Annotated in this window: 56 protein-coding genes (2 of these 56 running past the window's edge); 31 read left to right on the top strand and 25 right to left on the bottom strand. The window is 73.5% G+C overall.

The features are described 5' to 3' along the window. Window positions 1–48, top strand: partial view of a morphogenic membrane protein MmpB gene (mmpB, locus tag ACFYUY_RS17090; protein ID WP_360216302.1) — the 3' end only. The gene continues 93 nt to the left of window position 1, outside the view; only the last 48 of its 141 coding nucleotides appear in the window; its start codon lies off the left edge, out of view; the stop codon is at window positions 46–48. Window positions 49–82: 34 nt separating this feature from the next. Next, window positions 83–685, top strand: coding sequence for a nucleoside triphosphate pyrophosphatase (locus tag ACFYUY_RS17085; protein ID WP_360216305.1), 603 nt, complete (start codon window positions 83–85; stop codon window positions 683–685). Between the two features lie 47 nt (window positions 686–732). Here the strand turns inward: ACFYUY_RS17085 and ACFYUY_RS17080 are convergent, their stop codons facing one another. Further along, entirely contained in the window at window positions 733–1,533 is an 801-nt protein-coding gene (locus tag ACFYUY_RS17080) for a hypothetical protein (protein ID WP_360216308.1), read from the bottom strand. 97 nt (window positions 1,534–1,630) lie between these two features. On the opposite strand from ACFYUY_RS17080, the gene ACFYUY_RS17075 reads away from it, so the two are divergent. Both ACFYUY_RS17075 and ACFYUY_RS17070 read left to right on the top strand, forming a co-directional pair. Further along, window positions 1,631–2,365, top strand: a complete 735-nt coding sequence (locus tag ACFYUY_RS17075; RefSeq protein ID WP_360216311.1) for a hypothetical protein — start codon at window positions 1,631–1,633, stop codon at window positions 2,363–2,365. A gap of 236 nt (window positions 2,366–2,601) precedes the next feature. Beyond that, window positions 2,602–4,377 (top strand): biotin carboxylase N-terminal domain-containing protein, encoded by a 1,776-nt coding sequence (locus ACFYUY_RS17070; protein WP_360216314.1) that lies wholly within the window; start codon window positions 2,602–2,604, stop codon window positions 4,375–4,377. A 126-nt stretch (window positions 4,378–4,503) separates the two neighbouring features. On the opposite strand, the gene ACFYUY_RS17065 is transcribed toward ACFYUY_RS17070, so the two are convergent. After that, entirely contained in the window at window positions 4,504–5,463 is a 960-nt protein-coding gene (locus tag ACFYUY_RS17065) for a DeoR/GlpR family DNA-binding transcription regulator (RefSeq protein WP_387901321.1), read from the bottom strand. A 236-nt stretch (window positions 5,464–5,699) separates the two neighbouring features. Continuing rightward, entirely contained in the window at window positions 5,700–7,154 is a 1,455-nt protein-coding gene (locus tag ACFYUY_RS17060) for an NAD(P)H-quinone dehydrogenase (RefSeq protein WP_360216321.1), read from the bottom strand. 99 nt (window positions 7,155–7,253) lie between these two features. Between ACFYUY_RS17060 and ACFYUY_RS17055 the strand changes: the two genes are divergently transcribed. Beyond that, window positions 7,254–7,691 (top strand): gamma-glutamylcyclotransferase, encoded by a 438-nt coding sequence (locus ACFYUY_RS17055; protein ID WP_360216324.1) that lies wholly within the window; start codon window positions 7,254–7,256, stop codon window positions 7,689–7,691. A gap of 25 nt (window positions 7,692–7,716) precedes the next feature. On the opposite strand, the gene ACFYUY_RS17050 is transcribed toward ACFYUY_RS17055, so the two are convergent. Further along, window positions 7,717–8,694 carry a hypothetical protein gene (locus ACFYUY_RS17050; protein ID WP_387901281.1) on the bottom strand — a complete coding sequence of 326 codons (978 nt, stop codon included), beginning with the start codon at window positions 8,692–8,694 and terminating at the stop codon, window positions 7,717–7,719. Between the two features lie 228 nt (window positions 8,695–8,922). Here ACFYUY_RS17050 and ACFYUY_RS17045 point away from each other — a divergent pair, with 228 nt between their 5' ends. The 6 genes from ACFYUY_RS17045 (at window position 8,923) to ACFYUY_RS17020 (ending at window position 17,244) form a co-directional block, all read left to right on the top strand. Continuing rightward, window positions 8,923–11,154, top strand: a complete 2,232-nt coding sequence (locus ACFYUY_RS17045; RefSeq protein ID WP_387901279.1) for a HAMP domain-containing protein — start codon at window positions 8,923–8,925, stop codon at window positions 11,152–11,154. A gap of 21 nt (window positions 11,155–11,175) precedes the next feature. Next, a complete protein-coding gene (gene pgsB, locus ACFYUY_RS17040) occupies window positions 11,176–12,732 on the top strand; it encodes a poly-gamma-glutamate synthase PgsB (RefSeq protein ID WP_387901276.1) in 1,557 nt (518 codons plus the stop codon). Next, the gene (locus ACFYUY_RS17035; protein WP_360216336.1) at window positions 12,729–13,211 is read left to right on the top strand and encodes a poly-gamma-glutamate biosynthesis protein PgsC/CapC; all 483 of its coding nucleotides are present in this window, start codon (window positions 12,729–12,731) and stop codon (window positions 13,209–13,211) included. The genes pgsB and ACFYUY_RS17035 overlap by 4 nt, the downstream gene beginning before the upstream one ends. A 95-nt stretch (window positions 13,212–13,306) precedes the next feature. Further along, the gene (locus ACFYUY_RS17030; RefSeq protein ID WP_387901273.1) at window positions 13,307–14,395 is read left to right on the top strand and encodes a C40 family peptidase; all 1,089 of its coding nucleotides are present in this window, start codon (window positions 13,307–13,309) and stop codon (window positions 14,393–14,395) included. Between the two features lie 148 nt (window positions 14,396–14,543). Beyond that, on the top strand, window positions 14,544–15,365 hold the full coding sequence (locus ACFYUY_RS17025; protein WP_360216342.1) for a purine-nucleoside phosphorylase: 822 nt from the start codon (window positions 14,544–14,546) through the stop codon (window positions 15,363–15,365). 154 nt (window positions 15,366–15,519) lie between these two features. Beyond that, on the top strand, window positions 15,520–17,244 hold the full coding sequence (locus ACFYUY_RS17020; protein ID WP_360216345.1) for a phospho-sugar mutase: 1,725 nt from the start codon (window positions 15,520–15,522) through the stop codon (window positions 17,242–17,244). Window positions 17,245–17,386: 142 nt separating this feature from the next. Here ACFYUY_RS17020 and ACFYUY_RS17015 read toward each other — a convergent pair whose 3' ends face one another. After that, window positions 17,387–18,067: a PH domain-containing protein gene (locus tag ACFYUY_RS17015; RefSeq protein ID WP_360216348.1), complete on the bottom strand. Its 681-nt coding sequence runs from the start codon at window positions 18,065–18,067 to the stop codon at window positions 17,387–17,389. A 106-nt stretch (window positions 18,068–18,173) separates the two neighbouring features. On the opposite strand from ACFYUY_RS17015, the gene deoC reads away from it, so the two are divergent. The 5 genes from deoC (at window position 18,174) to ACFYUY_RS16990 (ending at window position 22,865) form a co-directional block, all read left to right on the top strand. Continuing rightward, entirely contained in the window at window positions 18,174–19,160 is a 987-nt protein-coding gene (gene deoC, locus ACFYUY_RS17010; RefSeq protein ID WP_360216351.1) for a deoxyribose-phosphate aldolase, read from the top strand. Window positions 19,161–19,165: 5 nt separating this feature from the next. After that, window positions 19,166–20,647, top strand: a complete 1,482-nt coding sequence (locus tag ACFYUY_RS17005) for an aldehyde dehydrogenase family protein (protein ID WP_360216353.1) — start codon at window positions 19,166–19,168, stop codon at window positions 20,645–20,647. Then, the gene (locus ACFYUY_RS17000) at window positions 20,640–21,542 is read left to right on the top strand and encodes an aldehyde dehydrogenase family protein (RefSeq protein ID WP_387901268.1); all 903 of its coding nucleotides are present in this window, start codon (window positions 20,640–20,642) and stop codon (window positions 21,540–21,542) included. Before ACFYUY_RS17005 ends, ACFYUY_RS17000 begins: the two co-directional genes overlap by 8 nt. 220 nt (window positions 21,543–21,762) lie before the next feature. Next, window positions 21,763–22,179, top strand: coding sequence for a hypothetical protein (locus ACFYUY_RS16995; RefSeq protein WP_387901265.1), 417 nt, complete (start codon window positions 21,763–21,765; stop codon window positions 22,177–22,179). 77 nt (window positions 22,180–22,256) lie between these two features. Beyond that, on the top strand, window positions 22,257–22,865 hold the full coding sequence (locus ACFYUY_RS16990) for an ATP-binding protein (protein ID WP_387901263.1): 609 nt from the start codon (window positions 22,257–22,259) through the stop codon (window positions 22,863–22,865). A gap of 229 nt (window positions 22,866–23,094) precedes the next feature. On the opposite strand, the gene ACFYUY_RS16985 is transcribed toward ACFYUY_RS16990, so the two are convergent. Next, window positions 23,095–23,799: a SigE family RNA polymerase sigma factor gene (locus ACFYUY_RS16985; RefSeq protein WP_387901318.1), complete on the bottom strand. Its 705-nt coding sequence runs from the start codon at window positions 23,797–23,799 to the stop codon at window positions 23,095–23,097. Between the two features lie 558 nt (window positions 23,800–24,357). Here ACFYUY_RS16985 and ACFYUY_RS16980 point away from each other — a divergent pair. The 4 genes from ACFYUY_RS16980 (at window position 24,358) to ACFYUY_RS16965 (ending at window position 27,781) form a co-directional block, all read left to right on the top strand. Next, window positions 24,358–25,035: a response regulator transcription factor gene (locus ACFYUY_RS16980; protein ID WP_063349065.1), complete on the top strand. Its 678-nt coding sequence runs from the start codon at window positions 24,358–24,360 to the stop codon at window positions 25,033–25,035. A gap of 72 nt (window positions 25,036–25,107) precedes the next feature. Further along, entirely contained in the window at window positions 25,108–26,652 is a 1,545-nt protein-coding gene (locus tag ACFYUY_RS16975; protein ID WP_387901260.1) for an ATP-binding protein, read from the top strand. After that, window positions 26,649–27,011 carry a hypothetical protein gene (locus ACFYUY_RS16970; RefSeq protein ID WP_387901257.1) on the top strand — a complete coding sequence of 121 codons (363 nt, stop codon included), beginning with the start codon at window positions 26,649–26,651 and terminating at the stop codon, window positions 27,009–27,011. Before ACFYUY_RS16975 ends, ACFYUY_RS16970 begins: the two co-directional genes overlap by 4 nt. A gap of 155 nt (window positions 27,012–27,166) precedes the next feature. Then, window positions 27,167–27,781, top strand: a complete 615-nt coding sequence (locus tag ACFYUY_RS16965) for a VanZ family protein (protein WP_360216372.1) — start codon at window positions 27,167–27,169, stop codon at window positions 27,779–27,781. Here the strand turns inward: ACFYUY_RS16965 and ACFYUY_RS16960 are convergent. Next, entirely contained in the window at window positions 27,751–28,434 is a 684-nt protein-coding gene (locus tag ACFYUY_RS16960) for a PhzF family phenazine biosynthesis protein (RefSeq protein WP_360216375.1), read from the bottom strand. The genes ACFYUY_RS16965 and ACFYUY_RS16960 overlap by 31 nt on opposite strands. Window positions 28,435–28,576: 142 nt before the next feature. Between ACFYUY_RS16960 and ACFYUY_RS16955 the strand changes: the two genes are divergently transcribed. Continuing rightward, window positions 28,577–29,146 (top strand): hypothetical protein, encoded by a 570-nt coding sequence (locus ACFYUY_RS16955; protein ID WP_360216378.1) that lies wholly within the window; start codon window positions 28,577–28,579, stop codon window positions 29,144–29,146. A 75-nt stretch (window positions 29,147–29,221) separates the two neighbouring features. Here the strand turns inward: ACFYUY_RS16955 and ACFYUY_RS16950 are convergent, their stop codons facing one another. The 4 genes from ACFYUY_RS16950 to ACFYUY_RS16935 form a co-directional block, all read right to left on the bottom strand. After that, a complete protein-coding gene (locus tag ACFYUY_RS16950; RefSeq protein WP_387901254.1) occupies window positions 29,222–30,646 on the bottom strand; it encodes a hypothetical protein in 1,425 nt (474 codons plus the stop codon). Between the two features lie 287 nt (window positions 30,647–30,933). Then, window positions 30,934–32,214: an aspartate--tRNA(Asn) ligase gene (gene aspS / locus ACFYUY_RS16945; protein ID WP_387901252.1), complete on the bottom strand. Its 1,281-nt coding sequence runs from the start codon at window positions 32,212–32,214 to the stop codon at window positions 30,934–30,936. Window positions 32,215–32,509: 295 nt separating this feature from the next. Beyond that, the gene (locus ACFYUY_RS16940) at window positions 32,510–32,710 is read right to left on the bottom strand and encodes a DUF397 domain-containing protein (protein ID WP_387901249.1); all 201 of its coding nucleotides are present in this window, start codon (window positions 32,708–32,710) and stop codon (window positions 32,510–32,512) included. An 11-nt stretch (window positions 32,711–32,721) separates the two neighbouring features. Continuing rightward, window positions 32,722–33,603: a helix-turn-helix domain-containing protein gene (locus ACFYUY_RS16935; RefSeq protein WP_387901247.1), complete on the bottom strand. Its 882-nt coding sequence runs from the start codon at window positions 33,601–33,603 to the stop codon at window positions 32,722–32,724. A gap of 239 nt (window positions 33,604–33,842) precedes the next feature. Between ACFYUY_RS16935 and ACFYUY_RS16930 the strand changes: the two genes are divergently transcribed. From ACFYUY_RS16930 to ACFYUY_RS16910, 5 genes are all read left to right on the top strand, one after another. Beyond that, complete coding sequence (locus ACFYUY_RS16930) at window positions 33,843–34,214, top strand: ATP-binding protein (RefSeq protein ID WP_387901244.1); 372 nt, start codon at window positions 33,843–33,845, stop codon at window positions 34,212–34,214. Beyond that, window positions 34,214–34,474 (top strand): hypothetical protein, encoded by a 261-nt coding sequence (locus tag ACFYUY_RS16925; protein WP_387901242.1) that lies wholly within the window; start codon window positions 34,214–34,216, stop codon window positions 34,472–34,474. Before ACFYUY_RS16930 ends, ACFYUY_RS16925 begins: the two co-directional genes overlap by 1 nt. After that, window positions 34,462–34,584, top strand: a complete 123-nt coding sequence (locus ACFYUY_RS16920; protein ID WP_360219595.1) for a hypothetical protein — start codon at window positions 34,462–34,464, stop codon at window positions 34,582–34,584. The genes ACFYUY_RS16925 and ACFYUY_RS16920 overlap by 13 nt, the downstream gene beginning before the upstream one ends. 70 nt (window positions 34,585–34,654) lie before the next feature. After that, entirely contained in the window at window positions 34,655–34,972 is a 318-nt protein-coding gene (locus tag ACFYUY_RS16915) for a hypothetical protein (RefSeq protein WP_360219592.1), read from the top strand. A 349-nt stretch (window positions 34,973–35,321) separates the two neighbouring features. Then, window positions 35,322–35,507, top strand: a complete 186-nt coding sequence (locus ACFYUY_RS16910) for a PspC domain-containing protein (protein WP_360219589.1) — start codon at window positions 35,322–35,324, stop codon at window positions 35,505–35,507. A gap of 138 nt (window positions 35,508–35,645) precedes the next feature. Here ACFYUY_RS16910 and ACFYUY_RS16905 read toward each other — a convergent pair whose 3' ends face one another. From ACFYUY_RS16905 to ACFYUY_RS16895, 3 genes are all read right to left on the bottom strand, one after another. Continuing rightward, window positions 35,646–36,008 carry an ATP-binding protein gene (locus ACFYUY_RS16905; protein WP_360219586.1) on the bottom strand — a complete coding sequence of 121 codons (363 nt, stop codon included), beginning with the start codon at window positions 36,006–36,008 and terminating at the stop codon, window positions 35,646–35,648. 216 nt (window positions 36,009–36,224) lie between these two features. Then, a complete protein-coding gene (locus ACFYUY_RS16900) occupies window positions 36,225–37,379 on the bottom strand; it encodes an adenosine deaminase (protein WP_360219583.1) in 1,155 nt (384 codons plus the stop codon). Window positions 37,380–37,546: 167 nt separating this feature from the next. Beyond that, the gene (locus ACFYUY_RS16895) at window positions 37,547–38,515 is read right to left on the bottom strand and encodes a LysR family transcriptional regulator (RefSeq protein WP_360219580.1); all 969 of its coding nucleotides are present in this window, start codon (window positions 38,513–38,515) and stop codon (window positions 37,547–37,549) included. A 91-nt stretch (window positions 38,516–38,606) separates the two neighbouring features. On the opposite strand from ACFYUY_RS16895, the gene ACFYUY_RS16890 reads away from it, so the two are divergent. Together ACFYUY_RS16890 and ACFYUY_RS16885 are read left to right on the top strand one after the other, a co-directional pair. After that, window positions 38,607–39,941, top strand: coding sequence for an MFS transporter (locus ACFYUY_RS16890; RefSeq protein WP_387901236.1), 1,335 nt, complete (start codon window positions 38,607–38,609; stop codon window positions 39,939–39,941). 26 nt (window positions 39,942–39,967) lie between these two features. Next, window positions 39,968–40,147, top strand: a complete 180-nt coding sequence (locus tag ACFYUY_RS16885; RefSeq protein WP_387901233.1) for a hypothetical protein — start codon at window positions 39,968–39,970, stop codon at window positions 40,145–40,147. 37 nt (window positions 40,148–40,184) lie between these two features. On the opposite strand, the gene ACFYUY_RS16880 is transcribed toward ACFYUY_RS16885, so the two are convergent. The 10 genes from ACFYUY_RS16880 to ACFYUY_RS16835 all read right to left on the bottom strand — a co-directional run bounded on the left by ACFYUY_RS16880 (window position 40,185) and on the right by ACFYUY_RS16835 (window position 51,445). Continuing rightward, a complete protein-coding gene (locus tag ACFYUY_RS16880; RefSeq protein ID WP_360219573.1) occupies window positions 40,185–40,523 on the bottom strand; it encodes a helix-turn-helix transcriptional regulator in 339 nt (112 codons plus the stop codon). After that, window positions 40,523–40,903, bottom strand: coding sequence for a type II toxin-antitoxin system RelE/ParE family toxin (locus ACFYUY_RS16875; RefSeq protein ID WP_387901230.1), 381 nt, complete (start codon window positions 40,901–40,903; stop codon window positions 40,523–40,525). Before ACFYUY_RS16875 ends, ACFYUY_RS16880 begins: the two co-directional genes overlap by 1 nt. 46 nt (window positions 40,904–40,949) lie before the next feature. After that, window positions 40,950–42,227, bottom strand: coding sequence for a thymidine phosphorylase (locus ACFYUY_RS16870; RefSeq protein WP_360219567.1), 1,278 nt, complete (start codon window positions 42,225–42,227; stop codon window positions 40,950–40,952). Window positions 42,228–42,339: 112 nt separating this feature from the next. Then, the gene (locus tag ACFYUY_RS16865; RefSeq protein ID WP_360219564.1) at window positions 42,340–42,729 is read right to left on the bottom strand and encodes a cytidine deaminase; all 390 of its coding nucleotides are present in this window, start codon (window positions 42,727–42,729) and stop codon (window positions 42,340–42,342) included. Between the two features lie 11 nt (window positions 42,730–42,740). Then, window positions 42,741–44,006, bottom strand: a complete 1,266-nt coding sequence (locus tag ACFYUY_RS16860; protein WP_387901226.1) for an ABC transporter permease — start codon at window positions 44,004–44,006, stop codon at window positions 42,741–42,743. Further along, window positions 44,003–45,166 (bottom strand): ABC transporter permease, encoded by a 1,164-nt coding sequence (locus ACFYUY_RS16855; RefSeq protein ID WP_360219558.1) that lies wholly within the window; start codon window positions 45,164–45,166, stop codon window positions 44,003–44,005. The genes ACFYUY_RS16860 and ACFYUY_RS16855 overlap by 4 nt, the downstream gene beginning before the upstream one ends. Before the next feature lie 4 nt (window positions 45,167–45,170). Continuing rightward, on the bottom strand, window positions 45,171–46,745 hold the full coding sequence (locus ACFYUY_RS16850) for an ABC transporter ATP-binding protein (RefSeq protein WP_387901224.1): 1,575 nt from the start codon (window positions 46,743–46,745) through the stop codon (window positions 45,171–45,173). A 294-nt stretch (window positions 46,746–47,039) separates the two neighbouring features. Further along, window positions 47,040–48,098, bottom strand: coding sequence for a BMP family ABC transporter substrate-binding protein (locus ACFYUY_RS16845; RefSeq protein WP_360219555.1), 1,059 nt, complete (start codon window positions 48,096–48,098; stop codon window positions 47,040–47,042). A 308-nt stretch (window positions 48,099–48,406) separates the two neighbouring features. Continuing rightward, entirely contained in the window at window positions 48,407–49,672 is a 1,266-nt protein-coding gene (locus ACFYUY_RS16840) for an amidohydrolase (protein ID WP_360219552.1), read from the bottom strand. A 183-nt stretch (window positions 49,673–49,855) separates the two neighbouring features. After that, complete coding sequence (locus ACFYUY_RS16835) at window positions 49,856–51,445, bottom strand: methylmalonyl-CoA mutase family protein (RefSeq protein WP_360219549.1); 1,590 nt, start codon at window positions 51,443–51,445, stop codon at window positions 49,856–49,858. A gap of 196 nt (window positions 51,446–51,641) precedes the next feature. On the opposite strand from ACFYUY_RS16835, the gene ACFYUY_RS16830 reads away from it, so the two are divergent. From ACFYUY_RS16830 to ACFYUY_RS16820, 3 genes are all read left to right on the top strand, one after another. Next, window positions 51,642–52,382 (top strand): SDR family oxidoreductase, encoded by a 741-nt coding sequence (locus tag ACFYUY_RS16830; protein ID WP_387901219.1) that lies wholly within the window; start codon window positions 51,642–51,644, stop codon window positions 52,380–52,382. Window positions 52,383–52,450: 68 nt separating this feature from the next. Further along, the gene (locus tag ACFYUY_RS16825) at window positions 52,451–54,100 is read left to right on the top strand and encodes an alpha/beta hydrolase (protein ID WP_387901217.1); all 1,650 of its coding nucleotides are present in this window, start codon (window positions 52,451–52,453) and stop codon (window positions 54,098–54,100) included. A gap of 264 nt (window positions 54,101–54,364) precedes the next feature. Beyond that, the gene (locus ACFYUY_RS16820) at window positions 54,365–54,910 is read left to right on the top strand and encodes a 2-oxo-4-hydroxy-4-carboxy-5-ureidoimidazoline decarboxylase (protein ID WP_387901316.1); all 546 of its coding nucleotides are present in this window, start codon (window positions 54,365–54,367) and stop codon (window positions 54,908–54,910) included. A gap of 27 nt (window positions 54,911–54,937) precedes the next feature. Here ACFYUY_RS16820 and ACFYUY_RS16815 read toward each other — a convergent pair whose 3' ends face one another. Then, on the bottom strand, window positions 54,938–55,338 hold the 3' portion of the coding sequence (locus ACFYUY_RS16815) for a hypothetical protein (protein ID WP_387901214.1). The gene runs 382 nt beyond the window's last position; 401 of the gene's 783 nt are visible here — the last part of the coding sequence; the start codon falls outside the window, past its right edge; it ends in the stop codon at window positions 54,938–54,940.

Raw genomic sequence — 55,338 nt, 5'->3', positions numbered from 1 at the left:
TTGCTGGTGGGCGCCGTGCTGCTCATGATCTTCCCCTCGTTCACCTGACCGGCGGACACCCGCACCCCCTACCCTGGTGGGCATGACCGACCAGCGCCCCCTCGTCCTCGCCTCCGCCTCCCCCGCCCGCCTCGGGCTGCTGCGCCAGGCGGGCCTCGACCCGCGCGTGGTGGTCAGCGGCGTCGACGAGGACGCGATCAGCGCCCCCACCCCGGCCGAACTCGCGCTGGTCCTGGCCGAGGCCAAGGCCAAGGCGGTCGCCGCCGCACTGACCGGCGCCGAGCTGGTGATCGGCTGCGACTCCGTCCTGGAGCTGGACGGCCTGGCGCTCGGCAAGCCCGCCGACGCCACCGAGGCGCTGGCCCGCTGGCAGTCGATGCGCGGCCGGTCCGGGGTGCTGCGCACCGGCCACTGCGTGATCGACACCGCGACCGGCCGGCAGTCCTCGGCCACCGCCTCCACCACTGTCCGCTTCGGGACCCCGGACGACGCCGAGATCGCCGCCTACGTGGCCTCCGGCGAGCCGCTGCACGTCGCCGGGGCGTTCACCCTGGACGGGCGCTCCGCGCCCTTCGTCGAGGGCATCGACGGCGACCCGGGCAACGTCATCGGTCTCTCGCTGCCGCTGCTGCGCACCCTGCTCGCCGACCTCGGCGTCCGGATCACCGACCTCTGGAGCCGGTAGCCCGCCCGGCGGCCCGCCCGGGCCGGTGACCCGCCCGGGCCGGCGGCTCACCCGGCGGGGGCGTTCCTCGCCAGGAAGGCCAGCACGTCCGGCAGGGCGCCGTCCGCGAGCAGGTCGGCGCCGTGGTCGCCGCCCGGGTAGATCTTGAGCTCGTTCACGGGGGACCTCCCGAAGTCGTGCATCTGCCGGGCGTTCCCGGCGAACGGGGAGTCGTCCTCCTCGGCCGCGAAGAACTCCGGGGCCCGGAGGGCCTTCAGGGCCTCGTGCGCGTCCTCGCCGTCCCAGGACCACGGGCCGCTGAGCGAGACCACCGCCGCCACCGGCAGCGGGGTCGGCGCGCCCGCCGCGACCAGCGAGCCGGTGGCCCCCTTGGAGGCCCCCAGCAGCACCACCGCGGTGACGCCCTTGGTGCCCAGCCAGCTCAGCGCGGCCGGGATGTCCCTGGACGGGCTGCCCCCGACGGTGGCGGCCAGCACCGCGTAGCCCGCCCGGGTGAACGCGGGCAGGTAGGGCAGCCAGTCGCAGAGCGAGCCCTCCGCCTGGTGCGAGAACACCACGGCGACCTTCGCCGCCCCGCCGTCCGCCTGCTGGAAGTACGCCGGCCGGACGCCCGAGGCGCCCTGCAGGTCGATGCTGCCGGCCCTGGCCCGGTCCTCGCCGAGGCAGCCGTCCGTCCGGTCCGGCCGCGGGGTCGCCCCGCCCTGCACCGCCCCGGCCGCCGTCGTGCCGCCCCGGGCCGACGCGGTCGCCGCCGCGTCCCCTCCCGGCCCGGGACCGCCGCACCCCGCCAGGGCGAGCAGTGCCAGCAGTGCCACCGCCTTCGCCGACTTCCCCGTTGTGTAGGTCATGTGACGAACGCTAGGGAGACCGTCACGCACGGTCAATGGTCGTGCGGGGCGGGCGCCGCTAGGGTGATGGCCGTTCGAACGGGGAGGGGACGCGGCGATGACCGACGGCGTGCTCAACGTGCTGCTGGGGCTGGTGGCCAGTGCCATCAGTGCCGCGCTCGGCTGGCTGGGGCAGGCGCTGCGGCGCCGCCGCCGGGTCGAACGGGTCCGGGAGTTCCTCGGGCTGCCGGCGGGCGGCGAGTGCCTGATCGTGGTGCCGCGCAGTGTCGGGACGGGCTCGCACGCCAACACCGTGACCCGCCGGGACGCCTACGCGCTGATGTGGCTGGCCGGGCTGGTCGAGGAGTGCGGGGCGCGCCCGGAGCTGGTCGCGCACGACGCGGCGCACCGGGGGCTGGGCGTCAAGACCGAGCTGTGCCTGGGCGGCCCGGTCAGCAACGACCGGATGGCCGCGCACCTCGCCTGGGGCCTGCCGGGGGTGCTGGTGACCTCCGGTCCCGGTCCGGGGAGCAACGTCATCGTGGTGGGCGAGCGCGAGTTCGCCGCCGACCGCGACCAGGTGCACACCCTGCTGGCCCGGATCGCCACCCCGGAGGGCGGGCGCCCGGTGTTCCTGATCTCCGGCCAGACCGGCACCGCCAACCAGGCGGGCGTCCGGTACCTCGTCGCCCACCACCGCGAACTCGCCCGGAAGTACGGCCGCAACGGAAGCTTCGCGATCGTCCTGCGGGCGCTCAACCCGGAGGCGTACGGGCCGGACATGGTGGAGGTCGCCGCGGACGTCACGGCCGAGGCCCTGCAGCGCCCGGCCGCCCGCACGACCGCCGCTTGAGCCCGCCGGGCGAGAGTGTGTCCGATGCCACCGGGGCGCCACGCCGCCGCACCGTCACCCGCAGCGAACCGGGCCTCCCCGGCGGCACCGGCCGCGACCTGCGACGTCACTCGGAGGACGGCCGCGGAGGCCGCGAAATCCATCACCGTCCGTGTGGGATAGTTCACAACCTGGGGCTACTCGCCGGTACCGCCCAGGAATCCATAAACTCGACCAGGTTCAAGAAGGGAGCCACAGTGCGCAAGGTGCTCATCGCCAACCGCGGGGAAATCGCCGTCCGCGTCGCCCGGGCCTGCTCGGACGCCGGTATCGCCAGCGTCGCCGTCTACGCCGAGCCGGACCGGGACGCGCTGCACGTCCGCGCGGCCGACGAGGCTTATGCGCTGGGAGGCGACACCCCCGCTACCAGTTACCTGGACATCAGCAAGGTCCTGAAGGCCGCCGAGGACTCCGGTGCCGACGCGGTCCACCCCGGCTACGGGTTCCTGTCGGAGAACGCCGAGTTCGCCCAGGCCGTGCTCGACGCCGGTCTCACCTGGATCGGCCCGCCCCCGCAGGCCATCCGCGACCTCGGCGACAAGGTGACGGCCCGGCACGTGGCGCAGCGCGCCGGCGCGCCGCTCGTCGCCGGCACGCCGGACCCGGTCTCGGGTGCCGACGAGGTCGTCGTGTTCGCCCGCGAGCACGGCCTCCCGGTCGCCATCAAGGCGGCCTTCGGCGGCGGCGGCCGCGGCCTCAAGGTCGCCCGCACGCTCGAGGAGATCCCGGAGCTGTACGAGTCCGCGGTGCGCGAGGCGGTCGCCGCCTTCGGTCGCGGCGAGTGCTTCGTCGAGCGCTACCTGGACAACCCGCGGCACGTGGAGACCCAGTGCCTCGCGGACAAGCACGGCAACGTGGTGGTCGTGTCCACCCGTGACTGCTCGCTGCAGCGCCGGCACCAGAAGCTCGTCGAGGAGGCGCCCGCGCCGTTCCTGACCGCCGAGCAGAACGCCGAGCTCTACCGGGCGTCCAAGGCCATCCTCAAGGAGGCCGGCTACGAGGGCGCCGGGACCTGCGAGTTCCTGGTGGCGCTGGACGGCACGATCTCCTTCCTGGAGGTCAACACCCGTCTGCAGGTCGAGCACCCGGTCACCGAGGAGGTCACCGGGATCGACCTGGTCCGCGAGATGTTCCGGATCGCCGACGGCGAGGAGCTCGGCTACGGCGACCCGGAGGTGCGGGGTCACTCCTTCGAGTTCCGCATCAACGGCGAGGACCCGGGCCGCAACTTCCTCCCCGCGCCCGGCACCGTGACGCTGTTCGCCCCGCCGTCCGGCCCGGGCGTCCGGCTGGACTCCGGCGTGGAGAGCGGCTCGGTCATCGGCCCGGCCTGGGACTCCCTGCTGGCCAAGCTGATCGTCTCCGGCCGCGACCGCAAGCAGGCCCTGGAGCGGGCCCGCCGCGCGCTGAACGAGTTCAAGGTCGAGGGCATGGCCACCGCCATCCCGTTCCACCAGGCGGTCGTCACCGACCCGGCGTTCGCGCCCGAGGTGCACGGCGACGAGGGCCCGTTCAAGGTCTTCACCCGGTGGATCGAGACCGAGTTCGACAACACCATCCCGCCGTTCGCGGGTGCGGCCGGCGACGGCGAGGAGGCCGAGGGCCGCGAGACCGTCGTGGTCGAGGTCGGCGGCAAGCGGATCGAGGTCTCGCTGCCGTCCTCGCTGGGCGTCGCGGCGGCGCCGGCGGCCGGTGCCACGGGTGCCGCGAAGGCCAAGCGCCGGGTGGGTGCCAAGAAGGCCGGTTCGGCGGTCAGTGGTGACACCCTGGCCTCGCCGATGCAGGGCACCATCGTCAAGGTCGCCGTGGAGGAGGGCCAGGTCGTCGCCGAGGGCGAGCTGATCGTGGTCCTGGAGGCGATGAAGATGGAGCAGCCGCTGAACGCGCACAAGGCGGGCACGATCGTCGGCCTCAAGGCCGAGGTGGGTGCCAGCGTCAGCAGCGGTGCCGCGCTCTGCGAGATCAAGGACTGACGCCCGCGGGCTTCACCCGGCCGGTCCGTACGCCCCTCGGGGTGTGCGGACCGGCCGCGTTCCCGGGCCCGTCCGGCCAGGTCGCGGGCCCGTCCGAGCTGCCTCCCGGGCCCGTCCGGCCGTGGCTCAGCGCCCGCGCGGCAGGCCCATCTCGGCCAGCCGGACAGGCATGCCGCCGCCCGGGCCGGCCGGGCCCCCGTGCGCTCCGGGCCGCCGCTGGCCGGGCAGCGGGGCCCCGCCGGGGGGCGGGCCGGCCCGCCGGGGCAGCGGCCCGGGCTGGGTCTGGTGGACGGGGCCGCTGCCGGTGCCGTGCACCGGGGCGTCGCCGGTGGGGGCGGCGCCGAGCGGCGCCAGGTCGATCTGCACCCCGCAGTCGGCGAGCGCGTCCAGTTCGCGGGCGGTTGCGTCGTCCGCGGTGGCGTGCTCGTCGGTGACCAGCCGGGTGATGGTCTCGGTGGGCACGGTCTGGAACATGGTGTCCGCGCCGAGCTTGGTGTGGTCGGCGAGGACGATGACCTCGGAGGCCGACTGCACCAGCGCCCGGTCCACGCTCGCGGACAGCATGTTGGTGGTGGACAGGCCCCGCTCGGCGGTCAGCCCGCTGCCGGAGATGAAGGCCTTGGACACCCGCAGGCCGTGCAGGGACTGCTCGGCACCGCTGCCGACCAGTGCGTAGTTGGAGCCCCGCAGGGTGCCGCCGGTCATCACCACCTCCACCCGGTTGGCGTGCGCCAGCGCCTGGGCGACCAGCAGCGAGTTGGTGACGACGGTGAGGCCGGGCACCCGCGCGAGCCGGCGGGCCAGCTCCTGGGTGGTGGTGCCGGCGCCGACCACCACCGCGTCGCCCTCCTCCACCAGGCCGGCGGCGAGGTCCGCGATGGCGCTCTTCTCGGCGGCGGAGAGGTGGGTCTTCTGCGGGTAGCCGGGTTCGCGGCTGAAGCCGCCGGGGAGCACCGCGCCGCCGTGCCGGCGGTCGAGGAGCCCTTCTGCCTCCAGTGCCCGTACGTCGCGGCGCACGGTCACTTCGGACGTCTGGACGACGCGGGCCAACTCCCGGAGCGAGACCGCTCCGTTGGCGCGCACCATTTCGAGGATCAACTGGCGACGTTCTGCTGCAAACACAGAACCGACGGTAACCTGCGTGACCGTCTGCTTTCAGGCGTTTGCAGCTAGTAGCGGGAATTGCTCGCGTCCGAGCGGCGCGTGACCGTACAATACGCGCCGTCAGCAACCCGGCACTGCGCCCGCCGTCCGGGTGACGATCACTCCTGCGCGAAGGGCGGCCGCCGGTCGGCAGCCGCCCTCAACTGTGCGCCGGAGGCTCAGGATTCGCCGCCGGCCCGCTTGCGGATGTGCAGCTGCCGGGCGGCCTCGGCGGTCGAGCCGGAGACGGACGGGTAGACCGTGAAGGCGCTGGCCACCTGTTCGACCGTCAGATTGGCGTCCACCGCGAGCGAGATCGGGTGGATCAGTTCGCTGGCGCGCGGGGCGACGACCACGCCGCCGACCACGATGCCGGTGCCCGGGCGGCAGAACAGCTTCACGAAGCCGTCCCGGATGCCCTGCATCTTGGCCCGCGGGTTGCCGCGCAGCGGCAGCTTGACCACGACCGCGTCCATCTTGCCGCACTGCACGTCCGCCGCGGTGTAGCCGACGGTGGCGATCTCCGGGTCGGTGAAGACGTTGGAGGCGACGGTCTTCAGGTTCAGCGGCTGCACCGCGTCGCCCAGCGCGTGGTACATCGCGATCCGGCCCTGCATGGCCGCCACCGAGGCGAGCATGAAGACGCCGGTGCAGTCGCCGGCCGCGTACACGCCCGGGGCGCTGGTGCGGGAGACCCGGTCGACCTGGATCTGGCCCCAGTCGTTGAGCTTCACCCCGGCCTCCTCCAGGCCCATCTCGGCCGTGTTGGGGATCGAGCCGACCGCCATCAGGCAGTGCGTGCCCTCGATCACCGTGCCGTCGGAGAGGGTCACCTCGACCTTGTCGCCGATCCGCTTGGCGCTCTCGGCGCGGGAGCGGCTCATCACGTTCATGCCGCGGCGGCGGAAGACGTCCTCCAGCACCTCGGCGGCGTCCGGGTCCTCGCCGGGCAGCACCCGGTCGCGCGAGGAGACCAGGGTGACCTTCGAGCCGAGCGCCTGGTAGGCGCCGGCGAACTCGGCACCGGTGACACCGGAGCCGACGACGATCAGCTCGCGCGGCAGCTCCTCCAGGTCGTACACCTGGGTCCAGGTCAGGATCCGCTCGCCGTCCGGCTGGGCGTCCGGCAGCTCGCGCGGGTGGGCGCCGGTGGCGATCAGCACCGCGTCGGCGCGCAGCGACTGCACGGTGCCGTCGGGAGCGTCCACCAGCACCTCGCGGGAGCCGTCCACGGCCTGCCCGCCGGAGCCGAGCCGGCCGCGGCCGCGCAGCACGGTGACGCCCGCGCGGGTGACCGACTGGGTGATGTCGTGGGACTGCGCGATCGCCAGGCGCTTCACACGGCGGTTGACCTTGCCCAGGTCCACGCCGATGACCCGCGCCGCCTGCTCGGCCGGCGGGGTGTCGTCCGCGACGATGATGCCCAGCTCCTCGAACGAGCTGTCGAAGGTGGTCATCACCTCCGCGGTCGCGATCAGGGTCTTCGACGGCACGCAGTCGGTGAGCACCGCCGATCCGCCAAGACCGTCGCGGTCGACGACGGTCACCTCCGCGCCGAGCTGAGCGGCCACCAGGGCCGCCTCGTAGCCGCCGGGTCCGCCACCGATGATCACGATCCGAGTCACGCTCACCATTGTCCCGCACGCCGGGAGCGCCGCCACGCCGGGGTCGGGGCTCCGGTGCGATCGTCCAGGAGCCCCGGAGCGTCCGCCGACCGGGCTACTCTTCCCCCCATGCCCCTTTACGCCGCGTATGCCACCAACCTCGATGCCCGGCAGATGACCCGCCGCGCCCCGCACTCCCCGCTGCGCGGCACCGGGTGGCTGGACGGCTGGCGGCTCACCTTCGGCGGTGAACACCTCGGCTGGGAGGGCTCGCTGGCCACCGTCGTCGAGGACGAGAAGGAGCGGGTCTTCGTCTCGCTGTACGACGTCTCGCCGATGGACGAGGAGGGCCTGGACCGCTGGGAGGGCGTCCAGCTCGGCATCTACCGCAAGACCAAGCTGCGCGCGCAGACCCTGGACGGCGACATCCAGGTCTGGACGTACGTGCTCAACGACTACGAGGGCGGCCTGCCCGCGGCCCGCTACCTCGGCCTGATCGCGGACGCCGCGGAGAGCGCCGGCGCCCCGCACGACTACGTCATGGACCTGCGCCGCCGCCCCTGCTAGGTCCACTCCTTCGGGCCCGCCACCGCTAGCCCGCCGCCCAGCCGCGCGCCGTCCGCGCCAGCACCCCGGCCACCTCCGCGCGGCGGGCCGGCTCGGTGCGCAGCGCGTTGCCCAGCTCGACGTGCAGCCACGGCACCGCCAGCCCGGCGGCGAACCGGCCCTCCACGTTGGTGGTGCCCCCGAGCTGCCCGCACTTCTCCCGCCAGGCCCGGCAGACCGCGAAGCCCGCCCGGTCCAGCCCGGCCGCCGTCGTGTCGGCGGCCGGCCCCGGCTGCCCGGCGCCGCTGGAGACCACCGCGTCCTGCCCGGGCAGGCTGCCCTCGTCGAAGCCGTGCACCTGGATGCCGGGCAGTCCGCGCCCGGTGAGCGCCTCCACCACCGCCGCGAAGACGGTGTCGGCCCGGTGGGCGACGTCCGAGGCGCCGTCCGGCCCGGCCCTGCGGTGCGCCCCGGCCAGCACCAGCACCCCGCCGGGCGCGGCCCGGAAGAGGTCCACCCCGAGCGCCTCGGTGCGCGCGTCCGACACCGGGTGCGGCACCTGCACCGACCAGCCGGCCCGGACCGAGAGGTCCAGGTAGACCCGGCCCCAGCCACGGCCGTCCGCCGCGGTGGCGTCGGCGATCTCGGCCACCCGCCGGCCGGTCGCCGCCTCGGTGAACTCGGTCAGCCGGTAGCCCACCCGCGCCAGCGCCCGGCCCGCCTGGTCGGGGTGGCCGTCCAGCGCGCCGAGCACGCCGTCGGCGATCGCCCGGCGCTGCCCGGCGTCCGGCACGGCGTACGGGCCGGACGGGCCGAAGCCCTCGGTGTACGCGTCCACCAGGGCCGCCAGGTCCACCGGGCCGGGCCCGGTCGGGCCGGTCGGGCCCGCGGGAACGTCCCGCACCGCCGCGGGCGGGCCGGCCGTCCCGCGCGCGGCGAGGGTCAGCACGGCCGCGAGCGCCGCGAGCACCAGCAGCACCGCCACCGGCAGCAGTGGTGTGCGTCGCGAACCCCGAGTCTCCATGGCCGTCGAACCTACCCTGCCGGCCACCGTGTCCATGATCCACACCGGGCGGACGAAAAGAGATCCCGAAGCGACATCCGACCGCAACCGAGACGTGACAACTTTTGCGATTCCTCTTCGTACGCTGATTCGGCTTGACCCATTCTTGATCAGCGCTTGACCGAGGAGGCCGGCGGAGCCTCCCGCGGGGCGGGCCGCGCCGGGCCGCCGGAGGAGAACGAGGCCCCCGTGAGCACGGCACCCAACCCGCCGCGACAGCACCGCTATCGCCGCCGGGCCGACATGCCGCTGCTCGGAGGCATCCGGCCGCCCATCGTGCTGCTCCTGGTGCTGCTGCTCGCGGTCGCCGCGATCACCGCGCTCGCCGTCGGCGGACTGCGCGTCGACGACACCCCGCAGGCCGTCCGGGAGTCCCACCAGTACGCCGCCGAGGACACCGCGGCCTCGCTGCGCGCCGGACTCCACGAGAGCGCCACCGACCTGCGCCGCGCCGCGGCCCGGTACGACGCCGCGCCCGCCGAGCCCTCCGCCGTGCTGACCGCGCTCGGCCAGGCGTACCACAAGTGGCGCGGCACCGTCGTGGTCCGCCCCGACACCGGCCGGCTGCTCGCCGCCCGCGGCGAGACCGTGCCGCTGGCCGGCCTGGACCTCGGCAGGGTCACCGACACCGCGCCCGCACCCGTGCTGGTGCCCTCGACGACCGGCACCCGGCTGCTCACCTTCGCGCTCGTCACCACCAAGGCCGACGGCCGGGCCCTGCTGGTCGCCTCCGACAACCTTCGGCTGCCCGGCATCGCGACCCGCAAGGAGCAGACCATCCAGGTCCTGGACGCCGCTGGCGCCGTCCTGGACACCACCGGCGCCGAGCTCGGCGCCGAGGCCGACCGCAAGCTCGTCTCCGGCGCCCGGGAGCGCGCCGCCCGCGAACGCCCCCTCCCCGGCGGGACGGCCTCCGGCAGCCTGGCCGGCAGCCCGGACGCCAAGGGCGTGCGCCGGGTGGCCGGCTACGCCGCCGTCGGCACCGCGGGCGGGCACGACCTCGCCACCCCGCTCGGCCTGACCGTGGTCTCCACCAGCACCGTCGACGGCAGGCCCGGCAGCCTGCGGCACCCCCTGCTCGGCCTGGCCGCCGCCGGCGCCCTGACCGCCCTGGCCCTGCTGCTCGCCTGGTACCTCGTCCGCAGCCTCCAGCGCCCGCTGCTGCGGCTGTTCCTGGAGTCCCGCCGGCTCACCCGCGGGGACCGCCTCGACCAGCCCGTCCACGGCCCCGCCCGCGGCGAGGCCGGCCGGATCACCCGCGCCCTGGAGGAGCTGCGCCTGCAGCTGCTCGACCCGGCCCGCCCGCCGGCCCCCGTCCGGCCCGACCGCCGCCGACCGGGCACCGCGCTGCCGCTGGCGCTGTGCGCCGTCCTGGTGCTCGGCTGGTCCGGCCCGCTGCTGCTGCTCGGCGGCAACGACCCGACCGTCCGGGTCCCCACCCAGGTGGTGGCCGGCCAGCGCGACCGCACCGACACCGCCGCCGACCGGGTCCGCCAGGCGCTCAACGAGGGCTACGCGGACCTGCGCTCGCTCGCCCCGGAACTCGCCGGTGCCTCCGTCGGCCAGGCCGACGCCCTGCTGCGCGCGACCCTGGCCGAGCACGACCGCTACCGCGCGCTGTACGTCCTCGGCGCGGGCGGCGAGCTCCTGGCCCACGTCGGCGAGCCGCCGCACCGCACCGGCCCGGAGGCGCTCGGCGCGAGCGGCGTGCTGCTGCTCAACAGCTCCGGGAAGGAGCCGCGGATCGCCGCCCGCGCCTCACTCGCCGCGGCGCCCGCGGACGCCGAGGCGGAGGGCGCCGCCGAGCCGGCGGGGCCGGTGCTGGTCGGCGAGTTCAAGACGGACTTCCTCAGCGCGCTGCTGGTCCGCCCCGGACTGGGCCGGGTCTGGCTGGTCGACGACCGGCAGCGGGTGCTGGCCGCCAACGCGGGCTACAGCTCCTTCGGCGACCTGCCCGAGGGCCGCGCCAAGGCCCTGCTGGCGGGCGCCGGGAAGTCGGCCGCCGCCGACGTGCTGCGCGGCGGCGGCGACCCGGCCCTGCTCGCCGCCGCCCCGCTCGGCGGCAACGGCACCGTGGCCAAGCTCGGCTGGTCGGTGGTCACCGCCCACCCGGTGGCCTGGCTGCACCTGGACCAGAACCGGGCCGACCGGCGGGCCGTACTGGCCGGCATGCTCGGCCTGGCCGCGGCCGCGCTCTGCCTCGGCTGGCTGTTCATCGCCGTCGGCCTGCCGCTGCGCCGGCTGGCGGCGAGCGCCGAGGCGCTGGCCACCGGTGACCGCCGGACGGTGCTCTACCCCGTCCACCACGACGAGGTGGGCGCCGTCGCCCGGAGCCTGGAGCTGATCCGCCAGGAGCTGGCCCGCCCCCGCCGTACCGCCACCGCTCCCGCCCCCGCGCCCGCGTCCGCGTCCGCCCGCTGAGCCCCGCCCGAAGGACCTCCCGTGCTCTTCCTCTACGTCGTGCTGCTGGTCTGCTGCGCCGTGCTGCTGGTGGCCGGCATCGTCGAGCAGCGCCGGCACTTCGCCGCGCTGGAGCAGATCCCCGCCCGGGTGCTGGTCAACGGCATCCGCGGCAAGAGCTCGATCACCCGGCTCTGCGCGGGTGCGCTGCGCGGCGGCGGGCTGGTGACGGTCGCCAAGACCACCGGCACCGCCGCCCGGTTCATCCACCCGGACGCCACCGAGGAGCCGGTCTACCGCAAGTTCGGCATCGCGAATGTGGTGGAGCAGATCGGCATCGTCCGCCGCGCCGCCACCTACCGGCCGGACGCCCTGGTCATCGAGTGCATGGCCGTCATGCCGGCGCTCCAGGAGGTCAACCAGACCAAGCTGATCCGCTCCACCATCGGCGTGCTGTGCAACGTCCGCGAGGACCACCTCGCCGAGATGGGCCCGACCCTGGACGACGTCGCCCGCTCGTTGTCCCGCTCGATGCCGGTCGGCGGCGTCTGCGTCACCGCCGAGCAGGAGCGCGCGCACATCCTTCGCGAGGAGGCGGCCCGCCGGGACTGCCGGCTGATCGTGGTGGACCCGGAGTCGGTCACCGACGAGGAGCTGCGCGGCTTCAGCTGGTTCACCTTCAAGGAGAACGTCGCGATCGCCCTGGCCGTCGCCGAACTCCTCGGCGTGGAGCGGCGGACCGCGCTGCAGGGCATGTGGGCGGCCCCGCCGGACCCGGGCGTGCTCTCCGTCGAGCGCTACCGCACCGAGGACGGCAAGCGGCTGCGGTTCGCCAACGTCTTCGCCGCGAACGACCCCGAGTCGACGCTGATGAACGTCCGCCAGCTGGAGGACCTGGGCGCGATCCACCGCCCGCTGAACGTGGTGGTGAACTGCCGCCCGGACCGGGTCGAGCGCAACGGGCAGATGGGCCAGATCGTGCCCGACCTCGACCCGGACACGGTGTTCCTGATCGGCCACCCCACCAAGAGCGCCCGCGACGGCATCCCGGCCGGCTGGTCCGGCCGGGTGGTCGACCTCGGCGGCGACCGGCGCGACCCGGCGCAGCTCACCGCCGAGCTGCTGGCCGAACTCGGCCCGGACTCCTCGCTGGTGGCCGTCGGCAACATCCACGGCCAGGGCGAGCTGTTCCTGGAGGAGCTGGCCCGGCTCGCCCCCGACGAGGACCCGGACGCCCCGGACGCCCCCGAGTCCGCCTACCGGGAGCCCGAGCCGCTCTACCCCGAGCCGGACTACGGCGACCCGGGCTACCACCGGCCCTGGCCGTACGAGGCCGGCGCGTACGAGCCGGTCGCGTACGAGCCCCGGCCCTACGAGGCCCAGCCGTACGAGGCCGGCGCGTACGAGCCGGTCGCGTACGAGGCCCAGCCGTACGAGGCCCAGCCGTACGAGGCGGGCGCGTACCGGTCCGGGCCGCAGGCGTACCGCCCGCACCCGTACGAGCCCGGCCCCGCGGTGCCCGTCCACGTCCCCGAGCCGATCCCCGACTCCTGGTACGACCCCCTCCCCCGCACCACCAACCACGGAGACCAGCAGTGATCCCCACCGAGCTCACCCCCGAGATCGCCGCCATCGGCATCGCGCTCGGCCTGGTCTTCTCGCTCGTCTGCTACCTGACCACCAACCTGTCCCCCGGCGGCATGATCACCCCCGGCTGGCTGGCCCTCACCCTGGTCGAGGACCTCCAGCGGGTGGCCATCGTGATCGGCGTGACGGTGCTGACCTACCTCGCCACCCGGCTGGTCCAGAAGCTGGTGATCCTCTACGGCAAGCGGCTGTTCGCCGCCGTGGTGCTGATCGGCGTGCTGCTGCAGGCGACGGTGATGCTGGTGCTCCAGCGCGAGCTGCCGACCCTGTACGCCAACCAGACGCTCGGCTTCATCGTCCCCGGCCTGATCGCGTACCAGCTGGTCCGCCAGCCCCGGGCGGCCACCCTGATGGCCACCAGCACAGTGACCCTGGCCAACTACGTGGTGCTCACCGCCGGCGTCCTGCTCGGCGCCCTGCCCGGCACCTGATCCCGCACGCGCCGGACGCGCCGGAACCACCCGGAATCCCGGCCCCCGGACCACCAGGACCCCAGGACCCCAGGAAGGAAGCGAGCGAGCCCCCGATGCCCGTCACCCGCAAGTCCCTGCTCAGCGGCGGCCTCGCCGTCACCCTGCTCGCCGCCAGCGGCTACCTCACCGTCCAGCTGCGCGACCGCGACCGGCAGCCGGCCGCGGGCGGCACCGCGCCGCTGATCACCACCACCGCCACCCCGGGCCCGGTCGGGGACACCGCCGCGGCGGCCGCCGGGTACCGCTACGAGCGCCTGACGGGGCCCGACCGGACCGTCGTCCGGGACGCCCGCGGCGGCGTGGTCGCCACCCTGACCGACAACGCCCGCACCGCCGTCCTGGCCGGCCCCAGCCGGACCTTCGCCGAACCGGGCACCACCGCGGCCACCGTGCTCTCCGACAACTGGGTGCGGCTGATGCCGCAGCCGTGGCGGCCGGGCGCGGAGCAGGAGGCCTGGTTCCGCACCTGGTTCCGGCAGTCGCTCGGCTCCACCGCGGACGACGTGCTGGCGGTGGCCGTCCAGTACCTGGCCGGCGCGGCGCCCGAGAAGGACGGCAAGGGCGTGCGGTTCAAGGGCGACGCCTCCTTCGGCCCGCTCAACCCCAACGGTTCGGTCGGCAACGACCTGCGCCTGGAACAGACCGACTTCCTCGACTACCTGGGTGTTCCGTACACGTTCGCGGACAAGGTCGCCAAGCAGCCCGACCGAGCCCGTTACGGCGCCTTCGACTGCTCCGGGTACGTCCGGATGGTCTACGGCTACCGGTCGGGTTATCCGCTGCTCTCCAAGGACGCGGCCGGCCCCGGCCTGCCCCGCACCGCCAACGGCCTGGCCCGGCTCGGCCCCGGCGTCCCGGTGCTGCCGCTGACCACCGCGCCGGGCTCCGACACCACCGTGCGGCCGGCCTCGATCGACCCGCTCCAGCCCGGTGACCTGGTCTTCTTCGAGATCGACGCCCGCACCGGCACCCGGCTCGACCACACCGGCATCTACCTGGGCCTGGACACCGACGGCCACCCCCGGTACGTCTCCAGCCGGGAGGAGGCGGACGGCCCGACCTTCGGCGACAAGGGCGGCACGGCGCGGCTGGACGACAACGGCCTGTACGCGAAGGGACTGCGCAGCGCGAAACGGCTCTGACGAGCGGCCCGGCCCCCTGGAGGTACCGACGAGTGACATCACCCGAAAGGCCTCATCCAGCTGTGCTTTCGGGTCAACCGGGTAACGATCCGGCACGCCGCGCCCGATTTTCTACGCGCGTAGCCGATTCCCGTCTATCCTCGGACCCGTGAACGCAACCCCTCAGTCGGTCGTCTCCGCCGACCCCTACGCCGCCGCCCAGGCCGCCGCCGAGCGCCTCCGCGAGCTGACCGGTGCCGAGCGGCACGACGTCGCCCTGGTGATGGGCTCCGGCTGGGTGCCGGCCGCCGACGCCCTGGGCGAGACCGTGGCCGAGTTCCCGGTCACCGAGCTCCCGGGCTTCCCCGCCCCCGCCGTCGCCGGCCACGCCGGCAAGATCCGCTCGGTGAAGATCGGCGACAAGCGCGCCCTGATCTTCCTCGGCCGCAACCACTACTACGAGGGCCACGGCGTGGCCACCGTCGTCCACGGCGTGCGCACCGCCGCCGCGGCCGGCTGCGGCATCATCGTGCTGACCAACGGCTGCGGCGGCCTGCGCCAGGGCTGGGTGCCCGGCCAGCCGGTCCTGATCAGCGACCACATCAACCTGACGGCGGACTCCCCGATCGTCGGCGCCAACTTCGTCGACCTCACCGACCTCTACTCCAAGCGCCTGCGCGAGCTGTGCCACGAGGTCGACCCGACCCTCGACGAGGCCGTGTACGTGCAGTTCCGCGGCCCGCACTACGAGACCCCGGCCGAGGTCAACATGGCCCGGGTGATCGGCGGCGAGCTCGTCGGCATGTCCACCACCCTGGAGGCCATCGCCGCCCGCGAGGCCGGCTCCGAGGTGCTCGGCATCTCCCTGGTCACCAACCTGGCCGCCGGCATCACCGGCGAGCCGCTCAACCACGAAGAGGTGCTCGAGGCCGGCAAGGCCTCCGCCGAGCGCATGGGTGAGCTGCTGGCGAAGGTCCTCGAGCGGATCTGACGCCCACCGGGCGCACGACGCACGAGCGACGGGGCCCGTGGGCGGGCGTGATCCGCCGATCACACCCGCCCGCGGGCCCCGTCCGCATGCGCACCCCCTGATTGCGGAACCCTCCGGCAGACAACCGACGAACTCCCCGATGGAGAACGCAGCGATGACGCAGGCACCCACCACCGACCTCCTCGCCCGGGCCCGGACCTGGCTGGCCGAGGACCCCGACCCGCAGACCCGCGAGGAACTGACCGCCCTGCTGGCCCGGGCCGAGGGCCCGGACGCGGAGTCGGACAGCAAGACCGCCTGGGCCGAGCTCGCCGAGCGCTTCTCCGACCGGCTCCAGTTCGGCACCGCCGGCCTGCGCGGTGAACTCGGCGCCGGCCCCATGCGGATGAACCGCGCCGTGGTGATCCGGGCCGCCGCCGGCCTGGTCGCCCACGTCCGCAAGCAGGAGCTCGGCGACCTCGTCGTCATCGGCTACGACGCCCGCCACAAGTCCTACGACTTCGCCCGCGACACCGCCGCCGTCGTGGTCGGTGCCGGCCTGCGCGCCGCCCTGCTGCCCCACCCGCTGCCCACCCCGGTGCTCGCCTTCGCCATCCGCCACCTGGGCGCGGCCGCCGGCGTCACCGTCACCGCCAGCCACAACCCGCCGCAGGACAACGGCTACAAGGTCTACCTGGGCGACGGCTCCCAGATCGTCCCGCCGGCCGACGCCGGGATCGCCGCCGAGATCGACGCCATCGGCTCGCTCGCCGAGGTCCCGCTGGCCGAGGACGGCTGGGAGGTGCTCGGCGACGAGATCGTCGACGCCTACCTGGACCGGGCCGTCACCATCGTCGACCGGCACAGCCCGCGCGACCTCGACGTCGTCTACACCCCGATGCACGGCGTCGGGCGCGACACCCTGGTGGCCGCCTTCCGCCGGGCCGGCTTCCCGGCGCCCACCGTGGTCGCCGAGCAGGCCGAGCCCGACCCGGACTTCCCGACCGTGGCCTTCCCCAACCCGGAGGAGCCGGGGGCGATGGACCTCGCCTTCCGCACCGCCGCCTCGGTCGGCCCCGACATCGTGATCGCCAACGACCCGGACGCCGACCGCTGCGCGGTGGCCGTCCCGGTCAACGCCAACGCGGCCGGCAGCGGCAACGGCACCTCCGGCTGGCGGATGCTGCGCGGCGACGAGGTCGGCGCCCTGCTCGGCGCGGCCCTGGTCGCCAAGAAGGCCGAGGGCACCTTCGCCACCACCATCGTCTCGGCCACCCTGCTCGGCCGGATCGCCGAGGCCGCGGGCCTGGGCTACGCGGAGACCCTCACCGGCTTCAAGTGGATCTCCCGCGCCGAAGGCCTGCGCTACGGCTACGAGGAGGCCCTCGGCTACTGCGTCGACCCGCAGGGCGTCCGGGACAAGGACGGCATCACCGCCGCCCTGCTCGTCGCCGAGCTCGCCGCCACCCTCAAGCAGTCCGGCCGCACCCTGAGCGACCTGCTGGACGACCTGGCGCTGGAGCACGGCCTGCATGCCACCGACCAGCTGTCCGTCCGCGTCCAGGACCTCTCCCTGATCGCCGACGCCATGGGCCGCCTGCGCGAGCAGCCCCCGACCGTCCTGGCCGGGCTGGCCGTCACCCGCGCCGACGACCTCAGCGCGGGATCCGCCGAGCTGCCGCCCACCGACGGCCTGCGCTACTACCTGGCCGGCGAAGGTGTCCGCTCCGCGCGCATCGTGGTCCGCCCCTCGGGCACCGAGCCCAAGCTCAAGTGCTACCTGGAGGTCGTCCTCCCGGTCGCCACCGCGGCCGACCTCGCCACCGCCCGCGCCCGCGCCGCCGAGCTCCTCGACGCGATCAAGCGCGACCTGGCCGAGGCCGCCGGCATCACCGCCTGACGCCCGGCCCCGCCCCGCACGAGTGCCTCCCGCCCCACCCGGGCCGGGAGGCACTCCCGCACCCGGCCCTCCCGGGACACCCGGCCCGGAACGCGCGAGGGGCCCGCCGAGCGGTCGGCGGGCCCCTCGTGGCGCGTCGTCGTCAGGCGGCGATCACCGCGATCAGCGCGACCAGGCCGACCACGGTGGGGGCGATGATCCACCAGCACCAGCGGACGCTGATCCCGCCGGCGGCCTCCGGGCGGGCGGCGTTGCGCTCGGCCATCTCCTGGAGGACGTTGGTGACCTGGTCGGACCAGGCCCGGGTCGGGTCCGGGGCGCCCTGCACGCCGGGGCCGGTGGTGGCCGGGCGGCCGAAGGCCAGGCCCATCCGGGAGACGTGCTCGGCGCCGCCGTTCTCCCGGGCCCGGTTGGCGCGCTTGCGCTGGCGCAGCGACACCGGCACCGCCCAGATCTGGAACTTCCGGCCCTCGGCCAGCAGCTCGACCGAGTACCCGGCGCGCAGTGCGTCGACCGAGGCCCACGGCGCGGTGATCGTCCGCCACGGGTTGCGCACGACCAGTCGCCGGTCGTTGGCGAGCACGGCCGGGCGCAGCGTGTAGGCGGCCACCGGGAACGCGAAGACCAGCGCCGCGGCGAGCGAGACGTACGGCGTCTTCCCGGTCCCGTTCAGCGCCGCGTCGCCGATCAGCCAGGCGGCCACGCCCAGCAGCAGCACGCCGGAGATCACACCGGGGACTGAGCGGTACACGCGGTCCGCGTACACGGTCTCCCCGTCGGGGGCGGCCGAGCCCTGGTGGGGCTTGCCGTCGGAATCGGTCATGCCGTCGATTCTGCCCCATGCCCCCCACGGTGAGGTCTCGGTCCGGCCACGAAAGGTGTGCCCCCTAGCGGTCGGCTACGCGCGTAGATATGCTGGTCTGGTGACTATGTCCACTGTTGCAGCCAATGCCCCCGGCGTTGCGGGCAGCGGCCTTCAGGACGTTGCGGCGTCCGAGGCCTCGCTCCGCCGCTTCCTGCACGGCCTGCCCGGCGTCGACCAGGTCGGCCTGGAGGCGCGTGCCGCCACCCTCGGTACCCGCTCGATCAAGACCACGGCGAAGGCGTACGCCATCGACCTCGCGATCTCGATGATCGACCTGACCACGCTGGAAGGCGCGGACACGGTCGGCAAGGTGCGCGCTCTGTGCGCCAAGGGCAGGACCCCCGACCCGACCGACCCGACCACCCCCCGCGTGGCCGCCATCTGTGTCTACCCGGACATGGTCGCCACCGCCAAGGACGCCCTCCGGGGCACCGACATCCAGGTCGCCTCGGTGGCCACCGCCTTCCCCGCCGGCCGCGCCGCCCTCCCGGTGAAGCTCGCCGACACCGCCGACGCGGTCGCCGCGGGCGCCGACGAGATCGACATGGTGATCGACCGCGGCGCCTTCCTCTCCGGCCGCTACCTCGACGTCTTCAACGAGATCGTCGCCGTCAAGGAGGCGTGCAAGCGCGCCGACGGCAGCTACGCCCACCTCAAGGTGATCTTCGAGACCGGCGAGCTGCAGACCTACGACAACGTGCGGCGCGTCTCCTGGCTGGCGATGCTGGCCGGCGCCGACTTCATCAAGACCTCCACCGGCAAGGTCGCCGTCAACGCGACCCCGCCGGTCACCCTGCTGATGCTGGAGGCGGTCCGCGACTTCCGCGCGCAGACCGGCGTCCAGGTCGGTGTGAAGCCCGCCGGTGGGATCAAGACCACCAAGGACGCCATGAAGTACCTGGTGATGGTCAACGAGACCCTCGGCGACGACTGGCTCTCCCCGCACTGGTTCCGCTTCGGCGCCTCCAGCCTGCTCAACGACCTGCTGATGCAGCGCCAGAAGCTCACCACCGGACGCTACTCCGGCCCCGACTACGTGACGGTGGACTGATCACCATGGCCAAGAAGAAGATCATCGAGGAGCCCGCGGCCAAGCCCGCCGGCGGCCTCTTCGCCTACGCCCCGGCGCCCGAGTCCCCCGCCGCCGCGGGTGACATCGCCACCTCGTACGGCCACTTCATCGGCGGCGAGTTCGTCGACTCCTCCGGCAGCGAGGCCCTGAAGACGGTCAACCCGGCGACGGAGCAGGTGCTCGCCGAGTTCGCCCAGGGCACCGACGAGGACGTCGACCGCGCCGTCGCCGCCGCCCGCGCGGCCTTCGCCGACTGGTCGGCGCTGCCGGGCAGCGAGCGCGCCAAGTACCTGTTCCGGATCGCCCGGATCATCCAGGAGCGCAGCCGCGAACTGGCCGTGCTCGAGTCGATCGACAACGGCAAGCCGATCCGCGAGACCCGCGACGTCGACCTGCCGCTGGTCGCCGCGCACTTCTTCTACTACGCGGGCTGGGCCGACAAGCTGGACTTCGCCGGCTTCGGCGCGGCCCCGAAGCCGCTCGGCGTGGCCGGCCAGGTCATCCCGTGGAACTTCCCGCTGCTGATGCTGGCGTGGAAGATCGCGCCCGCCCTGGCGACCGGCAACACCGTCGTCCTGAAGCCGGCCGAGACCACGCCGCTGACGGCCCTGCGCTTCGCCGAGATCTGCCGCCAGGCCGGTCTGCCCAAGGGCGTCGTCAACATCGTGACCGGCGACGGCCGCACCGGTGCCGCGCTCACCTCGCACCCGGACGTCAACAAGGTCGCGTTCACCGGCTCCACCCCGGTCGGCCGGGCGATCGCCAAGCAGCTGGCCGGCACCCGCAAGAAGCTGTCGCTGGAGCTGGGCGGCAAGGCCGCCAACATCGTCTTCGACGACGCGCCGCTCGACCAGGCGGTCGAGGGCATCGTCAACGGCATCTTCTTCAACCAGGGCCACGTCTGCTGCGCGGGCTCGCGCCTGCTGGTCCAGGAGTCGGTCCAGGACGAGCTGCTGGACGCCCTGAAGCGCCGGATGGCGACCCTGCGGGTCGGCGACCCGCTGGACAAGAACACCGACATCGGCGCCATCAACTCGGCCGAGCAGCTGGCCCGGATCACCGCGCTGACCGACGCCGGCGAGGCCGAGGGCGCCGAGCGCTGGTCGCCGGCCTGCGAGCTGCCGGGCACCGGCTTCTGGTTCAAGCCGACCCTGTTCACCGGCGTCAGCCAGGCCCACCGGATCGCCCAGGAGGAGATCTTCGGCCCGGTCCTGTCGGTGCTGACCTTCCGCACCCCCGAGGAGGCGGTCGCGAAGGCCAACAACACCCCGTACGGCCTCTCCGCCGGCATCTGGACGGAGAAGGGCTCGCGCATCCTCTGGATGGCGAACAAGCTCAAGGCCGGCGTGGTCTGGGCCAACACCTTCAACAAGTTCGACCCGACCTCGCCGTTCGGCGGCTACAAGGAGTCGGGCTACGGCCGCGAGGGTGGCCGCCACGGTCTGGAGGCCTACCTCGATGTCTGATGTCGCGACGCGTCTTGACGTCTTCAAGACCTACAAGCTGTACGTCGGCGGGAAGTTCCCGCGCTCCGAGAGCGGGCGGGTGTACGAGGTGACGGACTCGAAGGGCGAGTGGCTCGCCAACGCCCCGCTGGGCACCCGCAAGGACACCCGGGACGCCGTCCTGGCCGCCCGCGCGGCGGTCAAGGGCTGGGCCGGCACCACCGCGTACAACCGCGGCCAGGTGCTGTACCGGGTCGCCGAGATGCTGCAGGGCCGGCGCGAGCAGTTCGCCGCCGAGGTGGCGCTCGCCGAGGGCGTCGGCCCGAAGAAGGCCGCCGCCCTGGTGGACGCCGCGATCGACCGCTGGGTCTGGTACGCGGGCTGGACGGACAAGGTCGCCCAGATCGCGGGCGGCGCCAACCCCGTCGCCGGGCCGTTCTTCAACCTGTCGACCCCGGAGCCGACCGGCGTGGTCGGGATCGTCGCCCCGCAGGCCGGTTACGGGCACTCGCTGCTCGGCCTGGTGTCGGTGGTCGCCCCGGCGATCGCCACCGGCAACACGGTCGTGGTCGCGGCCGCCGCGGACGCCCCGCTGCCGGCCCTGTCGCTGGGCGAGGTGCTCGCCACCTCGGACGTCCCGGGCGGCGTGGTCAACATCATCTCGGGCCGGACGGCGGACATCGCGCCCACCCTGGCCTCGCACCAGGACGTCAACGCGGTGGACCTCACCGGCGCGATCGCCGCCGACGGGCCCGGCGCGGCGAAGGCCCTGGAGGAGGCCGCCGCGGATACCCTGAAGCGGGTGGTCCGTCCGGAGCTGGACCCGTTCGCCCAGGACTGGACCAATGCGCCCGGTACGGACCGGCTACTCTCCTTCCTGGAGACGAAGACGGTCTGGCACCCGATGGGGATCTGACCCTCCCCGTCTCCACCGGGTGAACAACTCCACAAGCTGGCCGTCCCCCGTGCCCTCTCCCCCCCAGGGCCCGGACGGTCATTGGACGGACCCGCGCCTCTCCCCCCCTGGCGCGGGTCCGTCGACTTTCGTCGCCGCGACGTCCGCCTTTCGGCGCTCCCCCGGGAGCCCGCCGCCGGGCGAGGATCGTGGCGGAGGAAGACGATCGAGGAGGGACGCCGTGGGAGAGTTCGTCGGCGAGCTGATGGCGCTGTTCGCGGACGGTTTCGTCCGCCGCCTGCACGTGGCCCGCACCCGGCGCCGGCTGGCCGCCGGCCGGACGGTACGGGTGCCCTGCTCGGCGCGGTCCGACCGCCCCGGCTGGCGGCCCGCCTACGTCAACGGCCGGCTGCGCATCACGCCCGGGGCCGCCACCGTGACCTTCGACACCCGCCCGGGCCGGATCGAGCTCCCCGCCGGCGGCACCTTCCACGACCCCGAGCCCGACGTGTGGCACGACCAGGACTGGGCCGCCACCGCCTACCGGCCGCCCGGCGACGGCGCCCCGGTCTTCCTCCAGGTCGACAGCCGCTACCTGCCGGTGGTCCACGCCGCCCTCGCCGACCCGAACTCGCAGCAGCCGCAACAGAAGGTGTGACCCGACCGGTTTCGGCATCGGGCCCCGATGCGTCAGACTGGTGTCCCGTGAGTGACGCCCCGCTGAACCCTGTGCCGATGACCCGCGCCCGGGTCGTCCTGTTGTCCGGTCCCTCCGGTTCCGGGAAGTCCTCGCTCGCCGAGCGCAGCGGACTGCCGGTGCTCCAGCTTGACGACTTCTACAAGGACGGGGACGACCCCACCCTGCCGCTGCTGCCGGACGGCGCGGTCGACTGGGACTCCCCGCTCGCCTGGCACCGCGACCAGGCCGTCGCCGCGATCCGCAGCCTCCACGAGACCGGCCGGGTCGACGTCCCGGTGTACTCGATCCCGGACAACGGCCGGATCGGCACCCGCCCCCTGGACCTCGCCGGTGCCCCCGCGTTCATCGCCGAGGGCATCTTCGCCGCCGAGATCACCGCCGAGTGCGCCGCTGAGGGGCTCCTCGGGGACGCCCTGTGCCTGCGCAACGGCGCGCTCACCACGGCCTGGCGCCGGCTTCGCCGGGACGTCCGGGAGGGCCGCAAGTCGCTGCCGGTGCTGGTGCGCCGCGGCTGGCGGCTGATGCGCGCCGAGCGGTCCATCGTCGGACGGCAGGTCACCCTCGGCTCCTACCCGTGCGCGGGCCCGGAGGCCGAACGCCGGATCCGCGCGGCCGCGGGGCGGCGGGAGCTGTCCGCCGTCTGAACACCCGGGCGGGCCCGCCGCCCGGCGGCCCGGGCAGCGGAACGGGCCGGCGGCCCGGCAACGCGAACAGCAGAACGACGGGCCCGGTGCGTCTCCCCCGCACCGGGCCCGTCGCCTTCCCCGGACGGCCCGGGCCGCGTGGTCACCGCTCCCCCGAGCCGGCGTTCACGCACCTCGACCGTCCGCTACCCGTCCCCCGACGGGAGTCCCTCTCCTCGCGCGCCCCGCGTCAGGCGACCAGCTCGCCGAACGCCCGGACGGTGTCGCCCGACTTGTTCAGGTGCTCGTCCTCGCGCAGGCGGCGCAGCGCGCGCCAGATGCTGCTCTTGACCGTGCCGACGCTGATCGCCAGCACGTCGGCGATCTCCGGGTCGGTCTTGCCCTCGTAGTACCGCAGCACCAGCATGGTCCGCTGGTTCTCCGGCAGCTTCGCCAGCGCCTGCCAGAGCACGGTGCGCAGCTCGGTGCCGCCCATCGCGTCGGTGTCGCCGGCCGTCTCCGGCAGCTCCTCGGTCGGGTACTCGTTGACCTTGCGGCGCCGCCAGGCGGAGATGTGCAGGTTGGTCATGGTGCGGCGGAGGTAGCCCCCGACCGCGGCCTTGTCGGTGATCCGGCCCCAGGCCCGGTAGGTGCTGAAGAGCGCGCTCTGCAGCAGGTCCTCGGCCTCGTAGCGGTCACCGGTCAGGTGGTACGCCGTGGCGTACAGGGAGGCGCGGCGCTCGCGCACGTACGCGGTGAACTCCGTGATGTGGTCCTCCGCGACGGCCGGGTGCTCCCCCTGCGCGTCTCCCTGTCCCGCCTCGTCGGCGCGGGCCGGTGCGGGGTTCAGCCGCAGCAGCGTCGCACCGGCGGCCGCGCGTCCGGCCGACTCCCCCGAGCCGACCGTCCGCAGGCCGTTCCCCCCGGTACCCCGGTTCCCCCCGGTACCCCCCAGGGCGTCCTTGCCCTCGACGCGGACGGGGAGGATCCCCCGCAGCGTGAGGGTGTTGGCGGAGTCGGCCGCGTTCCCCACCCGGCCGATCCCGTACAGCTCCCCCGTCCTGCCGCCGCCGCTCACCCGGCGGGCGACAGGGTTTCCACCGGTGCTGTGCGCGCACCCCCGTACGGTCACGGCACCGGAGTTCTCGTCGGTCCTGACCTCGTACCGGGTCCGGTGGGTGGACACTGACGAACGCGCGGTGCGGACAGCCGGGTTGGTCCGGGTCTGAAGCATGGCGTTCATGGTGCGCCCCCTGGGTCGGTACGAGCGGTTCCTGTTGCCGCCTTCCAGCCGGCCGGGTTGGCCCGCTGTCCTGCGGCGACATGGAAAATCCTGCCCGGCGGTTGTGATGGCGCTGTCCGCCGACTGTCACAGGGGTGTCACAGGGGCGGGCCTTTCGTCCCGGTCCGCCTCCCTCCGTACCGGACGCCGGTGGCGGTGGTTCCGGTTCCCGGGTGCCCGGGGGCCCGTCCGGGGGGTGATTCGACGCTTCCGGTGGGCCAAAATGGGGCCGTGCCTTTCCTCCTACTGATCGAGGACGACGACGCCATCCGGACCGGCCTCGAACTCGCCCTCACCCGCCAGGGCCACCGCGTGGCCACCGCCGCCTCCGGCGAGGACGGTCTGAGGCTCTTCAAGGAGCAGCGGCCCGACCTGATCGTGCTGGACGTGATGCTGCCCGGGATCGACGGCTTCGAGGTCTGCCGCCGGATCCGGCGCACCGACCAGCTGCCGATCATCCTGCTGACCGCACGCTCGGACGACATCGACGTGGTGGTCGGCCTGGAGTCCGGCGCGGACGACTACGTGGTCAAGCCGGTGCAGCCGCGGGTGCTGGACGCCCGGATCCGGGCGGTGCTGCGCCGCGGTGAGCGGGAGAGTTCCGACTCCTCCGCGTACGGCACCGTGGTGATCGACCGCGCGGCGATGACCGTCACCAAGGACGGCCAGGACCTCCAGCTCACCCCGACCGAACTGCGCCTGCTGCTGGAACTCAGCCGCCGGCCCGGCCAGGCGCTCTCCCGCCAGCAGCTGCTGCGGCTGGTCTGGGAGCACGACTACCTGGGCGACTCCCGGCTGGTGGACGCCTGCGTCCAGCGGCTCCGGGCGAAGGTCGAGGACGTGCCGTCCGCGCCGACGTTGATCCGCACCGTGCGCGGGGTGGGCTACCGGCTCGACCCGCCGGCCTGAGCGCCCGGTGCGGCCTCCCGCGCCCTCCCCCGCACCACCCCGGCATGAACTCCCGTACGACGACAGGCTCCCGTGACTGACCAACAGACGACGACCCGGCGCTTCGCCACCGGCCGGTGGCGCCGGCTGCGCTCCCTGCGGGTGCGGCTGATCGCGGTGTTCGCCGCGGTCGCGCTGCTCGCCGCCGTGTCGGCCTCCGGCATCGCCTACTGGCTGAACCGCGACGCGGTGCTCAAGCGCGCCCAGGACACCGCGCTCAACGACTTCCGCGTCTCGCTCAGCCGCAACGTCTCCGAGCTGCCGCTGAACGCGAGCTGCCCGGACCTCGTCTCGCTCGCGACCAGCGTCGCCAGCTCCGGGCTGAGTTACGACGTCGTGGTGGTCGATCCGGCGCACCCGGAGTGCAGCGCCTCCTCCGACCCGGGGCGCTTCACGCTGGCCGACGTCCCGACCCCGCTGCAGTCCACCGTCGCCAAGCCCCGCGAGATCACCGACACCAACCCGTACCCGTACCACCTGTACTGGCAGCGGCAGAACCTGGACGGCCGGCCGTTCGTGATCGGCGGCACCAAGGTGGTGCCGACCGGCCCGACGGCGTACATGTTCAAGTCGTTGGAGAACGAGCGGGCCGACCTCAACACGCTGGGCTGGTCCCTGGCCATCGCCACCCTGCTGGCGCTGATCGGCTCGGCGCTGCTCGCCCAGGCCGCCTCGTCCACCGTGCTGCGGCCGGTCAAGCGGCTCGGGGACGCCGCCCGGCGGCTCGGCGAGGGCCACCTGGACACCCGGCTGGAGGTCGAGGGCTCCGACGAACTCGCCGACCTGGCGCGGACGTTCAACCGGGCCGCGGAGTCGCTGCACGAGCAGGTCGAGGAGCTGAGCGCGCGCGAGGCGCAGAGCCGGCGGTTCGTCGCCGACATGTCGCACGAGCTGCGCACCCCGCTCACCGCGATGACCGCCGTCACCGACATCCTGGAGGACGAGGCCGAGTCGCTGGACCCGATGATCGAGCCGGCCGTCCGGCTCGTGGTGAGCGAGACCCGCCGGCTGTCCGACCTGGTCGAGAACCTGATGGAGGTGACCCGCTTCGACGCGGGCACCGCCAGGCTGGTCGCCGACGAGGTGGACATCGCCGACCTCATCATGTCCTGCATCGACGGCCGGGCCTGGTACGACGCCGTCGAACTGGACGCCCCGCGCGGCATCCTGGCCGTGGTCGACCCGCGCCGGCTCGACGTGGTCTTCGCCAACCTGATCGGCAACGCCCTCAAGCACGGCGGCTCGCCGGTGCGGGTCAAGGTCCGCGAGAGCGGCGGCTCCGTCCGGGTCGAGGTCTCCGACAGCGGCCCGGGCATCCCGGAGGACGTGCTGCCGCACGTCTTCGACCGGTTCTACAAGGCGGACCGGGGACGGGCCCGCTCGGAGGGCAGTGGCCTGGGGCTGTCGATCGCGATGGCCAACGCGCAGATACACGGGGGGACGATCACCGCGGCGAACGGGGAGGTCGGGGCGGTGTTCACGCTGACGCTGCCGCTGGCTCCGCCGCCTCCGCCGTCCGCGGACGGCGCCGTCGACGGCCCCGTCGGCGACGCAGCCCAGAACAAGGACGCCTCGTGACCTCCCCCACCTCCCCGACCGGCAGCACCCCGACCGGCACCTCCCCGACCGGCACCACGCTGCGCCGCGCCTGCGGCGCCCTCCTCCTGCTCGCATTGGCCACCGGCTGCGGCATCCGGCCGACCGCCGTCCCGGTGGACGCGGGCGCCCCGGCCAGCCGGACGGCCTGCCCGACCGCGACCCCGCACGTACCCACCGCCCTGGCCACGCCGTCCCCCGCCTCGCCCACCCCGACCGCGGCGCGCGGCGCGGCCAAGTCCGGTGCCTCCCCGAGCCCGTCGCCGGTGGTGGTGACCCCGGGAAGCCCGCCGCCGGACAACGTGTTCAGCGCCGTCCCGACGGCCGCGCCCTGCCGTTAGGGCGGGTCCGGGGACCGCGCCGGGCGCGGTCCGGGCTCGGTTCCGGGAGCGGTCCGGGCTCGGTTCCGGGAGCTGTTCCGGGCGCCGGGGGCGCGTCCTGGAATGTTCACGCCCGGGGTGGAACCACCGCGCCACCGGTCCACGTCCTTCCCCCCGTGCAGCGAGATGGCACCAGGACACGCGACCAGCGTTCCGGCGCGCGGACCGAGACCCGGCCGGCGGCGGCCGTCCACCGATCCCTCCGCTCGGCGGGTCTGGCGGGCCTGGCCTGCCACCTGGCGCTGGTGCTCTGGCTGGTGGTGCTGCGGCCGCTCCCGGTGGCCTGGGTGTACGACGCCAACCTGACGCCGCTGGCCTCGTTGCGCTCCTCCACCGCCTGGCAGGTGGCCGGCGAGTTCGTCCTGCTGGCCCCGCTCGGCGTGCTGCTGCCGCTGGCCGGCGGCCGGCTGCGGGCCCCCTGGCTGCCGTCCTTCCTGCGCACCACCGGCGTCTCCGCCCTGCTGGCGACCGGCCTGGAGTTCCTCTCCTCCTGGACGCCCGGGCACGTCCTCAACGTCGACCACATACTGTTCGCCGTGATCGGCGTGGCCGCCACCCACCTGGCGCTCGCCCCCGGTCTGCGGCGGCTGCTGCGCGAGCGGCGGCCGCGGGTGCGCGCACCCCAGGTGACCACCCTGGTCGGCCCGCCGGTGCCCGCCGTCACCGCCCCCGTCGCCCCGGTGCGGGCCCGGCCCCGCGCCTACGCCGAGCCGACCCCGCCGGCCCGCTGAGCCCCGCCCGCCGCCACCCGGCAGACCCGACCGCCGACCTCGACCAGGCCGTCCGGACGCGGGCCGGTCAGCAGCTGCGAACCCCGGCCCTGGGTGACGGTCAGCGCCCGCCCGAGGCGCGCGGTGAGCAGCAGGGCCGCGGCGCCGGTCGCCTCGTCCTCGTCGATCCCGTCGTCCCGCCCGGGGAAGGCCCTCGCACGGACGGTGCCGGCCGCCTCGTCCTGCCAGGCCCAGGCGTAGATCCACTCCCCCGGCGGCGGCACCTCCAGCGCCTCCACCTCGGCCGCCGAGCGGTACCGGCGCAGGGTCCGCGGCGGGGCCCACTCGGGGCGCGCCGCGATCCTGGTCAGCCCGCCGTCGTGCCGGGCCGCGACCTCCCCGGCCGGGGTGACCAGCCGGTCCGCGCCGAGCAGCCAGGCGGCGCCCACGCAGGGGTGGCCGGCGAACGGCAGGCGCAGGGTCGGGGTGTAGATGTCGACCTCCCCGCGCTCCGGGTCGTCGACGAACACCGTCTCGCTGAAGCCGAGCTGCCGCGCGAACGCCTGCCGCTCCGCCCGGCCCGGCAGCGCGGCGCCGTCCCGCACCACGCCGAGCTCGTTGCCGTACCCGCCGTCGGGACCGCAAAAGACCCGCAGCACCTCATACGCAGTCATTTCCCACCTCGTCAATTGCCGTTCCGGAGCAGCGCAACTACTCCGTGACGAAAACACGGCGACGGATGTCGGCCGCCTCCAGTACTGTGCGCTGTCGTCCCCAACGGCTCCGCCGTTTTCTCCGCTTCCCCGGGAATCCTTCTTGAACAACCTCGACTTCAGCGCCGAGCCGCTTTTCTCCTGGTACGTCGTCGCGCTGGCCTTCAGCGGCGTCGCCATGCTGGTCCTCGGAGCGCTCAACCTCGGCGGCGGCCTGAAAATCGGCTGGCGGATCCTCAACGTCCTCGTCGGTCTCGGATTCCTGGGGTACGCCTACTACCTCGCGTTCGTCTTCGAGGGCGGCCGGTACGAGATCTTCTTCAAGGCGTTCATCCTGCCGATCGCCCTGATCGTCCACTCGGTGAAGGCCATCGTCGAGCGCGGCAACGCCAAGGCCCAGCAGCCCGTCCCGCCGGGCGCGCCGTACGGCCCGCCGGCCGGCTTCGACCCGAACGCGCCCGCGCAGGCGCCGTACAACCCGAACGCCCCGCAGCCGGCGTACGCCCCGCAGCCCGGCCAGGGCGTCCCGCCGCAGGCCGCCGCGCCGTACGCCCCGCAGCCGGGCGCACCGGCTCCGCAGGCCGCGGCGTACGCCCCGTCGGCCCAGCCGGTGGCGGACAACCCGTACGCGCAGCCCGCGCCCCCGGCGCAGCCGCCGCACCCGGCCGGCTGATCCGCCGCCCGGACGCCGAAGGCCCGTCGGCCACCGCTGATCAGCGGTGGCCGACGGGCCTTCGGCCGTTCCGGGTCACTTCCCCGCGCGGTGCGCACCCTTGCGGCGGTGTGCCACCAGGGTGCCCAGGCCGAGGACGATCGCGGTGGCACCGGTGATGGCCATCGGGGCGGAGGAGGGGCCGCCACCGGTGGAGGCCAGCCGGTCGTCCGTCGCCACGATCGGGGCGGGCGCGGCCGGGGCCGCGGCGACGACCCGCGGCGCGTCGTCGGCGACCGGGCTGGGCACCGCGGTGGTGGCCTGGGCCACCGGCAGGACCGGCACGGCGGCCTGGGCGGCCGGGACGCTCGGCGGGACGGCCGGCAGGGTCGGGGCGGGCGCCGCGCCGGCGGGGCTGGTGGCGGGGGCCGGAGTCCCGGTGCCGCCCGCCGGAGCCTCGATCGCGAAGTCGATCCGGGGGCTGGTGGTCCCGTTCTGGGTCTCGCCGGGGCCGGGCAGGCTGCCGCCGTTGACCGTGACCGACTCGGCGCCGGCCGGGGTGTCCCGGGTGAAGGCCAGCCGGACGTTGACCGTCCGGGTCTCGCCCTTGGGGACGGTGACGGCGTCGGCGTCCTGGTTCCCGGTCCGCAGCCACACGGCCAGCTGGGTGCCGGGGATCTCCCACTCCTCGGGCGTGCCGGGCAGCCACCGGCCGTCCTGGGTCTGGAACTCCAGCCGGACCGAGGAGGCCCTGACGACGTTCTGCCCCTGCAGCACGATCCACGGGAGCACCCGCAGGTCCTTGCCGGTGCGGTTGGCGAGGACCAGCCGGAACGGCTTGGCCGGGCCGCCCGCGGTGAAGGTGGCCGGCACGCCCTCGACGGCGAGGTCGGCCAGCCCGGCCGGGGTCGGCCGCGTGGTCGGGTTGGCGTCCACCACGGTGAAGTTGGGGGTGCCGCCGTTGGCGAAGGTGGTGCGCTGGTCCACCGGCAGGGTCGGGTCGGTCACCTTCGCGCCGAGGCCGCCCGCGGCACGGCCCGGGTGGGCGTCGGCGCCGAGGGTGAGCCGCAGCCGGTAGTCGGCCGAGGCGCCGGCCGCGAGGTGCAGCGGCGCGGCGGTGCCGTCCAGCTCCCACGAGGCGCCGGGGACCTGGCCGCCGGTCGGCCGGGCGTCCTGCCACGACGATCCGCCGGGGCGCTGGAACTCCAGCTTGAGCTGGGACTGCTGGAGGCCGCCGTCGACGCCGGAGAAGCTGACGGCGGTCTCGGCGTCGACCGCGTGGTCGGCGGTGTTCCTGAGAGTGGCGGTGAACTCGACGGCGGTCCCGGTCCGGACGGTCTCGGGGAAGCCGTTCACCGTGACCTGGACCGGGGAGGCCTTGCCGTGCGGGCCCGGGTCGGCCGTGGGGGTCGCGGTGGCGACGGGCGCCGCGGACGCGGCGGGTGCGGAGGCCAGCGCCAGACCGGAGACCAGGGTGGCAGCGGCGGCGGCGGCGAGGAGTCTGCGGGGCTGGTTGCGCAATGGAACCTCACGGAGGAATTCGGGCTGATCCCGACAAGCGTGTGAAATCACAGGAAGGGAGGGGCCGTTTCCACGCCGTGAAGGCGCCGCCGGTCCTGCCCCCCCAACCACCAGCGTCGGCGGAATCATATCGGGGTGGTCCGACCACTCCGCCACAGGGTTTCGGCCGGCCGGTGTCGGGTGGGGGAACAGTGTTTCCGCCCGCGCTCGGCCCGGTGGGGGGCACCGGTCGAGCCGGTGGCCCGACCGGTGCCGTCAGGGTGTCGGGGTGTCGGGGCGCGCGGGCGTCAGGGTGTCAGGCGGTGCACGTCGCGCGGGAAGAGCGCGGTGCGGCGGACGTTGTCCGCCCCGGTGAGCCGGGCCGTCCAGCGCTCCAGGCCGAGCGCGAACCCGCCGTGCGGCGGCATGCCGTGCGCGAAGGACCGCAGGTAGCCCGCGTACGGTCCGACCGGCTCGCCCCGCGCCGCCAGCGCCGCCAGGTAGTCCTCGTGCCGGTGCAGCCGCTGCCCGCCGGTGACCAGTTCGAGCCCCCGGAAGAGCAGGTCGAAGCTGTTGGAGTACTCCGGGCGGCCCGGCTCGGGGTGGGTGTAGAACGGCCGCTTGCGCATCGGGTAGCCGACCACGAACAGGAACTCGCTGCCGTGCTCGCGCAGCGCCCACGCGCTCAGCCACCGCTCGTGCGCCGGGGAGAGGTCCGGCTCGTCGACGCCCAGCATCCGCATCGCCTCGGCGAAGTGCAGCTGCGGGATCTCCGCCGGCACCTCGGGCAGGCGCACCTCCAGCAGCTCGACGGAGGAGGCGGCCCGGGCGGCGACGGAGGCGACCATCCCGGCCAGCACCTCGCGCAGCACCGCCATCACCTCCCGGTGGTCGGCGATGAAGCCGAGCTCCGCGTCGAGGCTGGTGTACTGCGCCAAGTGGCGGGCGGTGTCGTGCGGTTCGGCCCGGAACACCGGCCCGGTCTCGTAGACCCGCTCGAACACCCCGACCATCGCCTGCTTGAAGAACTGCGGCGACTGCGCCAGGTAGGCGGGGCGGCCGAACCAGTCGAGTGCGAAGACCTCCGCGCCGGACTCGGTGGCCGAGGACACCACCTTGGGCGTGTGGATCTCGGTGAAGCCCAGGCCGTCGAGGGTGGCGCGGAACCCGGCGACGGACGCCGCCGAGATCCGGTGCGGCGCGGACAGCCGGGGGTGGCGCAGGGTGACCGGCGCACCGTCCAGGACGACCGGCAGCGCGGCCTCCACGGTGGGCCGGAAGAGGCTGAACGGCGGCGCCTCGGCGAGGCTGGAGAGCACCTCGACCGCCGGGGAGGTCAGCTCGACGCCGTTCGGCGCCTGGGGGTTGGCCGTGACCGTGCCGCGGATCCGCAGCACGGTCTCCTCCGGCAGGTTCGCGGCGGCGGCCGGGGCGACCACCTGGGCCAGGCCGGAGCGGTCCCGGAGGACGAGGAAGGTGACGGACTTCAGGGCCCGGCGGCGGTGCAGCCAGCCGGAGAGTTCAACGGTCTCGCCGACGTGGCCGGGTAGTTCGGCGGCCAGGACACGGGCGGTCGTCGGGTGGATCATCGCGGCCCTCCACGGGGCGTCGTGGTGATCCCTTGGGAGTGCGGGCGAGAAGGGGACTCGCGGTGCCACCGCACTTTCGCCGCCGCCGCGGGGGCGGCGGCCTCGTCGTGGCCCGGTGACGGGGGCCGGCCGGCGAGGCATTTCCTCCCCGCGCTCAGGAGTGTCTTTCCTCCGGGGCGTGAGGCCGCCTTCACAGCGATCGGCGGCTCTCTCGGCTCACGGTTCCCGGAGGTACTCGGCTCCCTCGAAGCGTTGGAGAGGAGGCTAGGTCGGGGATGCGGGCCCCGCAAGCGAGTTAGATCAGGTGGTCGAACTCGCCGGCCTTGACCCCGAGGACGAGGGCCCGGAGCTTGGCGGCATCGGTCGTGATCACGATGCCCGGGTCATCCGACTCACGGAGATGGCGCAGGCCTCCGGTGCCGGAGGCGACTTCGAGGCAGTTGTTGGATCCTTCGCCTTCGCTGTAGGACGACTTCTGCCAACGGATCTCGGACATCACGGCGCCTTTCACGTCTGAAGCTGGAACAGAAGGTACTGCACAAGCCCCCAGGAGCCGCGGACGGATAGGTCACGCAGAGATCCACTGGCATTGATGGCAGGCAGTGCAACATCGCTCAGCTGCTGAAACTTCCGACGGTAGGCCGCAATGTCGTCCTGATCGCCGAGGTGCTCAGCACGCCTGGGACCGTCCAGGATGACTGTCGAAAGAGCTGCGCAACCAGGGTCGCAGCTCAGGAACGAAGCCGCCAGGGGTGCATGCTTGGGCGCGGTGAACGGCAGGATCTGAATCGTGACGTTGGGCAGTTCTGCAATGTCGAGCAGATGCAGCAGCTGAGCCCTCATGACGTCTTCGCCAGCGAACCGAATTCGCAGAGCGGCCTCATGGATGACGAAGTGGAACTGCCGACTCTTGCCATCGGTCAGGATTCGCTGCCGCTCGACACGAAACCTGACGGCGGTCTTGAGGTCCCACCGGGTCACGTCCCCGTAGATGGCTGCCGCATACTCGGGCAGCTGGAAGACCCCGGGAATGTATAGGCTGTCGTAGCTGGTCACTGAGACCGCCCGATCCTCCACCTCCGCCAGATCGAGCGCGAGTGCCGGGACCTTCCCCTTGAACTCCGTCCACCAGCCCTTGCCATCGCTGGAGCCGAGCTCGTGCAGGACGGCCATGTAGGTCTCATCCGTGCACCCATAGGCGGCGAGCAGCGTCGTCAATCGCGCCGGGTCGATGGATGTTCGGGCCGCCTCGATGTGGCTGAGCTGCGGGCCGCCCATGCCGATGACCGCGCCGGCATCCTTCACCGCCAGCCCGGCAGCCTCACGCAGTCTCCTCAGCTCAGCTCCGAATCGCTTCTGTCGCTCGCTGATTTGAGTCCTGAGTGCCAAGGGTCATCCTTCCGTCGACAGTGCCGGGCGCCACCCACAAGGGTGAGGCTACTCAATCCTGGGGGTCCTCTTCGGCGATCGTGTTGCATGCGTGGAACCTATAGCCCTACTCTCAGTGTTGCACCGATCACATGACGGAGCGTCAGTAATGCCGTTCCAGGCGCCGCAGAGCAGCCTCGCCCGGCCTGGCTCACGGTCACGCTTCGCCTGAACTCACTCTCCTCTCCCGGAGGTTCTCCGTGCGTGCCTTCACCTCGCCCGAACCCCCCGACTGGTCCGCCGCCCGCGAGGAGCTGCGCGACCTGCTCTCCTCCTCCGGCTGGCCGCCGGACGTCATCTTCGACGCCGAACTCGCCCTCCACGAGCTCTTCGTGAACGCCTGGAAGCACGGCGGCAGCCCGGCTCCCCTGGTCGTCCTCGCCCTGCTCGACAAGCGCCTTCGCGTCTCGGTCTGCGACGGCAGCCCGAACCTCCCCGAGCAGCGCGACTCCGCCGACCCGTACGAACTCTCCGGCCGGGGGCTCCAGTTGGTCCGCTCCCTGACCCACCGCTTCGGCGCCGACGTCCGCACCCGGGGCAAGTCCATCTGGTTCGAGCTGGAGGCCGCCTGATGCCCGTCCACCGCCGCCCGATGAAGCCGACCGATCCGCGCGTCCGCTTCTACACCGAGGCCCACGCGAGGACCCTCATCGCCGAACTCGACGAGCGCGGCCGCCGGTTCGGCCTGGTCTGGCCGTCCGCCACCACCGACCGCACCCTCGACGGCCGTGTGCTCGTCCGCTTCGGCACCGCGCCCGTGACCACGCTGCTCAACCTCCTGACCCTCCTGCTCGACGCCGAGCGCACCGGCGACGACCCGTGCGCTTCCTGATCGCCACGGCCTTCGCCGTCCTCCTCGCCCTCGCGATCGCCACGGTCGCCCTCGGCGTCGTCACGGCCCTCAACGTCGCCAGGCCCGGCGACGAGGACGAGTCCGCCTGACCGCCCCGCCCCCCTCTCCCCGGGCGGCCGCCGCCCCGGCCGCCTCTCCCCCTCTCCGAAGGGCCCCGTCATGCCCGAACCCCAGCCGTGCCCGCTCCGCAACGCCCTCGCCGCGACGCACTACGCGGTCGCCGCCGCCTTCCGCGACTACGCCCCGACCGCGGGCGTCCCCGCCGTACCGGACGACTTCGACTGGCCCCGGCTCGAAGCCTTCGTGCACCGCCTCGGATTCGAGGCGGACCACTCCGTCGTCGCCCTCGACCTCTACCGCCTGCTCACGGCCGTCCAGCGGATCGCCTACCGCGAGGCCGCCGGCCGCAACACGGCCTGGCCCGCCACCCGCCTCAACCCCGCTCCCGGACCGGCCCCCGGACCGCCCACCCCGTGACCCCCGCAGGGCGGGTGCGAGCTCAGCGCGGAAAGTCGGCCCGTCCGACGTCCTGCTCCACCCGCTCTCCGATTGCACCCTTGTCACCCGACCCCGGCGGGCGCCGACCCCGCCCTCCCGGCGCACGGGAAGTCGGCCGGACCGACGTCCCACGCCCACCGCCACCCGACCCGGCCACCCCCCTCCGGGTGGACCCTGAGCTGAACCCCGATGTCCGGCTACGCCTCCCCGGTGATCCGGCGGGGTACCGAATCGACTGCCAGGTGGACGCGATCGGGCCTGCGGGCAAGGAGAGTTGGAGTACGCCCGCCGGACCGCCCGGACCGGACGCCACCTCACGGAGCACACCATGAGCGCCCGCCTCGCCCGCCCCCGCCACAACCGCGTCATCGCCGGCGTCTGCGCCGGGATCGCCGAGCGCTTCGGCGTGACGCCGTGGACCGTCCGGCTGATCTTCCTGATCTCGATCATCCTGCCGGGGCTGCAGTGCCTGGTCTACCTGGCCCTCTGGATCCTGCTCCCCCAGGAGCCGTGACACCGGGGCCGCGACGCACGGAACCCGTGAAACCGGGACCGTGACCCCCGGGAGCCGCGCCGGCGGCCCCGGACGGCGACGGGCCGCCCGCCCCGGGATCACCGGGGCGGGCGGCCCGTCGCCGTACCGGCGGTTCGGTCAGCCGGTCAGGCCCGGCAGCGGCAGGGTGTTGGTCAGCCCGCCGATGGGGGTCTTGTCGACGCCCGGGATGGTCGGGACCGCGCCGCGGTTGGTCACGCCCGCGACGGGCGCCTCGGCGGCCGGGGCGGCCTGGCCCGCGGTCGGGGCGAGGGTGCCGAGCGTGCCGGTGACCTTGTCGCCGCCGGGCAGCTTGGACGCCGTGTCGGCGACCGCGCCGGTCACCGCGGGGTTCGTCAGGGTGCTGGTGGGCAGCCCGACACCGCCGGGCGCGGGTGCGTCGGCGGACGCGGTGCCGGCGCCCACCGCCGCGATCGCGATGCCGAGCGCCGCGGTGCCGGCGGCCTTCAGAGCCTGCTTCATGGTTCTACCCCTTGGGTCCTCGTCGGTGGCCGACGGCGCGCACGATCGCCGGAGGGCGACCGCCACCACGGCTCGTCAGCAATGACTGGCACACCGTAGTGAGCGGGTCGCGTCAGGACCAAAGGGCGTTCACTCAGCCGAGTGAGTCGTCGGATGAACACCAACTCCCGTTCGAAGCACTGGTGTTCACCCGACGACCGGGTCCGTCCGGACCGTTCAGCCGGCGACGCCGGCGCTGAACAGCCACTCGGCCTTGAGCTCGGCGTACCCCGGCTTGATCACGTCGTTGATCATCGCCAGGCGCTCGTCGAACGGCAGGAACGCCGACTTCATCGCGTTCACCGTGAACCACTCCATGTCCCCCAGCGTGTAGCCGAAGGCCTCGACCAGGTGGCCGAACTCCCGGCTCATGCTGGTGCCGCTCATCAGGCGGTTGTCGGTGTTCACGGTGACCCGGAACTTCAGCCGGCTGAGCAGACCGATCGGGTGCTCGGCGTACGAGGTCGCGGCCGCGGTCTGCAGGTTGGAGGTGGGGCACATCTCCAGCGGGATGCGCTTGTCGCGCACGTACGCGGCCAGCCGGCCGAGCTGGACGCTGCCGTCCTCGCCCACCGTGATGTCGTCGACGATCCGCACGCCGTGGCCGAGCCGGTCGGCGCCGCAGCACTGCAGGGCCTCCCAGATCGACGGCAGGCCGAAGGCCTCGCCCGCGTGGATGGTGAAGTGGTTGTTCTCGCCCTTGAGGTAGTCGAAGGCGGCCTGGTGGCGGGTCGGCGGGTGGCCCGCCTCGGCGCCGGCGATGTCGAAGCCGACGACGCCCTGGTCGCGGTGGCGGTTGGCCAGCTCGGCGATCTCGGTGGAGCGGGCGGCGTGCCGCATCGCGGTCAGCAGGGTGCCGACGCGGATCCGGTGGCCGGCTGCGCGGGCGTTGGCCTCGCCGAGCCGGAAGCCCTCGTTGACGGCCTCGACGACCTCGTCCAGGGAGAGGCCGGCCTCCAGGTGCTGCTCGGGGGCGTAGCGGACCTCGGCGTAGACGACGCCGTCGGCGGCCAGGTCCTCGGCGCAGTCGGCGGCGACCTTGATCAGGGCCTCACGGGTCTGCATCACGGCGCAGGTGTGCGCGAAGGTCTCCAGGTAGCGGACCAGCGAGCCGGAGTCGGCCGCCTCGCGGAACCACTCGCCGAGCTCCTTGGGGTCGGTGGTGGGGAGTCCTTCGTAGCCGACCGCGGCGGCCAGCTCGACGACCGTCTCCGGGCGCAGCCCGCCGTCGAGGTGGTCGTGCAGCAGCACCTTCGGCGCGCGGCGGATCTGGTCGGGGGTGGGGATGCGCGGGCCGGTGCCCGCGGCGGTGACAGGGATCTGCTTCTCCATTGCGGAAATATAGCCCCTACGCGCGTAGACCCACCACCGCCAACACGGCCGGTTCGGCGAAAGTCCACCCGGAATTCCACCGCACGGGCCAGCCCGACACCTCCGGGCCAGCCCCCCCCTGACCTGAGACCCGGCCGGAGACCCGCCGGCGACCCGTCGGCCGCCGGTCAGTCGTGCTGCAGCAGGCGGCCCCGCCGCGACAGCACGAAGTCCCGGAACGCCGCCGCCGGCGGGGTCAGCGGCCGCCCCGTCGCCCAGGCCAGCCCGATCGCCCGCCGGGTGCGCGGCGCCGTCACCTCCAGCTCCACCACCCCCGGCCGCGGCACCAGCGCCGGCGGCAGCAGCGCCACCCCCAGTCCGGCCGCCACCAGCCCGCGCAGCGTCTCGGTCTCCTCGCCCTCGAAGGCCAGCCTCGGCACGAACCCGGCCTCGGCGCAGAACCCGTCCGTGATCGCGCGCATCCCGTAGCCCGGCTCCAGCCCGACGAAGGTCTCGTCGGCCACCTCCGCCAGCCGGATCCGCCGCCGCCCGGCCAGCCGGTGGTCCACCGGGACGACCAGGTGCAGCCGCTGCTCGTCCAGCCCGCGGGCCGTGAAGGCCGGGTCCTCCGGGAGCGGCGCGACCAGGCAGAGGTCCAGCTCCCCGGCCCGCAGCCGTTCCAGCATCGCCGCGCCGTAGTCCTGCACCAGCTGGAACCGGACCTGCGGGTGCGCCGCCCGGAACCCGCCCAGCAGCGCCGGCACCGTGTCCGCCCCCATCGTGTGCAGGAACCCGAACGCGACCCGCCCGACCTCCGGATCCGCCTCCGCCCGCGCGGCCTCCGCCCCGCGCTCCACCTCCGCCAACGCCCGCTCCACCGAGGCCAGCAGCAGCCGGCCGGCCCTGGTCAGCCGGACCGTCCGCCCCTGCCGGGCGAGCAGACCGACCCCCAGCTCCTCCTCCAGCCGGGCCACCGCCCGCGACAGCGTCGGCTGCGGCACCCCGAGCAGCGCGGCCGCCTGCGTCACGTGCTCCAGCCGGGCCACCGCGGCGAACTGCGCCAGCCGGGGCGCCAGCAGCACCGCCGGCTCGTCAGGCCCCAGCTCCGCCGCCCGGTACCGCGCCTCCGTGCCGTCCGGCAGCTCCGCCCCGGCCATCCCGCCACCACCTCGACTCATACGACAGTGCATCAATGATCCCCTGTTGATGCATTGGACGCATCAGCGCCGCGCGCCTAACGTCGACGACATGCAGCCCGCCGATACCAAGGCGTCCGTGGCCGTCCCGGATGCCCCCACCGCCGCCCCCGACCCCACCGCCGCGCCGGACGCCCCCACCGCCGTCCCGGACTCCCCCGGCACCGCCCCCGCACACGACGACCGCCACCGCCCCGGCCAGCGCTCCTTCCGCCGCGCCAACCTCGCCCTGTTCGCCGCCGGGATCGCGACCTTCGTCCTGCTCTACTCCACCCAGGGCCTGCTGCCGGTCCTCTCGGCCGACCTCGACCTCACCCCCGGCCAGGCCAGCTGGACGGCCTCCGCCGCCACCCTCGGACTCGCCCTCGCCCTGCTCCCCGCCAGCGCCCTGTCCGACCGGTACGGCCGCACCGCCGTGATGACGGCCTCCACCCTCGCCGCCGCCGCCCTCGCCCTCGCCCTCCCGTTCGCGCCCGACCTCACCACCCTCGTCGTGCTGCGCGTCCTCCAGGGCGCCGCCCTCGCCGGCCTGCCCGCCACCGCGATGGCCTACCTCGCCGAGGAGGTCCACCCCGGCGCCCTGGCCTCCGCGATGGGCCTGTACGTGGCCGGCAACAGCATCGGCGGCATGGGCGGCCGGCTGCTCTCCGGCTGGACGGCCGCCGCCCTCGGCTGGCGCTGGGGCCTCGCCGCCTCCGCCGCACTGGCCCTGCTCGCCGTGCTCGCGTTCCGGCTGCTGATCCCCGCCGCCCGCCACTTCACCCCGGCCCCGGTGGACGCCCGCGCCCTCGCCCGCACCGTCGGCGGGCACCTGCGCAACCCGCTGCTGGTCCGGCTGTACCTGCTCGGACTGCTCTTCATGGCCGTGTTCGGCGCGGTCTACAACACCGTCGGCTACCGGCTGATCGGCGCGCCGTTCCACCTGCCGGAGTCCGTCGCCGCCTCGATCTTCGTCGTCTACCTGGTCGGCACCGGCACCTCCGCCGCCGCCGGCCGCCTCTCCGGCCGGCTCGGCCGCCGCGGCGCGCTCTACGTCTCGATCGGCGTGACGGCCGCCGGGCTGCTGCTCTCGCTCGCCGGGTCCCTGCTCTGCGCGCTGCTGGGCCTGGTGCTGATCACCGCCGGCTTCTTCGCCGGCCACGCCACCGCCTCCTCGGCGGTCGGCCGCACCGCCACCCGGGGCCGCGCCCAGGCCTCCGCGCTCTACCTGATCGCCTACTACCTGGGGAACAGCCTCGGCGGCACCGTCGGCGCCGACGCCTACCACGCCACCGGCTGGACCGGCGCCGCCGTCGTCGGCCTCGTCGCCATGACCCTCGCCGCCGGCGTCACCCTCCACGGCACCCGGCAGGCCCACACCGCCCGCCGAGCGGTCGCGAACGCCTGACGGCCACCGCGGATACGCTCCGGACCATGAGCACCGACCCCGCCGGGTACGCCCGGCTGCGTGAGATCGCGCGTCAGCTGCCGCAGGTGCCGGGAATAGGGAAGATCGAGATCGCCGACGGCGGGATCGTCGTGACGACGTCACCGGTGAAGCGTCACGAACTCGCCGCCATCCGCCTGGCGCGCGACAGTTCGGTGAACCCTTGACACCAGCGTCCTGCGGACCTCCGCCTGAAGCGGCCCGTCAGGCCGCCGGCGGGTGGAAGCGGACGGCGGCCTCGACGTCGGGCGTGACGTGGATGTCGAGCTCGGACTCCAGCGCGGCCGCCAACCGCTGCAGCAGCGGAAGCGTGGGCACGGTGCCGGCTCCCTCGATGCGCTCGATTTCGTCCTCCGTCAGGTTGGCCCGACGGGCCACCTCCGCCTGCGACAGGCCGAGAGCAGTGCGGCGGTCGTAGAGCGCCTGCCCGAACGCCCAGGAGTAGTGGAACTCCAGCCGCTCCGCGGCGCTCTCCGGGCTCTCCTGGACATGCTCGCCCAGCAGCTCGCGCGTGCGGCGGGTCCGCCACTGAGAGTGGTTCACTACTGCTCTCCCTCCGAGACGATCCGGCTGAACTCCTCGTGCGCGGGTTCGTGTTCGGACTCGCAGATCTTCTGAGCCCACAGAGCCCGGGTGACCTCAGCAGTCTCGCGCATCCGCCTCTTGGTGAACACCGTCAGCAGAATGATCCGTCGCCCGGGCGCGAGCCAGTAGGTGATCCTCGTGGCCGCGCCCCCCAGATCGAAGCGAAGCTCGCGCACCAACCCGTCCAGGTGGCGCGAGTACGGCTCGCCGAGCGTCGTCGGACGATCGGCCAGAAGGTCGACGGCGCGCTCGGTCCTGCAATAGTGCAGCGGCGGAAGCGCGGCGAGCCACGTCCGGACTTCGGGTTCGATCTCGATGGAGAAGCGGTCGACTCCCATGTGCGGCAGCGTAGAGCACGCTGCCGCACAGGAAGTAATCGCATGACTACGCGATGCGGTCCAGCACGATCGGGTTCGGGGTGAACGCGGTGCCGGCCGGGGAGACCTCGATGCCGCCCTCCAGGGCCTCGACGGCGTAGGCGAAGCGCTCCGGGGTGTCGGTGTGCAGGGTCAGCAGGGGCTGACCGGCCACCACGGTGTCACCGGGCTTGGCGTGCATCTCGACGCCGGCGCCGGCCTGCACCGGGTCCTCCTTGCGGGCGCGGCCGGCGCCGAGGCGCCAGGCGCAGACGCCGACGGCGTAGGCGTCGAGGGTGGTGAGCACGCCGGAGGCGGGCGCGGGGATGACGTGCTGCTCGCGGGCGACCGGGAGCGGGGCGTCGACGTCGCCGCCCTGGGCGGCGATCATGCGGCGCCAGTGGTCCATCGCGGAGCCGTCGCGCAGCGCGTCGGCCGGGTCCTTGCCGTGCACGCCGGCCGCGGCGAGCATCTCGCGGGCGAGGGCGAGGGTGAGCTCGACGACGTCGGCCGGGCCGCCGCCGGCCAGCACCTCGACCGACTCGCGGACCTCCAGCGCGTTGCCGGCGGTGAGGCCGAGCGGGGTGGACATGTCGGTGAGCAGGGCGACGGTGTTGACGCCGGCGGTGGTGCCGAGGCCGACCATGGTGCGGGCCAGCTCGCGGGCGTCGTCCAGGTTCTTCATGAAGGCGCCGGAGCCGACCTTGACGTCCAGGACCAGCGCGCCGGTGCCCTCGGCGATCTTCTTGGACATGATGGAGGAGGCGATCAGCGGGATGGCCTCGACGGTGCCGGTGACGTCGCGCAGCGCGTAGAGCTTCTTGTCGGCGGGCGCCAGGCCGTCGCCGGCGGCGCAGATGACGGCGCCGGTGCCGCGCAGCACGTCGAGCATCTCCTCGTTGGAGAGCAGGGCGCGCCAGCCGGGGATGGACTCCAGCTTGTCGAGGGTGCCGCCGGTGTGGCCGAGGCCGCGGCCGGAGAGCTGCGGGACGGCGGCGCCGCAGGCGGCGACGAGCGGGGCCAGCGGGAGGGTGATCTTGTCGCCGACGCCGCCGGTGGAGTGCTTGTCGCTGGTGGGCTGCGCCAGCGAGGAGAAGTCCATCCGGACGCCGGAGCGGATCATGGCGTCGGTCCAGCGGCTGATCTCGCGCGACTTCATGCCGTTCAGCAGGATGGCCATGGCGAGCGCGGACATCTGCTCGTCGGCGACCTCGCCACGGGTGTAGGCGTCGATGACCCAGTCGATCTGAGCGTCGCTCAGCTCTCCGCGGTCGCGCTTGGTCCTGATGACGGAGATGGCGTCCATGCGTGCTCCAAGAGGGGGTTCAAAAGCGAAGAGTGTCGCGAGATGACCGGGTTACGGCCCACTCGCGACACTCTACGCGCGTAACAAATGCAGATGCTAGAGCCGCTCCGGCTTACAGGCGCTCCGGTCCGAACGCGTCGGGGAGGACCTCGCTCATCGGGCGCACGCCCGAGGGGAGCTCGATCAGCAGCTCCGGTCCGCCGTGCTCGTACAGCAGCTGGCGGCAGCGCCCGCACGGCATCAGCAGCTCGCCCGCGCCGTCGACGCAGGTGAAGGCCGTCAGCCGGCCGCCGCCCGAGGCGTGCAGCGCGGACACCAGCCCGCACTCGGCGCACAGCCCGAGCCCGTACGAGGCGTTCTCGACGTTGCAGCCGGTGACCAGCCGCCCGTCGTCCACCAGCGCGGCCGCGCCGACCGGGAACTTGCTGTACGGGGCGTACGCGTGGCCCATGGCCTCGCGCGCGGCCGCGCGCAGCCGCTCCCAGTCGACCGCGGGGCTCACCGGAGCCGCCGTCACTTGCCCTGGCCCTTGCGGTAGATCTGGCCGTCCGCCTTGGGCATCCGCAGGCGCTGCGAGGCCAGCGAGAGCACCACCAGGGTGATCACGTACGGCGTGGCGACGATCAGCGGGCGCTGGACCTCGTCGGTGAGCGCGTACCAGGCACCGAGGCCGCCCGCGATCACGATCGAGACCGCGGCGGAGGTGAACTTGCGCCGGTACAGCTGCCAGAGCGCGAGCAGGGCCATCGCGATGGAGACGGTCAGGATCAGGACGTGCACCGACTCCGGGTCGCGCAGCTGGAGGCTGTCGGTGAAGCCGAACAGGCCGGCGCCCATGGCGAGGCCGCCCGGCATCCAGTTGCCGAAGATCATCGCCGCGAGGCCGATGAAGCCGCGGCCGAGGGTCTGGCCGTCCTTGTAGAAGTGCGCCGCGACCAGCGAGAGGTACGCACCGCCGAGACCGGCGAAGGCACCGGAGGCGACGACCGCGAGGTACTTGTACTTGTAGACGTTGACGCCCAGCGACTCGGCGGCGGTCGGGTTCTCACCGCAGGAGCGCAGCCGAAGGCCGAACACCGTGCGCCAGAGTGCGAAGTAGCTGATCACGATCAGCGCGGCCGCCAGCACCACGACCACCGAGATGTTGGTGACCAGGCCGCCGAGCACCCCGGCGACGTCCGAGACGAAGAACCAGTGGTGGCCCTCGATGTCCTTCAGCCAGGAGGACAGGCCCGGGACGGTGATGTACGGCAGCGGATCCGCCGGCGGCGACTGGTTCGCACCGGCGCCGACCGAGATGTAGTCCTTGTAGTAGATCCGGTTGACGTACGCGCAGATGCCGGGGATCAGGAGGTTGATGCCGACGCCGGAGACGATGTGGTCGACGCCGAAGCTGACGGTGATCACCGCGTGCAGCAGACCGCCCAGCGCACCGCCGAGCATGCCGGCCAGCAGACCGACCCACGGGTTGTACAGGTAGCCCGCCCAGGCACCGCAGAAGGTGCCGGCGACCATCATGCCCTCGAGGCCGATGTTGACCACGCCGGCCCGCTCGGACCAGAGACCGCCCAGACCGGCCATGCCGATCGGCACGGCGGCGCTGAGCGCCGCGGTGACCTGCCCGGAGGAGGTCAGCGAGTGGTTGCCGGTGGCCATGCCCACGGCGGAGAACAGCACCAGGGCGCCCGCGATCAGCAGCAGCACGACCGGCCAGGAGAGCTTGCGCTTCTTGGCGGGGGCGCCGGGCGCCTTCGGACGAGCAGCGGTAGCCGTGCTCATGCGGACACCTCCTTCTTCTCAGTGGCCGCGAGCTGGGCGGCGAGCTGGGCGCCGACCTTCTGCTGCTGGCGCTTCAGGCTGTAGCGGCGCACCAGCTCGTACGCGACGACGACGCAGATGACGATGGTGCCCTGCATGACCTGGACGATCTCGAACGGGAAGGCCCCGTTCTTCGGCAGCGGCAGCTGGTTGCCGGTGGCGTCCAGGAAGGCGAACAGCAGGGCCGCGAAGGCCATGCCGATCGGGCTGTTCCGGCCGAGCAGGGCGACCGAGATGCCGAGGAAGCCGAGGCCCGGCTGGAAGGTCTGGCCGTAGAAGTACGAGTTCTGCAGCAGCTCGGGCATGCCGATCAGACCGGCCAGGCCGCCGGAGACCGCCATCGAGATGATGACCATGCGCTTGACGTTCACGCCGGACGCGGTGGCCGCCGACTCCGAGCGGCCGGTGGCGCGCAGGTCGAAGCCGAAGCGGGTGCGGGTCAGGGTGAACTGGAAGGCCACGCCGACCAGGACGGCGATGAAGAGGAAGCCCCAGAGCGGGCCGCCGGCCGTGTCGAACGAGAAGAAGTGGCTCGACTGCGAGATCGGCGCGGTCTGGATCGAGTTGCTGGTGCCGCTCTGCTCCGGGGCGAAGATGCCCGGGACGAGCAGCAGACCGACGATCGCGACGGCGATCGAGTTCAGCATGATGGTCGAGATGACCTCGCTGACGCCGCGGTAGACCTTCAGCAGACCGGCGATGCTGGCGTACAGACCGCCGACCAGCATGGCGGTGACCAGCAGCAGCGGGATCTGGATGATCGCCGGCAGGTCGACCTGGGCGCCGATGAAGGCCGCGAACAGCGCCGCGACCTTGTACTGGCCCTCGACGCCGATGTTGAACAGGTTCATCCGGAACCCGAACGCGGCGGCCGCGGCGGCCAGGTAGTAGGTGGTGGACCGGTTGAGGATCGCCACCTGGCCGTCCGACTTGGTGGCGTACGTGAGCATCACGTTCCACGCCTCGAACGGGTTCTTGCCCGAGGTCGCCAGCAGGACGGAACAGATCACCACGGAGAGCACGACCGCGAGCACCGGCGCCGCCAGTGCGAGCACGATCCGCTCACCGCTGATCCGCTGCGTCAGGCTGCGCTTGGCGGCAGGGGGGTTGGGACTGGTCATGTGGCTACTCCCCCGCCTCGGCGTCGCCGGCGGTGTCGGTGTGCGAGTGCTCGGCCTCGGTGCCCTCCGCCGCGGCGGCGTGCGCCTCGGCGACGGCGTCCGCGTCGGACTCGATGTGGCCGCTGGCGGCACCGGTCATCGCGGTGCCGAGGTCCTCGGCGGTGACGGTGGCCGGGTCGGCGTCGGCGACCAGGCGCCCGCGGTAGATGACCCGGATGGTGTCGGAGAGGCCGATCAGCTCGTCCAGGTCGGCGGAGATCAGCAGGACCGCCAGGCCCGCGCGCTGCGCGACCCGGATGTGCTCCCAGATCTGCGCCTGGGCGCCGACGTCCACACCGCGGGTGGGGTGCGCCGCGATCAGCAGCTTGGGCTGGTGGCTCATCTCGCGGCCGATGATCAGCTTCTGCTGGTTGCCGCCGGAGAGGGAGGCCGCGGTGACCTCGATGCCGGGGGTGCGGACGTCGTACTGCTCGACGATCCGCCAGGTGTCCTGCCGGGCGCCGGAGGGGTCGAGCAGGACGCCCTTGGAGTTGGGCTCCTCGGTGACGTGACCGAGGATCCGGTTCTCCCAGAGCGGGGCCTCCAGCAGCAGGCCGTGCCGGTGGCGGTCCTCGGGGATGTACCCGATGCCGGCCTCGCGGCGGGCGCGGGTGAGCGAACCCGAGAGGTCCTTGCCGTCCAGGGCGACGGTGCCGCCGTCCAGCGGCAGCATGCCCATGATGGCCTCGACCAGTTCGGCCTGGCCGTTGCCCTCGACACCGGCGATGCCGAGGATCTCGCCCTTGTGGATGCGCAGCGAGATGTCGTCGAGGACGACGCGCTCGATGCCCTCGGCGTCGGTCTTGGCGATCCGCAGGTCCTCGACGGCGAGCATCACGTCGGTGGTCACGGTCGACGCGCGGCTCTCCGGGGAGGGCAGCTCGGCGCCGACCATCAGCTCGGCGAGCTGGCGGGCGGTGACGGCCTTCGGGTCGGCGTCGCCGACGGTGGTGCCGCGCCGGATGACGCTGATCGCGTCGGCCACCGCCAGCACCTCGTGCAGCTTGTGCGAGATGAAGATGACGGTGACGCCCTCGGACTTCAGGTCGCGCAGGTTGTCGAACAGCGCGTCGACCTCCTGCGGGACCAGCACGGCCGTGGGCTCGTCGAGGATCAGGATCTTGGCGCCGCGGTACAGCACCTTGAGGATCTCGACGCGCTGGCGGTCCGCGACGCCGAGGTCCTCGACCAGGGCGTCCGGGCGCACGCCCAGGCCGTACTGGTCGGAGATCTCCCGGATCTTCGCCTTCGCCTTGGCGCCGATGCCGTGGATGTTCTCGCCGCCGAGGACGACGTTCTCCCACACGGTGAGGTTGTCGGCCAGCATGAAGTGCTGGTGCACCATGCCGATGCCGCGGGAGATGGCGTCGCCCGGGGTGTTGAACTCGCACTGCTCGCCGTTGATCGCGATGGTGCCCTCGTCCGGCTTCTGCATGCCGTAGAGGATCTTCATCAGCGTCGACTTGCCGGCGCCGTTCTCACCCATCAGGGCGTGCACGGTGCCGCTGCGGACGGTGAGGTTGATGTCGTGGTTGGCCACGACGCCGGGGAAGCGCTTGGTGATGCCGCGCAGTTCGACGGCCGGTGTCGCCGTCCCCGCGCTGGGGGTTCCGTCCTTGCGCAGGGGGACGGGGTCGGATGCGGTGATGGCGATCTCCTGGTGGTCTGGAGGCGCGTCGTTGCGCTGGGAGGGCCAAGGGTGAGGACGTGGGGACGGGACGGGGCCCGGGGGTACGCGTTCAGCGCACCCTGCCGGGCCCCTCCCGTTGTGCCGTGTCAATCATCGCGCTGCCGGGCAGGCGGCAGTCGCTACGTCGTCCGGGACGCGCGGGCCTTACTGGGCCGGGGCGGTCGGGACGGTGGTGGCGCCGGAGGTGATCGCCGTGGCGGCGGCCTTCAGCTTGTCCTGGATGTCGTCGATCTTGCCACCGGTGGTGGCCAGCGAGACACCGTTGGCCTTCAGGTCGAACAGCTTGACGCCGGTGAACGGCGCGCCCTTCTTGACCGACTCGATGTAGGAGAACACCGCGTTGTCGACGTTCTTGACCATCGAGGTCAGGATGCTGTTCTTGTACTTCGCCAGGGCCGGCTGGTTGGCCTGGTCGGAGTCGACACCGATGGCCAGGGCGCCCTGCTTGTTGGCGACGGCCTCGATGGCGCCGTTGCCGGAGGAGCCGGCGGCGGAGTAGATGACGTCCGCGCCCTTGTCGAGCTGGCCCTGCGCGGCCTCCTTGCCCTTGTCGGGCGAGTTGAAGCCGGAGAAGTCCGGGGGGGTGGTCAGGTAGGTGGTCTCGACCTGGATGTTCGGGTCGACGGACTTCACACCCGCCTTGTAACCGGCCTCGAACTTCTTGATCAGCTCGGACTGCACACCGCCGATGAAGCCGACGTGCTTGCTCTTCGACTTGTTCGCGGCGGCGACGCCGGCGAGGTAGGAACCCTCCTGCTCGGCGAAGACCAGCGACGTGACGTTGGACGGCTGGTCCTTGTCGTTCGAGTCGATGATCGCGAACTTGACGTCCGGGTTGTCCTTGGCGACCTTGTCGACCGCCTGCTGGTAGACGAAGCCGACCGCGATGATGGTCTTGTAGCCACCGTCGATCAGGTTCTTGAGGCGGGTCTCCTTGTCGGCCTCGGCCTCGCCGGTCTTGGCGTCGGCCTCGGTGACGGAGACGCCGAGCTCGGACTTGGCCTTGTCGAGACCGCGGGCGGCGGAGTCGTTGAAGGACTGGTCGCCACGGCCGCCGATGTCATAGGCCATACCGACCTTGAGCGAGCCGTCGGAGGAACCGGAGGAGGCGTTGTCAGTGCTCTTTGCGCCGCAAGCGGCGAGCGAGGCCATGCCCAGGGAACCCGAGAGCACAACCGCGGCGAGCTTCATTGAACGGCGCAAGGGAGTATCTCCTTCTCACACGCACCTGATTAGCGTGGTCGGACGCCACCGTAACGCGCGTAGAACACGGTTGTGTTACGGGCTGCCGGAGCATTCGGGTTGTTATCAAACCGTGGTCTCACGGTCGTCCCGAGGCCCTCTTCCCGTGCGCGGACGGTGATCCGGAACTGGTTTCAGACCAGTCTACGGAACTGTTCGAAAAGCCCGGATCAGCGCGGACCGGCCGGCGCCCTGCTGGGCACCGGCCGGTCCGGGGGGTCGTTCGCACACGTCGCGGGGACCTGCCGCACGGGCGGCGGTCCGCCGGCTCAGAGCTGCGGCTCGTCCAGGGCCAGCGCCGCGAAGAGCTCCACGCCGATCCCGATCGCCCGCTCGTCGACGTCGAAGCGGCCCTGGTGCAGGTCCCGGACGGCGGTGTCACCGGGGGCGCGGACGCCGAGCCGGGCCAGCGCGCCCGGGGCGTGCTCCAGGTACCAGGAGAAGTCCTCGCCGCCCAGGCTCTGCTCGGTGCCCTCCACCACCTGCAGGCCGTCCGCCCCGCCGGCCGTGCCGAACCGGGCCGTCATCGCCGCGTCCAGCAGCGCGACCGAGACCGCCTCGTTCACCACCGGCGGCACCCCGCGGTGGTAGTCCAGCGTCCACTTCGCCCGGTAGGTCTCGGCGAGCTTGGCGATCAGCTCGTGCAGCAGGTCCGGCGCCTCGCGCCAGCCGTCCAGCTCCAGGCAGCGGACGGTGCCCTCCAGCTCGGCGTGCTGCGGGATGACGTTGGGCGCGGAGCCGGCGGCGATCCGGCCCCAGACCAGGCTGACGCCCCAGCGCGGGTCCATCCGGCGGGCCAGCGCACCCGGCAGGTCGGCGGCCATCCGGGCGATCGCGGTCACCAGGTCGGTGGTCAGGTGCGGGCGGGCGGTGTGGCCGCCGGGGCCGTCCAGGTGGAGTACCAGGCGGTCGCAGGCCGAGGTGATGGCGCCGGTGCGCAGCGCGATCCGGCCCACCTCCACCTTGGGGTCGCAGTGCACGGCGAAGATCCGGCCGACGCCGTCCATCCCGCCGGCCTTGATGACGTCCAGCGCGCCGCCCGGCATGACCTCCTCGGCCGGCTGGAAGACCAGCCGCACCGGGCGGCCCAGCTCGCCGGTGCGGGCGGCCTCCGCCAGCACCAGGGCGGTGCCGAGCACCACCGAGGTGTGCACGTCGTGCCCGCAGGCGTGGGCCCGCCCGGGGACGGTCGAGCGGTACGGCACGTCGCTCTTGGCGTCGTCGATGGGCAGCGCGTCGATGTCGGCGCGGAAGGCCAGGAACTCGGCGTCCGGGGCGGTGCCGGCCGGGACGACGTCGACGATCAGCCCGGTGCCGCCGGGCAGCACCCGCGGGCTCAGGCCCGCCGCCACCAGCCGGTCGCGGATCAGACCGGTGGTGCGGAACTCCTGTCGGCCGAGCTCCGGATGCCGGTGCAGATCACGGCGGAAGGCGATCAGCTCGGGCTCCAGCCTCCTGACCCTGGCGCGCAGATCGGCGGCGGGGCGTGCGGCGGCGAGAGTGGCGCCCGGCTGAGCGGGCTCAGGACGGTTCATCTCAACAAGAGTAGGCCTGTTGGGGGGATTTGGCCCGACTTCCGGAAAACTAGTCCCCGGATGGGCGCATACCGGCCGAACAGGTGGGTATGACATCTCGTTTCAGCCGCCTTCCCCGGGTTGCTTGCCCTGTGCAACGATCACCCGGGCCGGTGGACACGGGCGCGGTGCCTTGACGGCGGCTCAGAAGCGGTCCACCGGGGAGTACCCGCCCCACACCCCGCGCAGCGCGTCGCAGACCTCGCCGACGGTGGCCCGGGCGGCCAGCGCCTCCTTCATCGGGTACAGCACGTTGTCCGCCCCCTCCGCGGCGCGGCGCAGCGCGTCCAGGGCCCGGGTGACGGCCGCGGAGTCGCGGTCGGCGCGCAGCCGGGCCAGCCGTTCGGCCTGCCGCCGCTCGATCGCCGGATCCACCCGCAGCGGGTGGTAGGGCTCCTCGGTCTCCAGCCGGAAGCGGTTGACGCCCACCACCGTCCGCTCGCCCGAGTCGGTCTCCTGCTGGATCCGGTAGGCGGTGCGCTCGATCGCGGCCTTCTGGAAGCCCTGCTCGATCGCGGCCACCGCGCCGCCCAGCTCCTCGACCCGGGCCATCAGCGCCAGTGCGGCGGCCTCCACCTCGTCGGTCATCGACTCCACGGCGTAGGAACCGGCGAACGGGTCCACGGTGGCGGTCACGTCCGTCTCGTGGGCGATCACCTGCTGCGTCCGCAGGGCGAGCCGGGCCGCCTTCTCGGTGGGCAGCGCGATCGCCTCGTCGAAGGCGTTGGTGTGCAGCGACTGGGTACCGCCGAACACCGCGGCGAGCGCCTGCACCGAGACCCGGACCAGGTTCACCTCGGGCTGTTGGGCGGTCAGCTGCACCCCGGCGGTCTGGGTGTGGAAGCGCAGCATCCGCGAGCGGGGGTCCCGCGCGCCGAACTCCTCGCGCATCACCCGGGCCCAGATCCGCCGGGCGGCGCGGAACTTGGCGACCTCCTCCAGCAGCGTGGTGCGGGCCACGAAGAAGAAGGAGAGCCGCGGCGCGAAGTCGTCCACGGCCATCCCGGCGGCCAGCGCCGTGCGGACGTAGGCGATGCCGTTGGCCAGCGTGAAGGCGATCTCCTGCGCCGGGTCCGCCCCGGCCTCGGCCATGTGGTACCCGGAGATCGAGACGGTGTTCCAGCGCGGGATCTCGGCCCGGCAGTAGCGCATGAGGTCCGCGACCAGCCGGAGCGAGGGCTGCGGCGGGAAGATGTAGGTGCCCCGGGCGATGTACTCCTTCAGCACGTCGTTCTGGACGGTGCCGGTGAGCCGGGCCGGCGCCACCCCCCGGGCCTCGCCGACGAGCTGGTAGAGCAGCAGGAGCAGCGCGGCGGGCGCGTTGATGGTCATCGAGGTGGACACCGCGTCCAGCGGGATCCCGTCGAACAGCGTCGCCATGTCCTCGACCCCGTCGACGGCCACGCCCACCTTGCCGACCTCCCCGGCGGCCTGCGGCGCGTCCGAGTCGTAGCCCATCTGGGTGGGCAGGTCGAAGGCCACCGAGAGTCCGGTGCCGCCGCCCGCGATCAGCTGCCGGTAGCGGGCGTTGGACTCGGCGGCGGTGCCGAAGCCCGCGTACTGCCGCATCGTCCACGGCCGCCCGGTGTACATCGTCGGGTGGACGCCCCGGGTGTACGGGTACTCCCCCGGGCGTCCGAGCCGGCTCGCCGGGTCCCAGCCGGCCAGCGCCTCCGGGCCGTACAGCGGCTCGATCTCGAATCCTGACTCGGAGCGGCGCGGTTCCGCGGCCATGGGCCCTCCTGGGGGCGGGAGCGGTGGTCCTCGCAATGTAGGGCGCGTCCGGCGGTTCCCGGCGGCCCGGCGCGCGGCGTCCGGGTGCCGGCCGCGCAGGGGCGTGACCGGGCGGCGGGCGCGCGGACGGGGTTGAGATGATCGGGTGAACGACCGAATGTGCGTACCCCCCACACCGAGCCCCCAGGGAGTGGCAATGACCGAGCAGAAGGTGGCCGTGGTCACCGGTGCCAGCAGCGGAATCGGCGCGGCGACCGCCCGCCGGCTGGCGGCCGAGGGCTTCGACGTGGTGCTGACCGCCCGGCGGACCGAGCGGATCGAGGCGCTGGCCAAGGAGATCGGCGGCCGGGCCCACACCGTGGACGTCACCGACCGGGCCGCCGTGGACGCCTTCGCGGCCGCGGTCGGCCGGGTGGACGTGCTGGTGAACAACGCCGGCGGGGCGATCGGCGCCGAGAGCGTCGAGCACGGCGACCCGGCCGACTGGCGGGCGATGTACGAGGTGAACGTGCTCGGCGTGCTGCACATGACGCAGGCGCTGCTGCCGGCCCTGCGGGCCAGTGGCGACGGCACGGTGCTGGTGCTCTCCTCGACCGCCGCACTCACCGCGTACGAGGGCGGCGGCGGGTACGTCGCCGCCAAGCACGCCGCGCACACCATCGCGGCCACGCTGCGGCTGGAGCTGTGCGGGGAGCCGATCCGGGTGATCGAGATCGCCCCCGGCATGGTGCGCTCCGAGGGCTTCGCGGTCACCCGCTTCCGCGGCGACGAGGAGAAGGCCGCCGCCGTGTACGCCGGCGTGGCCGAGCCGCTGACCTCCGAGGACGTCGCGGACACCGTGGCCTGGGCGGTCACCCGCCCCCCGCACGTCAACATCGACCTGCTGGTGGTCCGGCCGCGCGCCCAGGCGGCCAACCACAAGGTGCATCGCGCCTGATCAGCGCCGGTCCGGGCGGCCCGGGGCCCGGTGATCATGCGCACCGTGCCGAGTGATACACACGTGCGATGAGAACCTTCCGGGCCGCCCGCCCACGGGTGCTGCTGACCGCCCTCGCGGCCGGCACCCTGCTGCTCGCCACCGCGTGCGACGACACCGCCGGACCCGCCCGGGGCCAGGCCGCCGGCACCACCGCGCCCGCCACCGCGAGTCCGACCGCCACGCCGACGCCCACCCCCAAGCCCACCGGGGAGGCCGACCCGGCCCTCAAGCCGTTCTACGGCCAGCAGATCACCTGGGCGGACTGCCCCGCGGACCCGAAGGCCGAGCAGGCCAAGGTCGACCTCTCCACGCTGAAGTGCGGCAAGCTGCACGTCCCGCTCGACTACGCGAACCCCGCCGGCGACGCCCTCGACCTCGCCCTGGTGAAGTACCCCGCCGCCAAGCCGGACCAGCGCCTGGGCTCGCTCATGGTCAACCCCGGCGGCCCGGGCGGCTCCGGCGTCGAGATGGTCACCTTCGGCACCAAGGACTTCGCCGGCAGCCTGCACAACCGCTACGACGTGATCGGCTTCGACCCGCGCGGCACCGGCGCCAGCTCGCCGATCCACTGCCTCGACGACAAGCAGCGCGACGCCGAGTCCCAGCAGGACGCCCCGCTCGACCCGGTGGCCCGCAAGGCCCAGTCGGACCGGCAGGACGCCGAGTTCACCGCCGCCTGCCAGGCGAAGTCCGGCAAGCTGCTGCCCTTCGTCGGCACCCGCAACACGGCGCGCGACCTGGACGTGCTGCGCGCCGCCGCCGGGGACCGCAAGCTCAACTACCTGGGCATCTCCTACGGCACCTACCTGGGCTCGCTCTACGCGGAGGAGTTCCCCGGCAACACCGGACGGCTCGTCCTGGACGGCGCCGTGGACCCGGCCGCCGACGACCTCGACGCCTCCGTGAAGCAGATCGTCGGCTTCGAGACGGCCTTCGACCGCTTCGCCGCCGACTGCGTCGAGAACCACGCGGACGAGTGCGCGCTCGGCAAGGACCCGGCCGGCGCCGCCAAGAAGGCCGCCGACTTCCTGGACGGCCTGCGCGACCACCCGCTGCCGACCAAGGACGGACGCAAGGTCGGCAGCGACCTGGCCTGGACGGCCGTCCGCTCGGCGCTCTACGGCGACGAGAACCAGACCTGGAACTACCTGCGGGTCGGCCTCACCGTGGCGATCAAGGCCGGCAAGGGCGACGTCCTGCTGGCCTTCTCCGACGACTACAACGAGCGCGACGAGAACGGCCACTACACGCCGCTCCACGAGGCGCACGCCGCGATCGGCTGCGCCGACGGGGCGGCCCCGGCACCGACGCCCGAGCGCGCCCAGCAGGCCGTGCAGCAGCTCCAGCAGCAGGCCCCGCTGATGACCAAGGGCGTGAGCGTCGAGGACTTCACCGAGGACTCCTGCCACGGATGGCCCTACAAGTCCCCCGAGAAGCCGCACACCATACGGGCCGAGGGCGCCGCCCCGATCCTGGTGGTCGGCTCGACCGGCGACCCGGCCACCCCGTACGCCTCGGCCGAGGCGCTCGCCAAGGGCTTCGCCAAGGCCACCCTGCTCACCCGGGTCGGCGAGGGCCACGGCGCCTTCGGCAAGGGCAACGCCTGCATCGACCAGGCCCTGGAGACCTACCTGATCGACGGCACCATGCCGGCCGAGGGGACCCGCTGCTCCTGACCCCGACCGGGCCGGCCACCGGCCGCCCACCGGGCCGGACCTAGCAGACGACGGCGGGGAGGGCGCTGACACGAAGGTGTCAACGTCACAACTTGATAGCTCGTCCGGATGAATTCCGCGCGCGCCCTCCCCAACTGATGACCGCTCAACTACCTTTGAGGAGTTGTCGACGGGCGCTCGAAGCCGCTCGCGGCCCCCCATACTTCAGCTGCTCCACCCCACCCCACTCCACCGGCACCTTCCCGCCCTCACGAGGAGGACCCGCTGGCCAGCGACATCCCGCCACAGCGGCCCGAACCCAGCTCGGAGCCGACCCTCCTCGGGCTGCACCGCTTCAACGAGGCCGACGCCGGCGCCGCCGAGGAGGCCCTCCTGGCCTGCTGCGGCAGCCGCCGGTGGGCCCTGCGGCTCACCGCCCACCGGCCCTACCCCGACATAGGGTCCCTGCTGGCCGCCGCCAGCGAGGCCTCCTACGACCTCCGCCCGGCCGACCTCGCCGAGGCGCTCGCCGACGAGAGCTGGATGCCGCAGCCGCTGCTCGGCATGCGGGCGCCGGGCAGCCAGGCCGCGCACACCGCGCTGCGGGCCGCCCACGCGGCGTACGAGGCCAGGTTCGGCCACGTGTTCGTGGTCTGCCTGGAGGGCGTCGCCCCGGAGGAGATGCTCGACACCGTGCTCTCCTCGATCCGCACCCGACTCGCCAACGACCCGGACGAGGAGCGGCTGATCGCGGCGGACGAACTCCGCCGGATCGCCCTCACCCGGCTGGAGCACCTGGTCGCCACCCACTCGGAGGCCGGGGCGCGCTGAGCCGGCCGCCGCCCCGACCCACCCGCCCTACCCACCCGCCGGTCCGCCCGCCTGCGCGGCCCGGAGCTTGGCCACCTGTCGCCGGACGACCAGTTCGTCCGGCGCGGCGGCCGGCTCGGTGGCGACGCCGAAGGTGGTGAACACCGCGAGCACCGGCCCGACCCGGGCCAGCACCGCGCGCTGGGAGAGCACCGCGCTCCCCGATTCATTCGTGAGGGTGAATCCGAGGGCCGCGTCCGCTCCCCCGGGAGTGGGCGTGTCCACCCGGCTCAGCCGGTGCCCGGTCCGGATCGGCGCCTTCCTCCCCTGCTTCTCGGCGGGCGGGGCCGGCGCCGCCGAGGTGAACGCGGCGCACGGGCCGAACAGCTTCTCCAGCTCCGCCTGCAGCGCGGCGGCCCGCCCCGTCCGGTAGCCGAGCAGCCCGCCGT

It is taken from the genome of Kitasatospora sp. NPDC004745 (assembly GCF_042873275.1).
In the GTDB taxonomy this organism is placed as follows: Bacteria; Actinomycetota; Actinomycetes; order Streptomycetales; family Streptomycetaceae; genus Kitasatospora.
The sequence above is the reverse complement of the archived record's forward strand: the minus strand, read 5'-3'. Positions and strand labels throughout refer to the sequence as shown.

What these genes read in the sequence shown, in the direction of transcription:
- ACFYUY_RS17030 (WP_387901273.1), top strand. Translation starts at nt 13,307, where the DNA reads ATGCCCGTCACCCGCAAGTCCCTGCTCAGCGGCGGCCTCGCCGTCACC.
- ACFYUY_RS17005 (WP_360216353.1), top strand. Translation starts at nt 19,166, where the DNA reads ATGGCCAAGAAGAAGATCATCGAGGAGCCCGCGGCCAAGCCCGCCGGC.
- ACFYUY_RS17065 (WP_387901321.1), bottom strand. Translation starts at nt 5,463, where the DNA reads ATGGTGCGCGCCAACGGAGCGGTCTCGCTCCGGGAGTTGGCCCGCGTC.
- ACFYUY_RS17015 (WP_360216348.1), bottom strand. Translation starts at nt 18,067, where the DNA reads ATGACCGATTCCGACGGCAAGCCCCACCAGGGCTCGGCCGCCCCCGAC.
- ACFYUY_RS16905 (WP_360219586.1), bottom strand. Translation starts at nt 36,008, where the DNA reads ATGAAGCAGGCTCTGAAGGCCGCCGGCACCGCGGCGCTCGGCATCGCG.
- ACFYUY_RS16910 (WP_360219589.1), top strand. Translation starts at nt 35,322, where the DNA reads ATGAGCGCCCGCCTCGCCCGCCCCCGCCACAACCGCGTCATCGCCGGC.
- ACFYUY_RS16875 (WP_387901230.1), bottom strand. Translation starts at nt 40,903, where the DNA reads ATGGGAGTCGACCGCTTCTCCATCGAGATCGAACCCGAAGTCCGGACG.
- ACFYUY_RS16900 (WP_360219583.1), bottom strand. Translation starts at nt 37,379, where the DNA reads ATGGAGAAGCAGATCCCTGTCACCGCCGCGGGCACCGGCCCGCGCATC.
- ACFYUY_RS17000 (WP_387901268.1), top strand. Translation starts at nt 20,640, where the DNA reads ATGTCTGATGTCGCGACGCGTCTTGACGTCTTCAAGACCTACAAGCTG.
- ACFYUY_RS16835 (WP_360219549.1), bottom strand. Translation starts at nt 51,445, where the DNA reads ATGGCCGCGGAACCGCGCCGCTCCGAGTCAGGATTCGAGATCGAGCCG.
- ACFYUY_RS17050 (WP_387901281.1), bottom strand. Translation starts at nt 8,694, where the DNA reads ATGGAGACTCGGGGTTCGCGACGCACACCACTGCTGCCGGTGGCGGTG.
- ACFYUY_RS17060 (WP_360216321.1), bottom strand. Translation starts at nt 7,154, where the DNA reads ATGGTGAGCGTGACTCGGATCGTGATCATCGGTGGCGGACCCGGCGGC.
- aspS (WP_387901252.1), bottom strand. Translation starts at nt 32,214, where the DNA reads ATGATCCACCCGACGACCGCCCGTGTCCTGGCCGCCGAACTACCCGGC.
- ACFYUY_RS16885 (WP_387901233.1), top strand. Translation starts at nt 39,968, where the DNA reads ATGAGCACCGACCCCGCCGGGTACGCCCGGCTGCGTGAGATCGCGCGT.
- ACFYUY_RS17080 (WP_360216308.1), bottom strand. Translation starts at nt 1,533, where the DNA reads ATGACCTACACAACGGGGAAGTCGGCGAAGGCGGTGGCACTGCTGGCA.
- ACFYUY_RS17020 (WP_360216345.1), top strand. Translation starts at nt 15,520, where the DNA reads ATGACGCAGGCACCCACCACCGACCTCCTCGCCCGGGCCCGGACCTGG.
- ACFYUY_RS17085 (WP_360216305.1), top strand. Translation starts at nt 83, where the DNA reads ATGACCGACCAGCGCCCCCTCGTCCTCGCCTCCGCCTCCCCCGCCCGC.
- ACFYUY_RS16895 (WP_360219580.1), bottom strand. Translation starts at nt 38,515, where the DNA reads ATGGCCGGGGCGGAGCTGCCGGACGGCACGGAGGCGCGGTACCGGGCG.
- ACFYUY_RS16915 (WP_360219592.1), top strand. Translation starts at nt 34,655, where the DNA reads ATGCCCGAACCCCAGCCGTGCCCGCTCCGCAACGCCCTCGCCGCGACG.
- ACFYUY_RS16840 (WP_360219552.1), bottom strand. Translation starts at nt 49,672, where the DNA reads ATGAACCGTCCTGAGCCCGCTCAGCCGGGCGCCACTCTCGCCGCCGCA.
- ACFYUY_RS16855 (WP_360219558.1), bottom strand. Translation starts at nt 45,166, where the DNA reads ATGACCAGTCCCAACCCCCCTGCCGCCAAGCGCAGCCTGACGCAGCGG.
- ACFYUY_RS17055 (WP_360216324.1), top strand. Translation starts at nt 7,254, where the DNA reads ATGCCCCTTTACGCCGCGTATGCCACCAACCTCGATGCCCGGCAGATG.
- deoC (WP_360216351.1), top strand. Translation starts at nt 18,174, where the DNA reads ATGTCCACTGTTGCAGCCAATGCCCCCGGCGTTGCGGGCAGCGGCCTT.
- ACFYUY_RS16990 (WP_387901263.1), top strand. Translation starts at nt 22,257, where the DNA reads ATGACCCGCGCCCGGGTCGTCCTGTTGTCCGGTCCCTCCGGTTCCGGG.
- ACFYUY_RS16830 (WP_387901219.1), top strand. Translation starts at nt 51,642, where the DNA reads ATGACCGAGCAGAAGGTGGCCGTGGTCACCGGTGCCAGCAGCGGAATC.
- ACFYUY_RS16940 (WP_387901249.1), bottom strand. Translation starts at nt 32,710, where the DNA reads ATGTCCGAGATCCGTTGGCAGAAGTCGTCCTACAGCGAAGGCGAAGGA.
- ACFYUY_RS16890 (WP_387901236.1), top strand. Translation starts at nt 38,607, where the DNA reads ATGCAGCCCGCCGATACCAAGGCGTCCGTGGCCGTCCCGGATGCCCCC.
- ACFYUY_RS16860 (WP_387901226.1), bottom strand. Translation starts at nt 44,006, where the DNA reads ATGAGCACGGCTACCGCTGCTCGTCCGAAGGCGCCCGGCGCCCCCGCC.
- ACFYUY_RS16960 (WP_360216375.1), bottom strand. Translation starts at nt 28,434, where the DNA reads ATGACTGCGTATGAGGTGCTGCGGGTCTTTTGCGGTCCCGACGGCGGG.
- ACFYUY_RS16925 (WP_387901242.1), top strand. Translation starts at nt 34,214, where the DNA reads ATGCCCGTCCACCGCCGCCCGATGAAGCCGACCGATCCGCGCGTCCGC.
- ACFYUY_RS16825 (WP_387901217.1), top strand. Translation starts at nt 52,451, where the DNA reads ATGAGAACCTTCCGGGCCGCCCGCCCACGGGTGCTGCTGACCGCCCTC.
- ACFYUY_RS17075 (WP_360216311.1), top strand. Translation starts at nt 1,631, where the DNA reads ATGACCGACGGCGTGCTCAACGTGCTGCTGGGGCTGGTGGCCAGTGCC.
- ACFYUY_RS16870 (WP_360219567.1), bottom strand. Translation starts at nt 42,227, where the DNA reads ATGGACGCCATCTCCGTCATCAGGACCAAGCGCGACCGCGGAGAGCTG.